The following is a 57,671-nucleotide window of genomic DNA, read 5'->3' as shown; positions in this document are numbered from 1 at the left end:
TTGGGCCAACCTTCCATTTCCGGTTTTATGAATCTTTGAATACGTATAATGTTTCTTCGAATCCAAAAAACTACTACGGCAATGATTACCAATAAAGCCAATACTTCAAAAGAACCTATCAGAAAATTATACAAAGATCCTAGTGGAGAAAAAAGCCTGTGGGTACCCAAGAGTCCATCAAGAACAATCTCAAGCACTTCAATATTTATAATGATAAATCCAACATAAACAATAATGTGCATTATCCCTGCAATGGGCCTAACTACCATTTTGGTTTGTCCCAGTGCAATACGCACCATATTTTTCCATCGTAGGGGTTTATTGTCGCTTACTTCGGCATCTTTTCCAAGTTTAATGTTTCTGGACAACCTTTTAACATTTCGGGCAAAAAAACCAACCCCAATGATAAGGGCCACTGCAAAAATTATGTTGGGCAAGTATTCCATTATTGATTTTCTTTTTGTTCGCTTGGCTTTTCTTCTTCGGCAGGATCATTTTCAGGAAGGGTATAGTCTTTTTGTTTTTTACCAAAAACGGAAACATTCACATATCGTTTTGGATTAAGCCTAAAATCTTGAAGTAGTAGATCGAGCTCTTTTGATGCATCAGCCAAATTATTATAAAGGGCATCGTCTTTATGCAATTTACCCAAAGACCCCTCTCCTTTTTCAATTTTAGATAGAATACCGTTCAATTTGCCTACAGTGGTTTGGAATTCGGCAAGGGTGCCTCCTAAATCTGCATTTACCAAGGAATCCGATAGTTTTGAAAAATTCGTTGTGATATGGTTTACATTTTTTAACGAACTGTCCAATTGTGTTTTGTTGTTTTCCAGTAAAACATTCAAATTATCTGCACTGCCCTTAAAAGAACGGACAAGCTCGTTCAAAGCAACTATGGTTTGTTTTAACTGTTGTTTGGTGGGGTCGTCCAAAATTTGGTTCACATTCATTAATAATGAATCAGCATTGGATACAGCGCCTTCAACCTTTAATTGTAGCGGTGTTAGTTTTTGCTGAACCAACTCGGTAATTCCCGGTTTTATTTTAGATTGAAGCGTATCCCCTGATTCTGCATTAGGTGAATTATCAAAAATCGGGACAATTTGAACTGCTTTCCCACCAATGATGCCTGTATCAAAAAGTTCGGCCGTACTATTTTTAGAAAATTCAAATTCGTTGTTAATGGATAGTGTTACCAACAATTTACCGGAATTATCCTTAAAACTGATATTGGTAACATTACCTACATTGTAACCATTGATAGAAACTTGGGTACCTGGCTGTAAACCACCAACATTATCGTAAACAGCATAGAAGGTTTTGTTGTTTTCAAATAGCGGAGAGGATTTTAAGTAGCTAAGCCCAAAAACAAAGGCTATAATTCCAGCGACCACGATAATCCCAGTTTTGACTTCCCTGGATATTTTCAAAAGATTCGGTTTATGGTTTAAACAAAATTAGAAATAATTTTCAGAAGAAGCCCTTTAGGGCGGATTTACTTCAAAGCTGCCGTTAATGGAACCCTTACCCCGTTCTTATATGCAACAATATAAGAAGTGGTATAGCCTTTGGCATCGGCATTTTTTTTCAGTTCTTTTGCTTCTTCAAGGCTACTGGCATTACCGTACATATATCTATACATATTCTTGTACGGTTCTTTGGACAAATCACTCAACCCCTTAAAATTAGCTGCATTTAAAGGTATCGTTTTTCCGCTTGCCATCAATTGTATTTTAAAAACAACATCATTGTCCTGTTTTTTTACTTCTGTTACATCTTCTTCTTTTAATGGCTGCACTGTGGAAACTTCCTCTTTTTCCATATCATTCACTTGCGTGGTCTCTTCTGGGATATTTACGGAAACGTCTGCATCTTCAACCTTGGGACTATCAGAAACTGGCGTGGCAGTAAAATTAATGTCTTCTTTATAAGTAAGTACTGCGTTGGCGATAGCTACACCCATTTCACGCTGTCCTTTTTCGGAATTTAAATAGCTTCCCTCATTTTTATTTGTTAAAAAACCAGCTTCTACCAAAACGCTCGGCATAAATGTTTGATGGAGTACGATAAAACCAGCTTGCTTCACTTTCCGGTCCTTACGTTTGAGTTGTTTTGTAAAATTATCTTGAAGTTTTTTTCCCAATTGTATACTTTGATCCAAAAACTCTTCTTGCAGTATGGTTAAACCAATTACAGATTCCGGAGAATTAATGTCATACTCTTCATAACGTTGCTCATAATCATCTTCCAAGTAAATTACAGAGTTTTCCTTTTTGGCCACTTCAAAATTTTGTCGATTGGCATGCAGCCCCAGTACAAAAGTTCCTGCCCCATGCGCATCGGAATTATGAGAATCACAATGTACTGAAACAAATAAATCGGCATTGGCTTCATTAGCGATTTGCCCTCTAACAAAAAGATCAACAAAGGTGTCGTCTTTACGGGTGTAAACCACTTTTATGTCTGGATTTTTCTCTAATTCCTTTCCTGCTTTAAGCACAATGCCCAACGCAATATTCTTTTCTAAATAGCCATTTCCAAGGTTGCCAGGATCATGCCCTCCATGACCTGCATCGAGCACCACAATAAATTTATCCTTTACTTGAACCTCGGTATCATTTTTGTTGAAAGAGGTCAAAGGGAGGACCAGAAGTACACTAATTAAAAATGCTAACCGACTTTTATTCATAAGAACTAAGTAATTATAGCGTTCTACAATGGTTAAAAATATCGTAATCCCCAATTAGTAGAACAAAAAATATATGTAAGTTTGACCCCTTAACTGGGCCGTCTAGCACAAAAATAGGATTTATCACGTTGCAACCAAATAAACATCTTTTAGTTTTCCTATTTGTTCTTCTTTGTGGCATGGTAACTTTAAGTGCTCAGGAAGACCTTATTACACCTTTGCCCATAAAGGCTGCTAAAGATACGATTACTGCTCCTTTGCTATCCTCCAACATATTTAATGACTCCATTAAGGTAGACTCTATTAGTGCGGATACCGTGCCAAAAAAACAGCCTTTGTTACTGGATAAAATTAAATACAAGGCAAAAGACTATGTAAAATTGAGTCAAAAGGACAATAAAATTTATTTGTACGACGAAGCTGAAATTTATTATCAGGATACTGAACTTACGGCCGGAGTTATTGTAATGGACTATGTTAAAAACGAAGTCTATGCGGGTAGAATGAAGGATTCATTGGGAAACTATTCGCAACTCCCTTTCTTTAAGCAAGGAGATAACGAGGTACGGCCAGATTCCATCCGATTTAATTTTGACACCCAAAAGGCGTTGATATGGAATTCCAGAACCGAACAGCAAGCTGGTTTGGGTCAATTAGGGAGTGATGCCATGAAGGTATACGCCGAAAAGACAAAAAAGGAAAATGACTCGGTTTATTTTTTGAGTGAGGGTAAATTAACTACCTCTAGTGATACGGTAAACCCCGATTATTATATTAGGGTACGAAAAGCCAAGTTTGTTCCCAAGAAAAAAATAATTGCTGGTTACAGCAATATGTACATTGTAGACGTTCCAACTCCCGTGGCACTACCTTTTGCTTACTTCCCCTTAACTACGGGCAGAGTGGCTGGAATTTTGTTCCCAACCTTTGGTAACGATCCCAATAGGGGGTACTTTATTCAAAATGGAGGATATTATCTACCTATTAGCGATTATGTTGATTTGAGTGTTACCGGTGATTATTACACTAATGGAAGCTACGGTTTACAGGGACGTTCGATTTACACCAAACGCTATAAATTCAACGGAAATATCAATATAAGTTACGAGAACTTGGTAACCAGTCAAAAAGGGTTTGACGATTATAGCAGAACCAGTAACTACAATATACGCATATCACACTCTCAAGACACTAAAGCTAGTCCTAACTCACGATTTTCAGCTTCTGTGAACTTGGGTTCCAGCCAATATTATACCAACTCGTTAAATCAAGTAAACCGAAATAACTCACAGACCAACACTTTTGCGTCGTCCATAAGTTATTCCAAAACATTTCCTGCTTATCCTTCCGTAAACACCAGTTTAACAGTTAGTCACACACAAAACTCTAGGACGCAGGTAATAAACATGTCTTTACCTACTTTTCAAGCAAGTATGGAACGGATTTACCCCTTTGTGAAACGGGATGCTGTGAAAAAAGGTGTTTTTGATAACATAAATTTTCAGTACGATGTAAATGCCCAGAACAGCATAACCACGACAGAGGAGAATTTCTTTAAAAGTGAAATGTTCGATGAAGCTAGGATCGGGGCACGCCATAGGCTCCCTATTGCAACGAACTTTAAGCTGGCGAAATATCTAAGTGTAAGTTTAAGTGGTACCTACGAAGATGTTTGGTCCATGGAAACCATAAGACGACAATATGATACTGAATTACAAGAAACCGTTACCGACACTATTGCTGGTTTTGACCGTTTTAACAGGTATAGTCTTGGGACAAGTATAGGAACTACCATGTATGGCACATGGAATTTTGGTGAGGACAAAAAGATTCAAGCCTTACGCCATGTCATGCGTCCGTCAATAAGTTATAGTTACACGCCTTCCTTTGAGCAGTTTTATGAATCATATACCGATGAAGACGGGGAAGAAGTACAGTATACACCATTCGAAAACAGTATTTATGGTAGACCTTCTTTAAATAAAGGAAGTTCATTAAGTTTCTCTCTTCAAAACTCCTTAGAAGCAAAAGTACGTGACAAAGATTCTACTGCGACCGAACCAAGAAAGGTGAAGATCTTAAGTAACCTCACATTTTCCTCCAGCTATAATTTGGAAGCGGATTCTTTAAAACTCAGCCCTATAAGTATGAGCGGAGCAACAGAAATTATTAAAAATATCCCCATAAATTTTGCTGCCACCTTTGACCCTTACGCCATTGATAACAACGGCAGAAGAATCAACACTCTAAACATCCAGAATGGTGGGGGCATTGCCCGTTTAACATCAGCCAGGGTAAATACCAGCTTTTCGTTAAATAGTGAAATGTTCCAAAAAGGAGGTGCCAAAGAAAAAAGCGATCAGGAAAAACAATCTGACTTCAGTGACAACCCGTTTGCCATCGATGATGTTCGAGGGGCTAGTAACAACCCAAACCAAAATAGAGGGAATCAAAGTGGTAATCCCAACGAAGGTCAACCAATTTATAATAACAAACTACCATGGGATGCAAGATTCACCTACGTAGCTTCATATAATAATAGCAACAGGCAGAGCGAAATCACAAATCACTCATTAATGTTCTCAGGCAATGTTCAACTTACACCTAAATGGGAAGTAGGTTTCAATTCGGGGTATGACCTTAAGGATAAGGGCTTTACAGACACCCGTTTTGCTTTTAAACGTGACCTAGGAAGTTTTAGATTAAGTTTTGACTGGACTCCTTTTGGAAGATATGAGCGTTGGTACTTCTTTATTGGTATAAAGAGTTCTTTGTTAAGTGATATCAAATGGGAAAATAGAAGTCAACGTTAAGATAACATAGATATTTTTATATCTTCATTACAAATAAATTCTTCTAATGAAAAAAATAATCAATACGCCAAAAGCTCCAGCTCCAATTGGTCCGTACAACCAAGCGGTACTTATAAAAGATACGCTCTACATATCTGGACAAATCCCTATTGATTCAGCTACCGGTAAATTGGTAGAAGGAGATATAAAAGCGGAGACCAAACAGTCAATGGAAAATTTAAAGGCTATTCTTGAAGAAGCAGGAATGACGTTTGAACATGTTATCAAAACATCAATCTTTATTAAGGACATGCATCAGTTTGCAGAAATCAATGATGTATACAGTACTTATTTCAATCCGGATACTGCACCAGCAAGGGAAACTGTTGAAGTTGCCAACCTTCCTAAGTTTGTTAATGTTGAAATATCAATGATTGCGGTTAAATAGTATCTTGGTGAAACTCCACGAGACCATCTATAGGCCTACGTCTAATCACCCCTAAAATTAAATCGTTGCGTTCCATGCACGCTGTTAGTTCGTCTTTTAGGAAATGGGCTATACTACCCACAAAGTTTACTGGGACTTTGGTTGCCAATTCAAACTGCATAATGTAATTGTTGACAAACTGTTGTAGACCTTTCTCAATTACCCCCTTACAGTAAGGGTGCTCCTTGTTTTCAATGATGAAGCGAGCAAAGGTGGCCAAGTATGTGTTTGGGTTTGGTTGTTTATACAAATGATCTTTTATGACATCGGCATCAAGATCGTATTCCTTTGCAAATTTTATCCCTAAATCCTGAGGCATCTTGTGGAAATAATAATCACGTAGCAATTTTCTACCGAAGAAGTTTCCACTTCCATCATCCATGAGTATATAACCGAGAGAAATCACTTTTTGGAATAACTGATGCCCATCGTAATAACTACAATTAGACCCAGTTCCTAGGATACAAACAATGGCCTGTTTCCCTATTTTGGTAGTGGAGTAAATTGCAGCATAGGTATCTTCCCGTACTTCTGCCTTGGCATTAGGAAAATAATCCTTGAAAATAGATTTCAAAAAATTCTTCATCCTATCTGTTCCACAACCAGCACCGTAAAAATATAACTGACATACGCTTTCCCTGTTTTTAGAAAGCTCAAAATTGTTGGCCAACCGGTCTTCAATTACTTCTTTGGTCAGCACTTCTGGGCTAAGCCCCAAAGTTTGGGTCACAAACAATTGTTTTCCCTTATTGTCCAAGGCAATCCAATCGGATTTTGTGGCACCGCTATCTACAATCAAAACCATACGTCAATATATTATATTGATATCCTGAAGAGCGAAGTTTTCTCTTCAGGATATCACACTTTAAGATTAATAATTATAGGCTTGCTGCATGTAGTGCCAAATCAACCAATTTATTAGAGTAACCGGTCTCGTTATCGTACCAAGAAACTACTTTAAAGAAGTTGGCATTCAATTCGATTCCTGCCTCCGCATCGAAAATACTTGTTCTGGCATCTCCCACAAAGTCTTGAGAGACCACGTCTTCATCGGTGTAACCTAAAATCCCAGCTAATTCACCTTCAGAGGCTTCTTTCATTGCCTGCTTTATTTCTTCGTAAGACGTTTCTTTGTTCAATCTTGCAGTAAGGTCGACCACAGATACATCTGCAGTAGGAACCCTAAATGCCATACCTGTAAGCTTACCTTCAAGATCGGTAATTACTTTACCTACAGCTTTTGCAGCACCAGTGCTGGTTGGAATAATGTTCAACATTGCTGAACGACCCAATCTGTAATTCTTCCTAGATGGAGAATCCACGGTATATTGTGTGGATGTTGCAGCATGGATAGTAGTCATCAAAGCTTCTTGTATACCAAACTTGTCATTTAGAACTTTGGCAATCGGAGCCAAACAGTTGGTGGTACACGATGCGTTTGAGATAATAGTATCCGTTGCCTTAACGTCTTTATGATTAACGCCCATAACAAACATAGGGGCATCTTTGGATGGGGCAGATATTATAACTTTCTTGGCGCCTCCATCAATATGACTTTGAGCCGTATCCAATGTAGTGAAGATTCCTGTACACTCTGCTACAACTTCTGCTCCTGCTTGGTCCCATTTTAATTCTTTTGGATCACGCTCAGCTGTTACCCTAATTGTTTTTCCATTAACTATGAGGTTACCATCCTTAACCTCGATAGTTCCATCAAACTTACCGTGTACAGAATCGTACTCCAACAGGTATGCCAGGTGATCTACATCCAATAAATCGTTGATGGCCACAACGTCTACATTATCTCTGTTAACAGTTGCTCTAAATACCAACCTTCCTATTCTACCGAATCCGTTAATTCCTATTTTCAAATTTGACATATTTATCTTTTTTAATTTTTTAATTTATGTAGTCATTATATCAGAGACCCTTATGAGTTCTTCATCAATATCTGTATGTGCTTTTATTGCTTCAGCCAATGGGGTAAGTACCATTTTCGTATCCTTAATACCTACCATTAAATTGGATTTCCCTTCCAAAATACTCTCAACAGCCTTAACCCCCATCCTACTTGCCAACACGCGGTCAAAACAAGTTGGGGAACCACCACGTTGCATGTGTCCCAAAACGGATACTCGAACATCATAAATGGGCAGATGCTCCTCTACGTATTCTTTTAGTTCAAAAACATTTTTACCTGTTTTATCCCCTTCTGCCACAATTACTATACTGGAAGACTTTCCAGAGGCCTTACTCCGTTTTAAGGAATCCAACAAACGTTCCAATCCCAAATTCTGTTCAGGAATCAAAATCTCTTCAGCTCCGGCACCAACACCTGCATTAAGGGCGATATGGCCTACATCCCTTCCCATCACCTCAACAAAAAACAATCGGTTGTGTGAACTCGCCGTATCTCTTATTTTGTCAATAGCATCGACAACCGTGTTAATGGCCGTATCAAAACCAAGGGTATACGAAGACCCCAAGATATCATTGTCGATGGTCCCTGGAATACCTATGACCGGAAAGTCATATTCTTCATTGAACAAAAGAGCTCCTTTAAAACTTCCGTTTCCTCCAATTACCACAAAGGCATCAATACCTTCTTTGATCAATTGGGTGTGTGCTTTTTCCCTTCCTTCCTTGGTTCTGAAATCATCACAACGAGCCGATTTTAAAATGGTTCCTCCTTTATTTATAATGTTGTTCACACTACGCGCGTCCAGAGCTTTAAAATCGCCTTCAATCATCCCTTGATATCCTCTGTAGACACCTACACATTCAATTTTTAAATATGCACAAGTTCGGACAACGGAACGAATTGCAGCATTCATTCCTGGAGAGTCTCCACCAGAGGTCAAAACTCCTATTTTTGTAATTTTTGACGCCATTTAAATTTTTAAGAGGTCAAAGCTAGGAAACTTTAAGCAAATTTTGAATATCTTAATAACTTTGTTTGTACACTAGGGGTTTCTCAAACGTTTTCGTAATAAATTAATCCAAAAATCATTAAAAATATAAAACCTATTTGATTGGTTTTTGGTCATTTATAGGCTTAGCAGAGAAACGAATCAGGCTATCTTTTCCCATTACCTGTGTAGATTGAATTTGAGGTAAAGGTTCAGTTTCCTCTTCCTCTTTTTCTTGTTTGTTGAACACTTTTCGCATTAACTCTTTGAAGCTATTAAAATCAACTTGGTAAGATAGACCAACTCCTTGGGTGTATCCTTGACGTTCTGCCAAAAATTGTTGTATTTGATTTTCCCGGTTGAATATTTTGGCACTTAATGTTCCTTGTTCGTTCAAGAGTATCTGCACCTCAACATCTCCGGCCACTACGGTTTCCGATACACCGCCCACTGGAACCCCTACCCTTCCGTTTACCAAAATGCGGTCGGACAATTGTGTGGAAACGGTTACCCCTATCCTATCTTCCGTGGCAATGTCGGCGTTTGGATCATTATATCCTTGTTCGTATGACACCCCAAAGTTTAGTTTATCGTTGTTTCCTGATAAGATTTGATTGAAAAGGCCCGATGCTGTCTGAATAAGGTTTCCGGTAACCGCCTGTTGGTTGATTCCTCCTGATTGCGGATTAACAAAGGTACCTTGTGCCAATAGAAAAATAGCATTCCGTTCCTTTATGGTTGGATCTTGTAACCGGTATTCGAGCTCGGATTGCACTACGGAGTTGGTTCCGGGAAAGTCGATATCAAAATTAATATTAGGGCTTTCCAACTCTCCATCCAACCTTATAACAACCTCGGTGGGAATCCTACCAGTATAACCTGCGTTATCCAAAAGCGGGGCCGGGTTGGCGTTTAATAAATAAACGGCTTCCAAGTTTAATTGTGCGGCCAAGGGATCTTCTTCCCATAAAATGGTACCTCCCGGACGAACGTTAAACTTCTTATCGATTACACCGCCATATTTAAAATTGTAAGCTCCCGAGACTACAACAAAGTCCCCATACATATTAAATTTGCCATTGGTATTGATCTCTATTAGCAAAATCCCTTCTCCTGTTCCCTTTAGGGAACTACCTGTACTCTGGTCTATCACAATCTCCACTTCTGCCTCTGGCGTAACAGCGAGATCAAAAGCCATTTCCAATCCCTTGTATTCATCCAATACCCGCTCTTGCTCAAAAGAGCTGGATTGCCCTTTTTCCAAGAAATTGATAAAGGAGTAATCTCCAACACTGGTAACATCGCTCAGAGGTATTTTAAGGGAGGTTCCTTCGGCCGTGGTGGCGTCCACAGAAATTGTCAAGGCATCTATTGCACCATAAATACTACCTGTCCCATTTATAAAGCCTGTACCGTAGTACAATGATTCATCATCAAAATCAGTGTTTAATATCATGAAACGGTCATTTTTGGTATCAACATCCAATCCTAAATACCAATCATCAAAACCTGTATGCCCAATAGTACCGTCCAAAGTTGCTGTTGTCCCTTCCTCCACATCGGACAATTGCACATTTTCAAAATAAAAAGTCTGATCGAATAGTCGCACTTTGGAATTGGGAGCAAAATCATAATCTACATTGAGGTAAGGTATTCCAATCCCCGCATCATTCAAACTTAGTATACCATTGATAGATGGATTTTTCACATTTCCGGTAATGGTTGTATTTCCACTAAGTTTTCCACGTATGTTGGAAATTATGTCCTGACCTAAAGGCATGAAGGGTTCCAAGGCAAAATCTGAAAAATTAGCTGCCAAATCCAAGTTTTGTTCATTGTTGTTATTGAGAATCTTACCATTAATACTCAATCTTTCCTTTCCATCATCGATCAACCATGTACTTATCCCAAATTCCGTTAAATCATTATTTCCATAAATACCAACTTCCAAATCACCCATTCTCATGTGGTTGATGCTAAAATTCTTGATGTTTAAGCTAGAGGTAGGCAAATACTTTCCATCCTTTTGTAAAATATTCAGAAAACCATCTACTTCCCCATTCATTTTTAGGCTATCGATGGCCGGTGTTATTTTATCAAGGGAAACCAATTTAAACTGTAGGTCCAAATCCTTATAGGTAGAATCCGCAAATTCTCCTCTTAAGCGAATCTGTTCTTCATTGTTATTGTCCATAACCACGTCCTCGATTAGGATACTGTCCAAGGAACTGTTGAAAATTACCTTGTTCTTACTGTTACCATCTTTGTTGAGCACCCAAGTATTGCCCTTGAAGCTAACGTCCGATTTTTTAAGTCCAATTACGGACCGGTTATTATTATTGAAGGTGTGGTAAAAGTTTAGATTGTAACTATCGTCATATTCGCTGCCTCCTTTAAACTCGGTTCTAAAGAACAATGTATCTTTTAATGTGGTGTTGATAAGGCTAAAATCCTTAATATCATAATACACAGTGGACATGTCCTCAACAGAGACGAAGGTGTTGAAAAGTGGGTTTTTATTGTCTATTTTCAGTTCAATATTATCAAACTTATTCCCAAACGCCTGGATACTTGGCGATTTGAACGTAAGTTTAAAATCACTCTTGTCCGCTTCAATGGCCCCTCGGATAAACGTATTGGCATCAAAGGCCATTTCCGGCACGAAGACATCAACTATTTTATTATAAATTTTAAAGTTAAAGTCCAAATGTTGCCCATCGGAGATTTTGAAAGGTTGGTAATTGGTGTAAATACTACCTATGGAATTTTGGACAAGTTGCCCCAATTCATTCACCTTAAAACTACCTCTCATATAACCTGTAATTATATCTGGAGAATTTATTTCGATAGTTCTAACGGTATCTTGATCAAAAGAAGAGTTTACCGTGAAATCTTCAAAATAATAGGTGTCGTTTATATTTTGATACGTAGTATTGGAAAAGCGCAACTGTCCAGCCATATCGTCCAAGTTATTGCCCTCGATATCCATATCTACGTGTCCCTTGAACACAGAAACACTATCATTGATGAAGTTTAACTTTTTTAAGTCTGCATAGTCCACTGCCGCCACAAAATTAAATTTGTTCTCACGTTCGCCAAAATTGGCCAATCCCTGAAAATCGAACCTAAAATTGTCATCGTTGCACAACAGGACACCATCGAAGAGTTGGTTTCTTAGTATTCCCGTTACATTAATTTTGTTATACTCGTAGCCATTAAACTCAAACTTATAAACATCGCCCGAAATATCGGTGTTCAAACTTTCCGCTACAAACCCCTTTCCTTCCACATTCATATCCATGGAAGCCAAGCCTAGGTCGGCATTTTCTATAAATTCACCCAGATCAAAATCAATCAATGAAATAAACCCAATATAAGATGCGTCCTCGATAGTTTGCACATTGGTCATTTGTAAGTCTACGTAGCTACCACCTACCGCAGTATTCAAATTAACGGTAACATCTATTGAAGTCTCCGTGATCTCTGCATCCCCCCTAACCGTAAACTGGCCTAACTTTTGTACCGATTCTGGAATGTTCCTACCCAAAATATCTGGCAATATACTTCTGAGCTGGTAATAGCTAGAAGTTAAATTATCTATCTCTCCTATCAAAACAAACGGTGCTTGCTCACTGAACATGTTGTCGAACCTAAAATCTCCGCGAATACCAGTATTATCCGTAAAAAGAAATAGGTCTTCAATTTGTAATTGGTTGAGTACGCCAGAAAAGTCTCCTGTAAAGTTCACTATTTTATCCTCCCCAAATTCATTGAAAAAGGCATTGATTTCGTTGAGTGCCACGGAAGAATCCACAAAGTTGGCATCTATTTTAACCAAATCAACAAAATTGGCCAAATCTTCTCGCTCATAGTCAAATACAATATTTCCCTTTAACTCTGATTGTTCGGTATCTATTAAAAGGGAATCGAAGCGCATTTGTTGCTTGGTATATTTAAAATCCGTAGCCATGTTTTTAAGACGGATTCCTCTTTTCGCCAAGGTGGACAAATTATCTATCTTTAGTGAAACATCTGGCCCAAGAATCTGAAAATCTTGGGCCAAAATCTCAATTTCGGAGAAATTCAACACCTCTTGGGCTTCCAAATTTTCATTGATCAACCTGAACTTTCCATTATTTATTTGAATCTCATCGGAGGACATAAAGAACGGAGGGGTTTCAGGGTCCCGGGGTTTACCATCATCAAGCTTTGCAACAAACACGTCTAAATTTGTATTTGTTTCTGCTTCATACGTCTTTAAATTAAACACAAGACCATCCAACTCTATATCGCCAAACTCCATTTTGTTATCGACCATATTGCTAAGGTTTAAAATGGAAGTGGATAATTTGTGGACATAAATTAATGTATCCTTCTTGTAATCCTCGATATAAACACCTTTAATACCTGCATTTAAGTTGAAAAGTGACACACCTATCCGGTCTATCTGAATGTTTGTCCCAAACTTTTCATTAAGTGAATCCATTGCGTATTTACCCAATTTGGTCTGCACCACCGGCAACGAAAACACCAACGACCCCAATACCAAAATAAGGATGATGGCCAACAAGAAACGTAACAGTATTTTACGAAGTTTTTTGATAGGGCTTTTATGTTTTACCTTTGACGATCAATTTTTGTTCCAAAACGCGTGGAAAATCAAAAAAAATACATTCTTGCCATTGAATCCTCTTGCGATGACACATCTGCTGCCGTACTTTGCAATACAAAAGTACTCAGCAATGTGGTAGCTACGCAAGAAATCCACAAGCAATATGGGGGTGTTGTCCCAGAGTTGGCCTCAAGGGCACATCAACAAAATATTGTTCCGGTTGTACACCAAGCTTTGGCCAAGGCAAATATCGATAAAAAACAACTATCCGCCATAGCTTTTACCAGAGGCCCAGGACTTATGGGTTCTTTGTTGGTGGGCACGTCTTTTGCAAAGTCCTTGGCATTAGGCCTTAACATTCCATTGATCGAGGTAAACCATATGGAAGCTCATATATTGGCTCATTTTATTGATGATGAAAGCCAAACTGTTCCACCATTTCCTTTTTTAGCAATGACCATTAGCGGAGGACATACTCAAATTGTCAAGGTTTCCGATCATTTTACCATGGAAGTATTGGGTGAAACTTTGGATGATGCGGTTGGTGAAGCCTTTGATAAGAGTGCAAAATTGATGGGGCTGCCCTATCCAGGAGGTCCTTTGATCGACAAATATGCAAAACATGGGAACCCCAGTGCGTTTAAGTTTCCCAAACCCAAAGTTGACGGATTGAACTTTAGCTTTAGTGGTCTAAAAACCAGCATTTTGTATTTTTTACAGCGAGAGACCCAAAAGAATCCAGATTTTATCTCGGAAAACATAAACGACATTTGTGCATCGGTACAATTTACCATAATGGAAATATTGATGGGAAAACTACAAATGGCCGTTAAACAAACCAATATCCATGTTATTGCCATTGGTGGCGGGGTCGCTGCCAATTCAGGGATTAGGGACCGACTCCGAGAAGCGGAGCAAAACTTGGGATGGACAACCTTTATCCCTAAATTTGAGTATTGCACGGACAATGCCGCTATGATCGGTATTGTCGGTTTCCTCAAATATCAAAAAGGGGAGTTTACAGATCAAAGTATTGCCGCCAAAGCTCGTTATGCCATTGGCGGTTAAACCATTTATACGCTTAGCTATGCAACTTTTCTATAACCCATCGCTGGACAATAGTGCCAAACAATTTATTTTTCCTTCTGATGAAAGTAAGCACATTGTGCGGGTATTGCGGAAATCCAAAGGAGATATTGTACACATTACCAATGGTAAAGGATATTTGTATGAAGCTGAAATTTTGGATCCAGATCAAAAAAAATGTAAAGCATATATCATATCACATCGTAAATCTGTCCCCAAACGGTACAAACTTCACATGGTGGTCGCCCCTACCAAAATGAACGATCGATACGAATGGTTTTTGGAGAAAGCTACCGAGATTGGAATGGACGAAATCACCCCGATTATCTGTGATCATTCCGAAAGAAAGATTGTTAAAATGGAACGGATGGAGCGTGTTCTCCAATCTGCCATGAAACAATCGTTACAAACCGTTCTACCTCAATTAAATCCTGCCATTTCTTTTAAGGAATTCCTAGAGACAGATATTTCTTCAGGCTTCAAATTCATAGCTCATTGCCAAGAGGGGGAAAAAATGGAACTTAAACGAAGAATGATCGCCGATAACGATGCGACTATATTAATCGGACCTGAAGGTGATTTTTCCAAAGAGGAAATTGACTTAGCAAAAGATAAAGGTTACATTCCCATTTCTTTGGGAAGAAACCGACTTCGTACCGAAACTGCAGCATTGGTTGCCTGCACAACAGTGGCCATTATCAACAACTAAAAAAAGAGCTCTTCATTGTTTAAAAATGGATCCCCTATTTTTGAAGGGCTTGTTAAGCTTGCAAACATGAAACAATATACCCATTTACTGCTATTTATGGTGTGCTGTGCGATAATGCACGTAAATGCCCAACAAATTGCCGTACTTAAATATGGCGGCGGCGGCGATTGGTACTCCAACCCCACTGCACTTCCTAATTTAATTCAATTTTGCAACACAAACATAGATACAACAATTAATCCCGAACCGGAAACCGTGGAAGCAGGGAGTGTTTCCATTTTTAAATACCCCTTTTTGCACATGACAGGGCACGGTAATGTTTTTTTTACTGAGGAAGAAGTACAAAATTTAAAAACGTACCTATTGTCGGGAGGCTTTTTACATATTGATGATAATTATGGTATGGAGCCATATTTAAAAAGAGAACTGGAAAAAGTATTTCCAGATAAACCACTGGAAGAGCTAGGTTCCGACCATCCAATTTTTTCCCAAAAGTACAAGTTTCCAGAAGGTTTGCCCAAAGTTCATGAGCACGATGGTAAAAGACCACAGGCTTTGGGAATTTTTGAAAAAGGAAGACTTATTCTGTTGTACACCTACGAATCCGACCTGGGTGATGGTTGGGAAGATCCAGCAGTGCACAACGATCCTGAAGAGGTTCGTTTAAAAGCGTTGCAAATGGGAGCGAACATCGTGGAGTACGCATTTAAAAGTTAATTAATGAATTCAAAAATAATTGCTAACGGAATATTACGGGCTGTGGCCATTATGGTCAGTGTCGTATTGATCTGTTGGTTTTTCTACAAAATACAATCGGTACTGGCCTATTTGGCCATAGCTGCTGTTTTGGCACTATTGGGCAGACCAGTTGTGATTTTCTTGCGCAACAAGCTCAAGTTTCCAAATACATTGGCCGTTGTGGTCACAATGGTTTTTATGTTATCCATTTTTTTAGGTATTCTCGCTCTATTTATTCCACTCATAGCGGAACAGAGCAAAAATCTATCCTTACTGGATATTGAAGCGCTCAGAGGAGACCTTAATACGTTGTACTTGCAAACCTTGGACTATTTTGGTGCTTCAACGGGAAGTTTTACCAATTTACTGAATCAATCCCATATTGAAGAAAATGTATTGAAAGGGTTGAATCTAGGATTTATTCCTGATTTTCTTAATTCGTTTGTGAATACATTGAGTAGTTTTAGTGTTGGTCTTTTTTCGGTAATCTTTATTTCTTTTTTCTTTTTAAAAGATAGCAAGTTGATGCAAAATGGCATCTTGACTTTTGTTCCAGATAACAAAGAAAGCAACTTGGTAAAATCCATCGATAAAATAAATAATTTGCTTTCCAGATACTTTGCTGGAATATTACTTCAGCTTTTTATCCTCTTTGTTATTTATACCATCTCACTTTTAATTGTTGGTGTGGAAAATGCCATCGTAATTGCATTCTTGTGTGCCCTTTTTAATATTGTTCCATACATAGGTCCGATCATTGGTGGAGTAACGATGATCGTTCTTACCATGACAAGTTATTTAGGTGCAGATTTTAGCACTGTGATTTTACCTAAAGCGTTATATGTTTTAATAGGTTTGACCATAGGTCAACTCATTGATAATTTCTTTTCACAGCCCTTTATTTTTTCCACCAGTGTAAAGTCTCACCCATTAGAAATTTTCTTGGTCATTATTATTGCCGGACTTCTTTTTGGTGTCGTTGGAATGGTGGTTGCCGTCCCAGGATATACAGCTATAAAGGTAATTTTAAAAGGATTTTTAGCTGATCATTCCATTGTGAAAAAATTGACCAGAAACTTATAGTTATAGTTTGAATAAAAGCATATTAAATACTGGTGTTCAATCTTTTATAAGTAAAAATATTCATTCTGACATCATGTCAGTTTTGCTTGCGAAACCTATTTTTGAGGGTATCAGTCAAAAAGAGCTTGTTGAGCAGGTGGAAGCTAAAAAAAAGTGCGAAAGCAAACTGCCCACATGGTTTGGCACCTCCAACATTTATTACCCTAACAAACTTAATATTGAACAAACAAGTTCGGAAATAACTGCAAAGTACAAAGCTCAATTAGCAAGTGGAAAATCGTTGGTTGACCTTACAGGTGGGTTTGGTGTTGACAGCTATTTTTTTTCAAAAAAAATAGCCACTGTTTGGCATTGTGAAATCAATACAAAATTAAGTGAAATTGTCGCTTACAATTTTACAGTTCTGAAACAAAATAACATCAAATGCATTCCTGAAGATGGTATTGTTTTTTTGAAAAATTCTACACAACATTTTGATTGGATATATGTTGATCCATCACGAAGAAATGATATAAAAGGTAAGGTTTTTTTGCTAGAGGATTGCTTGCCTAATTTACCTGAACATCTTCCATTAATGTTTGAAAAGTCCCAAAATATTTTGATAAAAACTTCTCCTCTTTTGGATATAAAAAAGGGTATTTCGGAGTTGCGTTCTGTAAAAGAAATACATGTTGTTGCAATCAACAATGAAGTAAAGGAATTACTTTTTATCTTAAAAAAAGAGTATTCGGGCAATATCAAAATAACTACCACTAACATTCGACCAAAGGAGAATGACGACTTCAGTTTTATTTTGGAAGAAGAGCAACTAACAAATATTGAATTTGGGCCACCGAACGCCTTTTTATTCGAACCAAATGCTGCCATTTTAAAATCGGGAGGATTTAAGTCGGTAGCAAAAGCATATGGTGTAAAAAAATTGCATCTTCACTCCCATTTGTATACTTGCGACCATCTCATTGATTTTCCCGGAAGAAGATTTAAAATTGAGCATACACTACCCTATTCAAAAAAGACTATCAAATCCACTGGGATAACAAAGGCCAATATCACAGTAAGAAATTTTCCGCTTTCGGTTTCTGAACTCCGCAAAAAGCATAAAATTAAAGACGGTGGTGATCAGTACTTATTTCTAACCAAGGACTTGAACGATAAATTGATTGTTCTGATTTGTTTAAAGGTTTAGTTTGGACAATCCCATTTAAAGTTGGCTACCTTATCGTTTGAAGCCGATGAGAGGTTATAATGCCACCATTCCGTCCTAATAGACCAAAATCCGTGTTTTTCCATGGTCTCCTTAAGTAGTTTTCGGTTGTCCAAAATTTCCTTTGGCAGATCCATGTTATCGTGATAAGCCCTTTTACCAAAAAAATCAAAATCGGTTCCCATATCTAATTGGTTGCCCTCCAAATCAACCAATGTAATGTCCACAGCACCACCTTTGTTATGGATAGATCCTTTATCGGGATTGGCAACATATTGTGGGTTGGGTACAATCTCCCACATTTTATACTGAACGGAGTTGGGACGATAGCAATCAAAAAACTTGATTTTTACTCCGTTCCTCATAAATTCTTTGTTGGCTTCAATCAAAGCTTTTGCCGTTTTTACCCGTGTATAGCACTCTGCACAATCATAGACCTTGGCCTTTAAAAAATTGTTCTCGGTGGCATAGCGCATCTCATATACAAAATCTTCACTAAAATCGGCCAATCGTATAAAAGTGGTATCAGCCAAGCCTTCAAAAGTCTTTAAAATTGTCTTTTGGGGCGTTGGGGGTACATCTTTTGGAACCGTGTCCATACTGCTTGGTGTGGCGGTAACTTGATCAAACTCAGATTCCGTTCTATGCTCTTTTTGTCGGCAACTTATAATCAACAGCAGGTTTAGGAATAGTAATGTATATCTCATTAAATTTAATTTATACGTTTTTGATCCGCGAGCCATGTATATAGGGAATCTGTAGCATAGGCCCTTTCCCATGCATTATGTCCAACATCTTTATACTTTGTATATCGAACGTTATGACCCATTTCACGCAGTTTATCAACCATTTTATCAGATTGCTCTACACCTATTACTTGATCTTGATCACCATGAAATACCCATATGGGCAAGTCTTTATCTATCCAATGGGCATAGGGCAAAGGAGCCATACCACACACGACGGCCATTGCTGCAAACTTTTTTGGATATTGTGTGGCAAGTTCCCACGACGCACTGCCTCCTCTACTCAATCCTGTTACGTAAATTCTATTTTTGTCTACTTTGTTGGTATTTGTCACCGAGTCCAATAGCTGGACAACCGCATCCGTGTTCCACCACTTTTTGGCATATGGGTTTTGCGGAGCCAAAATTAAAAATGGAAATTGTGTGCCATCCACCAACATTTTTGGAGGACCACTTTTTTTAATCTCGTCGATGTTTTTTCCTGCTTCGCCTCCGCCATGCAAAAAAAGTAGAAGTCCATATTCCTCATCTGTTTCAAAATAATCTTCTGGATAGTAGAGATAATATTTCAAATTTTCCGTTATAACCGTCTCCTGTTCATCCTGTACTAAATGGGATTGTGCCGCACATGCTTGAAGCAGTAACACAAAGATCCATATTAAGACTTGATTTAATCTTTTTTGCATAGCGGCTACAAGTTACAAAAGTTTGTTGGCGATGTCTTTCTATGCCTCTACCCTTTCGAAATTATTTAGATTGATGTTGTGCGTGTAAGTTAGACAATTGGCCTTTCTCCAAAAGATCCAAATATTTTTCTGTGGCCACCTATCATGGTGCGTTTTTCGTTGAAAAGGATTCGATGAGACCATGATCAAACTTAAGTTCTAAATTTTAATTTCAAGAAATAACAATTACCTTCACCTATAGTTTAATTTGAAATTAGATATTGCATTTTTATACTTAAAATCAACCTTACATGTTACCCAAAGGAAACTTCCCAAAAAAAGTCTATTTAAATGGTGAGATAATATCCTCTGACGATGCCAAAATATCTGTTTTTGATCGTGGATTCCTTTTTGGAGATGGTATTTACGAAGTTATGATGCAATTAGAGCATGGCATTTTCTACAAAAAGGCCCATCTCGACCGATTGCAGGACAATCTTGGGAAAATTGGTATAGAGTACGATGTTAAGGAAATTGATACTCGAATAGTTGACCTCCTTAGCGCTTCTAACCTAGAAGGTACTTCCTGCCTAATTTATATGCAGGTTACACGGGGTGTGGCTCCAAGAAAACATGGGTACCCAAAAGGTGTGCCTCCTACAGTGATGATGTATGCCCTACCCTATAGCCTCCCCTCTATCAACCTGAACAGCATGAAAGCCGTCCTAGAAACAGATTTTAGATGGCATAGGTGCGACATTAAATCCGTTTCGTTGCTTGGCAATATCATGACGAATGAAACGGCTATGAATGCGCATACGGATGAAGCTGCCCTGGTCAGGGACGGTTTTGTTACCGAAGGTTCGCACACCAATATCTTTTTTGTTAAAAATGACACCATAATAACGCATCCGGCCGATGAACATATCCTGAATGGTATTACTCGGAAAATTGTTCTGAAGCTTTGCAACGACCTCGGAATACCTGTAATAGAAAAACCGGTTGCACAAAATGAAATAGCAACTATGGACGAAGCATTTTTTACAGGCACTACTACCCAAGTAGCATCGATTTCGCAATTGGGAACCCATGTTTTTTATCAAAAAAATGATATTGGGAATTTGACCAAGAGATTGCAAAATGCTTTTGCCGAGTTGAGGAGTATTGACTCATCACTAGCTATTGTTTGAATATATATTATATTGTCTCTTATGTAAATACATTTAGAATACAGTTCAACACTTAATAAAACAAGGAAAATGAAACATATTACATTAAGCATTTTAATTGCGATGGGCATTGTATCGAACACCATTTTAGCCCAAGAAAGTACAACGGTAGAAAAAAAATATACCAAGGAAGTAGAACGTTTAGCCAAGAACAAAATGGTAATAGAAGCCTTTGGGCATATAAAAAACCAGATGGATGAAACTACTGAAGACCTTATCACCCTAACAGAGGTGTTGGCTCCACCATTTATGGAAGATGAAAGAGGTAAGGTTTTTGCAAAAATGCTTGAAAATGCTGGTGTGGACAGTATCTGGACCGATAAAGTTGGAAATGTGATCGGGCTTAGAAAAGGTACATCGGGTGAATCTGGATACGTAGGCGTGGATGCTCATTTGGACGTGGTCTTCCCTGAAGGAACCGATGTTACCGTAAGAAAGGTGGGAGATACTTTAAAAGCACCCGGAATTGGTGACGATACTCGAGGTTTAACCATGCTCATCAGTATGCTAAAGGCAATGAACAAAGCTAAGATTGAGACCAAAAAGGATCTGTTAATCGTAGGAACTGTAGGTGAGGAAGGTCTAGGTGATCTTCGCGGAATGAAGTATCTCTTCAACGAATCTGGATTGGATATCGATTCCTGGATTGCTATTGATGGTGGAAGCTTAGGAAGAATAAGTAATGCCGGACTGGGTTCCAAGCGCTATAAATTATTAGTTAAAGGACAAGGTGGACACTCTTGGGGTGCCTTTGGGCTTGCCAATCCCCATCATGCCCTGGGTAAAGCTATTGATGTTTTTTCAAAAGCAGCTTGGGAATATACTTCGGGAAATAGCCCGAAAACTAGTTTTAATGTTGGGAGAATCGGTGGGGGAACCTCTGTAAACTCCATTCCATTTGAATCTTGGATGGAGGTAGATATGCGTGCAATAGACCCTAAAAACCTTGATGAGATAGAAGCTATTTTTAAAAAATCCATGGAACAAGGCATTTCGGAATACAATAGCAGTGGGGTGCGTGGTGAGGTGACATATGAGCTTATAAAAATTGGTGATAGACCTTCGGGTGAATTACCTGCTTCGTTGCCCTTAATACAAAGAACAATGGCTGCAACAAAATATTTTGGTGAGACACCGAGCCTAGGGAGAGGTTCAACTAATATCAATATACCAGTTTCCAAAGGGATTCCTTCGGTCTGTATTGGCAGAGGTGGTCAAGGTGGAGGAGCACATTCGCTACACGAATGGTATCTGAACGATGAGGAAGCAGACGAATCCATTCAATTGGCCTTATTGATCACTTTATCCCAAGCAGGACTCGGTAAATAACAAATCACCGTATTGTTATCAAATCAATTATGGAAATTAAGGTAACACTTTTATTACCAACAAAGTAAACACTAAAAAGCCTCCAATAGTCGGAGGCTTTTTGTTTAGATTACATTTTATATGATAAATAATGCAGTTCCACTACTTTATAATCAACAATAGTTCAATTCCATCTTATTGTATTATTTTTAAGCCGTTTCAAATTTTATATACTTAACTAACTCTTTAAATGGTTCATAACAAGAATATTGAAAAAAATATATTCATAGTTCCTTTTCTTAATTCGATTTACCCTATCAGTCCAAGCCTAAAGTCATATTTATTGCAAAATATAAAGACCTGCAGCTTTGAAAAAAATGAAATAATCAATAAGGCCGGCGAAGTATGTAGCAGACTCTATTTTATTAAAAAGGGTATGGTCAGAGGCTTTTTTGTTAGTGATTCATTGGAAATTACTACTTGGATAGATGTCGAGAATGAAATTTTCAGTTCCATCACTGGCTTTTTCAGAAATGAAGAGAGCCTAGAAAACATGCAAAGTCTGGAAAAAACATATTGTGACTACTTAGAATATGAGGACTTTAAATTCTGTTGGGACAACTTTTCAGAAATGCGGGACATAATCCAATTTTTACTTGAGGAATATTATATACTTGCCGAACAAAGGGTTTATTTAGCTAGGATTCCCAATGCTGGTAAACGGTTGGATTATTTTATTGAAAACAGTAAGCCACATATAGTTGATAGGCTCCCCAAAAAATATTTAGCCTCTTATTTAGCAATGAGACCAGAGACCCTATCCCGTCTAATGAAGGAAAGAAGTCAATAATTAGTTTTGATTACTTTAAAAGCAGCTACGTATAACAGCGCTTACCGAATCCCCGAAAATTATAGATCAAATCTTTAAAACCAATGCTCGTTACACCTTTAATAGCATAATCTTAAATGTAGTTCCCACGCCCACTTCGCTTTCGACTTCTATAGTTCCGCCCATGGACTCAATCTGATTTTTTGTGATAAAAAGTCCTATGCCTCTAGCATCTTCATTTCCATGAAAGGTTTTATACATTCCAAATATCTTATCTCCATACTTTTCTAAATCAATTCCCTTTCCGTTATCCTGCACTGATAATACTATAAATTCATCCTTGACAAAACCTTTTACAGTGAGCATTCGTTTCTCCTTTTTAGGGTCGCGGTACTTAATGCCATTGGTAATCAAGTTCATAACAATACTTTCTATATATGCTGGAACACCCTTTACGTTAAGATTATTTGGGATGTTTGTGTTTACATTTATATTATTCTCCTGTAACAAGGCATTTATATCTTCCAAAACTTTGTTTACGGTTTTAAACACAGAAACTTCTTTGAGCTTAATACCTGACTCCAGTTTTGTTTGCACTATTTCATTCAGGTGTGAAATGGTTTCATTGAGCCCATCCGAGGCCCTACCAAGCATATTGAGCATTTCTTTTTGCTCTTCAGGTTTCAATTCGTCGTCCAAAAGGAATTTGCAGATCATGGTTAGATTAGCTGCATTGGAGCGCAAATTGTGAGATACTATATGGGCAAAATTTACAAGACTACTATTCTTGTTGGTAGTTAATTCCAATAAGCTTTTTAATTTTTCTTCTGCTTTGATACGAGAAGATATATCCACAATTTGAGAAACAAAATGGGATATTGTCCCATCAAACTTTTTTACTGCTGTTACCGTTAGAAGTGTATGCACCAATTGTCCTTTTTTATCAAAATATCTTTTCTCAATTTGATAGGTATTGCGCTTGTTGTCAATAACTTCACCTAATAGGGACAAATCAATTTCTAAATCACCTGGGTAGGTTATATCTTGAAAAGTGAGGCTTAACAGTTCTTCGTTACTATACCCAAGACTATCACAAAGACTTTGATTTACTTTAATGAAAGTGCCGTCCTTTGCAACGAGGGCCATTCCTACAGAAGAGTTTTCAAAAGCTCCCAACAATGATTTCTCACTAGTTTCTAGTTGCAGCTGTGTATTTTTTAATTCGGTAATATCTACATTAACCCCAATCATTTTAACCGCTTCCCCCTTTTCATCCCGTATTACCGTTGCTTCGGTTTTTATCCACTTTACATCGCCATTGGGCCATTTTATTCTAAAAGAGGTGTCATAGTTTCTTATCCCTTTAATAGCATCTTTAGCCAAATTGGATAACTCTTTTAAATCTTCGGGAAGCACATTTGACTCCCAAGCTTCGTATACTCCTTCAAAATCAGATTCTTCGATGCCGTATAAATTGTACATATTAGAATCCCACAAAAGTTGATTTCTTTTGATATCGTATTCCCAAATTCCAATGCCGGCCTTATCTGTAGCGAGGGCCAATCTATCACTAACCCTATTATAATCAATTTCAGCTTTTTTCCGCCTATCAATATTTTGAAAAGTACCTATGACTCTAACACATACTCCATTGATTATTTCAGGTTCTCCAATAGCTCTTACCCAAACTTCCTCTTGTTTTGCTGTAACAATCTGGAGTTCTACATCCCAAGGCTTACCTTGTTCAATAGCCTCATTTACAGCCTTTGAAATAGTAAATCTACTGTAGCCTTCTTTATAAAAAGATATGGCCCCTTCAAGATTGGGAATGTAATCATCATCCAAACCATGTATCTTTTTAGTAATCCTAGACCAATGGATTTCATTTTTAATAACATCCAGTTCCCATCCACCAACTTGTGCAACACGCTGAGAATTCACTAAAAATTCTTCTTCAAGTTTTTTCTCCGTATCAACTTCCAAAACCAGCATTATCCCTGCAATATTATCATTGTCGTTCGTGATGGTTTCAATTTTCCAATTATACCAAACAGCATTGCCATTTTCACTAACTGCACGGGCTTCTCCGGATTTAAAGTCACTATATTCCAAACAGTGCCGAATATCCGATTCCAACTCTTTTGGCACCTCGGGCATGGTTTCAAAAAATGATTTTCCAACCATTTTATTGATTGGTCCAAAATATGTAGACCAACGGTCCGATACTTTTAGAAAGACACCATCTGTGTCCAATACAGCCAAAGGAATGGGGGCCTTTTTTAAAAGGGATTGTTCAATGATCATTAAGGTTTTAATTAATTGGTAAAAACCAGATAGGGCTAAATGGTGCTCCTAACAACGCTAATGTAATAAGTAATAGTATTGACCGATGATTGATAGGTCTATCTGGCAAAAATCCATACTTCCTTACCAATATACAACTATGTTTTTTATTGTATCCAGCAAACCAAATTTCTTAGTGTTTGTAACACCCTTAGACCAATTCTCAATAGTAACGATTCAGATGTATTACCTTATTATGAAAATAGGGTTATGCATTGGGTTGGAACAATACAAAGGAATATTCTTTGTTCGTGTCAAAATAAGATTGGGAAATATTCATTTGTGATCAATTAGCTATTTCTTGAATATCGCTCCAAAAGAATTTTTTAGAAATTTCGATATGAATAGCTTCATAAAGCTTAAAATGAGCAGAAAACCATTGAATCAGATACTATGCAAATACAACAGGAAATAGAATGTAAAGAGGGCTATAAAAAAGAAAACCCCCAGAAAGGGGGTTATTAACACTCGTGATCGCGGAAGGATTCGAACCTTCGACCGTCTGCTTAGAAGGCAGATGCTCTATCCAGCTGAGCTACGCGACCAAACTTTGCGGGTGCAAAGATACTAATGTAACCGATTGTAAAAAATATTTTTTTTGATTTATTGTCTTTTTTATAAAATACCTAATACAATGGTTACTCCAAACTATAATAAAAGTCTATTCTTTTTTCATCCATTTTCACATTATCACGTTACATTCACAATACAAAAAATCCGTTGGGAATATACTTTCGCAACGGATTTAACTACTAATGTATTATAGTTTTTAAATTTCGTTTAACCTTAAGGCTATCTGAACTTTTATATCATCGTTAACCTTGATCATTCCCAAAACTTTTCGGGGTGGTTCTAAACCAAAATGCGTCAACTTGAGCGGTATAGTCCCATCTACACAAATATTACCTTGTTGTTCACTATATAATTGGGTTTCGTAGATTCGTGTTACACCAGCTATTTTTATTTCCATACCCACACCTATTTCTTCACTATTGGGTTGGGGAGGATTCACATACAACAACTTAAGTTCGACATGTGGATAATCTTTTGTCTGTAATAATTCTTTGAAATCTTTATTGATTGCCTTTCCACCACAATCAAAACAATCGTTGGCCAACTTTAATTGCGCGTTACTGAACTGTATTTGTTCTTCTTTCTCGTCATAAGCTAACCCTATGGGCAACTCCAGTTCTTCCAGGTTATATTTACAGGTAAACTCATTAACATTCGTTGTACCCGAAATAACCACTTGGCTATCCGGTGCCACCCTAATTTTAGTTTCCCTTTCGGGGTCGGTAATGCCAAAACCAATTATCAGCATGGAAACAACCCAGACAATTTTGGTTACATATGGACTTAAATACAACATATTACCTAATATAGTTTTTTTAAGTTTAAAGACCTAGGACATTACTGCCCTAGGTCTTCATCAAGCATCATTCTTGTTTTAGAAACTAATTACAGCTTCCAATAAAACCCCTTTAAATTCACCTTCGTTGAAAATACTTGTGGTATCATACCCATCATACTGTTGGTTGACATATTCTATTTTCGCCAAAATGTTCTTGGTCAAGAATACACCACCTCCAAGTTGAAACCTATCAATGGTCACATCAGATCCAGATGGATCATCAGAGTTCACAGTATTATAACGAGTACCTATAAAGAAGTCTTCAGCGTTTCCAAACCTGTAAACTAGCTCACCTGCCAACTGTGTTGCATTTCTATTCTCTGTTTCAGCATCGGTCTTTCCTGAAGCTGTCTCAAACGTTCCGAAAAACTCCAATCCTTTATACTTCACAAATGGGTTGATCATAAAAGCTGTTATCTCATTACTAAATCCTGGGTCATATCTACCTGATCTAAAATTACCAGATGCAGAAGCATCTGTATCTTCCATCACTAAATAATATCTAGATCCTGAGCGGTCTGCACTGTATAGGTAGGTTCTGGAAGATTTACCTGTGCTGTATACGGAACCTGTAAATCTAATCCTCAAGTCTTCATTCACTTGGCCATCGTATCCCAGTTTGGCCAAAATGGACGCTCCTGTTGCATCGGGATTGTTTACAGCTTGGTTTAATTTACCATTGGTAAGTCCAAACATACCTATGAATCCATTTTTTCTGAAATATACTTCACCACCAACCTCTGTGGTAAACGCATCCATGATCAAGTTACCAACAAATGGATTGTGCATGGCTTGGGCGTTATCTGTTCTTCGGAAGTGGGCATCGCCATAATTGTTTTCCATGTGCCCTACTTTAACGGTAAGATACTTCATGGCACCTTCTAAGAAACCAGGACTTATAAAATCCAAATTATCCACTTGGAAATATCCACCTTTCACATAAGGTTCTGGGTGGTGGCGAGAAGATAGGTACGTTCTTAAGTGCATACGTATACCTTTAGCCAAGGCCACATCCAAATCCAAGTTTGCAGTTGCCAAGTTAAAATTATCGCCTATTGGAATAAGATCCACAGCTCCAGAATTTTCATGGTCCAATGCTTGGAACTGTAATGTTGATGAGCCTCCGACTCTTACTTTTACTCCATCAAAGGTGCTTACTGTATCTTTCTCAGCTTCAAAAACATTGATACCATTTTTGTCCGGTGAACGGAAATTGTCGAGTTGACGGTTTTGGGAATATCCTGAAAGACCTACTAAAAAAGCAGCTGCCAGTAATCCGAACTTTGTGTATTTTCTCATAATTGTAGATTTATTAGTTGAGTTTTAAGTTTTATTTATTTCCAAATTGTATTAAAATGAACTTCAATATCGTTACCAGTTGTAATGGTTCCTAAAAGCGCTTTGGGAGGTTCTATTCCATAATCCGTCATTTTCAGCGCCTTTTCACCTTTCAACAATATCGTATTGTCATTTATGGACAAATTGAAAGGCAAATCAATTGTATTGGTTTTTCCTGCTATGGTCAAATTTCCAGTGGCCACAACTTTATAACTGTTGGAATTTGAAACAACCGGTGAAACGCTTTTTACTTTTGAAAGTTCAAATACGATTTGTTTATAATTTTTAGTATCGAGCGCTTTATAGGTATTCTTATCCATGGCTCCTTTTCCACTTTTTAAACTTTCCGCTTCTACGATAAATTTTAAGGAATTGATTTTGGGAAGTTCACCTGTATTGTCCAAGTCTATTGTCCCTGATCTTTGCTCTGCAACCTCTTCCCAATCATGAAGCGTAGAGGTTCCGGTAACCGTAACTTCTCCTTCTCCACTAGTAAGGCTATAATTTTGGGATAAAAGAGTGAGTGGTATCAATGCAAAGGTTAGCCATAAGATGGCTGTTTTTAAAGGTACTTGTAGATGTGTTGTGTAATATTGCATATTGTTTTGGTTTTTGATAGGTCAAAGATCCAATACAAAATATTGTTAAAAGATGATAATTGTCAGTATTTTCCCAACCTTCTGGTTTTCAGATTACAACTAGTAAAAAAAATTACATTCAGTTGGTTCTTAACCCTTTAAGATGTCAAATAGGTGGCTAAAGTTGCAATTCTATTCTAATTGAAGCCTTTAGCGTGTAGGTAGATTGAATAGCTCGTCTCAAATTTCAAAAAGCACCTGAAAAACTGATTTATATCATGTAATTAACTCGTTCCGACCTCTACTTTTTTCACCGGGTTTTAGTATTTACCATCCTTTTAATAGAAATAAAGCACGAATTCAAGGAGAACTTTACAGTGGACCAAGCGTATAAGATGTTAGTATTAAGAGTGTTATACAATCAATAAAGAAAGTTCACACTATACCTGTTACCACTATTCAAACTATATTTTATAAAAAATCACTCTTAATTATATTGTTTTTAAGCCCTTGGTTTTTTTCATTAGCCCGTAATGGATTATCTTATTCAACTAAAAACCAACCATCATGAACAAACTCAGCATTTTATTTTGTAGTTGTTTTCTATTATTGATTTCCTGTGGACAAACTGAAAAATCAAAATTCAGCATCGCTGTACGTTTTGATGAAACGGTAAGTCCAAATAACAAAGACGGCCGATTGTTATTAATGCTCTCCTCAGATGACAGCAAAGAACCTCGGTTCCAAATAAACGATGGGTTAAATACACAGCTCATCTTTGGAGTAAATGTGGATGATATGGCTCCGGGAGAATCCATCACATTCGATGAATCCATTTTTGGTTACCCCTACCCTAGCCTAAAAGATGTTCCACCAGGTGAGTATAATGTACAAGCTCTCCTCCATATTTACGAAACTTTTAATTTGTCCTCCGGACATACGGTAAAACTACCTATGGACAATGGTGAAGGACAACACTGGAACACTTCTCCAGAAAATTTATACAGCAAACCTTTTAAGATAACGGTTGGTGTTAATGGTATTGAGGATGTTTCCGTGGTTATGGACCAAAAAATTCCACCAATTCCTGAACCAGAGGATACTGAATGGATTAAGCATATTAAGATCAAATCGGAGAAGTTATCGGAGTTTTATGGGAGGGACATGTACCTTGGCGCACATATTTTGTTGCCCAAAGGTTTTGAGGAACACCCCGAAGCAGAATATCCATTAATGGTATTTCATGGTCATTTCCCAAGTGATTTTGGAGGGTTCCGTACAACTCCGCCCGACCCTAACTTAGAACCTACATATTCAGCACGTTTTGATATGGAAGGATATAACATTATCCAACAACAAGAAGCTTATGATTTTTACAAGCGCTGGAACGAACCAGACTTCCCCCGATTTCTAATAATTGAAATTCAACATCCAACTCCGTATTACGACGATTCCTATGCAGTGAATTCAGCAAGTCAAGGGCCCTATGGAGATGCGATCACCCATGAACTCATTCCCTACATCGAACAGGAATTTCGAGGCATAGGTGAAGGTTGGTCCCGTTTTTTATATGGAGGGTCCACTGGTGGTTGGGAAGCGCTGGCCGTACAGGTAAAGTATCCTGATGAATATAATGGTTGTTTTGCAGCTTGTCCGGACCCCATAGATTTTAGAGCTTATAGCCTTACCAATATTTATGAAGACGACAATGCGTATTATTACGATTCACAGCACAAACAATTGGAAGTTCCCGCTCATCGTAATTATTTAGGGGATATACAATCCACTTTAAGACAAGGGAACCATTTAGAATTGGTATTGGGTGATAAATCCAGATCTGGACAACAATGGGATATTTGGGAAGCTACTTATTCTCCACAAGGGGATGATGGTTATCCTGTTAGAATATGGGATAAGATGACCGGAGATATCAATCATGATGTGGCCGAATACTGGAAAGAAAACTATGATCTACGACATATTTTGGAACGTGATTGGGACAAACTTGGTTCTAAGCTTAAGGGAAAAATACATATATACTGTGGAGATATGGACAACTATTATTTAAACAACGCTGTCTATTTAATGGAAGATTTTCTTGAAAGTACCAGCGAACCATACTATGATGGTGAAGTACTATATGGCGATCGTGCGGAACATTGTTGGAACGGAGACCCAGAACAACCAAATGCCATAAGTCGTTTGCGCTACAACTCCATGTACGTGCCAAAAATTATGCAACGTATTGCCGAAAGTGCCCCACAAGGTGCAGATTTAACCAGTTGGAGGTACAAATAGCAACTTATCTATTTTTAAAAAATTAAAGAGGCTGTCTAAAATGTCGTTTCGTCAACCTGAACTTGTTTCAGGTTCTCATAATGATTACTTATCAATATGATGGGATTCTGAAACAAGTTCAGAATGACGTATTTCAATATTTTTTAGACAGCCTCTTTTTTATACTTAAAGCAAATTGAATCTTTTATCGGTACAGGGTAAAGTGTCCTACAAACTCCCTGGTATCCTCATCTCCATTTAGCTTTATGATATACCAGTAATCCCCTGTAGGCAAATCGGCCTGGTTATAAAAACCGTCCCAACCTGCAGTATCTTGAAGCATTCGATATACAGTTCTTCCATACCTGTCAAATATTGATATGGTTATATTAGGGAAAACTTCTAGGTTTTTAGGTTTCCATGTATCGTTTAACCCATCACCATCAGGAGTAAAGAAATTCGGAATTTCAATATCTATAAATTCAACGAAAATTTCTTGGGTCACACTACAACCATTCTCATCGGTAACAGTAATGGAGTATGTATCCGTTGCTTTTATCAAGAACGTGTTTTCACTTGTTGGTGAACCTCCATTGATTTGATACTCGTATTCTGGATTCCCCCCAGAGGCCATTACCAATATTTCATTGATATTTTCATTGCTCAAAGTCAAGGACAATGGATCAAATGCCTCTACCACAAAATTGAAACTACGCGTACATCCATTGGAGTGCGCAACAGTAAGTGTATGTTCCCCTGGCATAAGATTTATAAAATCGGGGTCTAGAACCATCTGATTTGGATCAGTGGTATCCATACCATACAACAGTTCGGGAACAATACTTGAATCCTCAAAATTAATATCCAAATAATTTGTTGGTATTATTCCATCACATTCGTACACTACCTCAACGGTACCTTCCATATTAACACCAGATTCTATTTCAACTATCTGATTGGTGGTACAACCATTGGCATCTTTCACAAAAATAACATGGGTTCCGCTTGGTAGGTTACCATAGCTCATCACTCCTTCTACAAAGTTAGCATCTTGACTTGAGTTAAGACTTGTGCTGTATGGAGCGGTTCCTCCTTGAATATCCAAGGTTACCAAACCATCTTCGCTTCCGTAGCAAATTTCATGTTCTGCCGTAACGCTCAACACCAATTCATCTGGTTGTGTTATGGTAAAATCCAGTACTTCATAACAACCATTGGCATCTTGAACAATCACGGTGTAATCACCGGCAGCTAAATCAGTAAAGGTGTTTTCAGTATCAAACTGGTTAAGGTTAGGTGAAATCGCATATTGATAATCCGCAGTACCACCGGAAACATTAATACTAATACTTCCATCATCGGCATCCATACATGTTACATTGGTTATATCACTAGTGATAACAAGAGGCTCTGGCTCTTCTATTGTAATGGATTCGGAAACCCATGTACAATCTACACTGGTTACCCCAACATAATAAGTTCCTTGTGGAAGGTTCTCAAAGAATCCATCCGTATTTGTCGGTGTCACAGCAGTAATCATTCCACTATCCGAGTACAATCCGTAATTATAGTCTCCAAGACCTCCTGATGCTTTTGCATAAATTGAAGCTGTACTGTCGCCATTACAATTGATAAAGGCTCCATTTAAATCTATTTCAGCAGTCAACGGTACTATATCATTAACGGTCACCCCATTCGATAATGCGGGTTCACATCCGTTCGCATCTATTACATAATATTGATATGGTGCACTGTTTGGAGCCACATCGAAAACATGTGTATTTCCACCGGACATATCTGTAAATGGTCCTGCCTCTGAAGTACTCCATTGATATACATTACCTGGGTATGGAGTTCCACCTTCTACCGTTAAGGTCAGTTGTGCGTCCTCATCACATGTAAGTTCTCTGGACAGCACCAAGCTTGCCACAACTGGTTCGGGATCAATTATTTCAACTTCGGATGTGGTGTAGGTACATCCTGCATCGTCCGAAATAGTAATGGAATAGGTTCCTACCTTCAAGTTGTTGAAAGTTGAAGATGTTTGGGTAGAAGATGTGGAAATTATGCTTCCACCTTCTATACTGTTTAAACTATACAGTACGGTACCCAACCCTCCAGAGGTCAACGTTGCACTAATAGTGCCATCCGTATCGCCAATACAATCCAAGGTCTGTGTGGCTGGAGAAATATTTGCTATCAATGGATCTACCGTTAAAATAGTTCCACTCAAAGTTGTATTGACACATCCTGCAGCGTCTGTGATTTCTATATCATATGTACCATCGGAAAGTCCAGTGAATACATAACTGTACACATTGGTCTGTGTTAATCCTAAAGATGGTATTGCAATCGTATATGGTGCGATTCCGCCGGTAGGTTCTACCGAAAGCCTTCCTTGATCGTTGGAACAAGAGGCATTTCCTATTTCAGTAATATTCGCATCCAATACCGTGTCTGCACCTCCTACGGTTACCATGGTTTCTTCGGTACAGAATGGAAAGTCTGTTTGTTCAACAACAATGCGATAGGTGCCTTTGGGCAAATCAATGTTTCCACTTGTTGTACCAGTTCCACTATCCGTTCCTATTGAAACATCATCACTTGGATCTGCCAAAGTTCCATTGGCATCATAAATTGTATAGGTAAATCCACCTGAATAACCTCCCGTAATCTCAAAATGATTTTGACTGTCATCACCGGCACACACTACTGGAGAATCCTCCATTACATCAATACCAAATGGCTCAATTTCCTCTACATTATGGGTTACGGTAATGGAGCATCCAGTTACAATATTGCTAACTCGGAATGAATGCAATCCAACTTGCAATCCAGTGAAAGTTCCAGTGGTATTTGTGGTCCCTGTAGCAATTTCCTCAAAACTATAATCATGAGGACCTACAGATGAATCCGTCAATAGCCCTTGTGCTAATATGGTAATGGTTTCACCTCCGTTGGCACAAGAAATATCATCCACTAATGGAATAATTGCATCTTGTAGTTCATCAAATGCGTTTATTGTAGCCGTTGTGGTGCCCATACAGCCTGCATCGTCATAAACATTGATGGTATATGTTCCTCCTGCAAGGTCGGTGACAATCAATTGGTTGTTGTTTCCATCTTGTACCACATTGCTGGATGCATCCACAAATTCGTATCTCACATAAGTGCTTGTTCCTCCAGAAATAGATGAGGAATTCACTGTAATGCTTGCATTATCGGGGTTATTCCCTGCAGCACATCCAAACTGAACCACATCGGTGGCCGGGATTGCAACTGCTATAGCTGTTGGTTCATCAATTGTGATTATTGCTGAATCTGTTGTACAGCTATTGGTTCCTGTTGCTCTTATAATATAATCACCAGGGATCAATCCATGGAATGTACGTGTTGTTGCATCATATGTAAAATCTGTTCCTGGTATTGGAGTTAACCCGCTATCCAAAAGTTGATATGACAATGGAGATATTCCATTATCGGTTTGTGTTGCCGCAATGCTTCCATCGGCACCTCCATTACAAGTTACATCTGTTGGAGTGGTATCGAAATCTGGATAAATAATATCTGGGACCGATACATTATATACTCTCGAACATTCTGGTGATGTTGTAAGGTCGTCATATACTGTGATCGTATAATCCCCAACAACCGATGTCGAGTAAACAAATGGATCACCTGGCACACTTGTTCTGGCCACCAAAGTTGTTCCAAAGCCATCTACAATTTCATAATCATAATCTCCAGAGCCTTCAAGATCACTGATTGTAATTTCAGCATCAGAAGAGCAATCGAGCAATTTGGTCAATTGCACTGTTGCTTGCAATTGTGGGTGAACCGTAACAGATTGAGTTTCGGAACAACCATTACTATCAATAACTGCAACAACATAACTTCCAGCTGCAATGTCACTGAACACACCTCCGTTATCAACATAGGTACTACCTCCGTCAATGGAGTAGAAAATATCCGCTCCAACACTACTGCTCGCGCTGATAGTAACTGTTGCCAGAGCCGAACAGTTGTCCACACTAACATTGTCAATTGTTGGATTCGGTGTTAGATCTAGATGTATTGACCCTAAATTTACAGGGCATCCATATTGATCCTCCATAATAACCGAGTAATTTCCAGAAGGCGAGTTGGATGGAATCTCTATAGGGTTGTCGGATGTATCGGTAATCGTTGTAAATGAACCGGGACCTGTTACTGTATAAGTATATGTACCCCCACCACCAATAGGATTCTGCACTTCAATTAGTCCAGGATTATTACAACTGATATCTTGAAGTACATTTAATGTTCCGCTTAATGGATCAAGTTCTTCTAATAACTCATTTTCCGAAGCACTTACGCAACCAGATGATGCTCCATCCTTTTTGGTTACTTCTATATAATAATTTCCTTCTCCTAATAAGTCAAATTCTATGGTCTGTGGAGAATTAAATGGAATATTCCCTCCACTATCACTAACTAATACCGAAGCTCCTGATGAAATATCATAGAAAGCCCATTCTATTTCTGATCCTGGTGAGATTTCTTGTTCTATAATTTCATATATAATGCTTCCATTGGAGGCACCATCACATGAAGGTATGATTGTCGAAGTAATTTCAAAAGGTTCAGTGATAAGATCATTTACATTTACATTACTTTGTCTTACACAACCATTAAAATCTTTTACATAAAACACATAAGTCCTTCCAGGAATTAAACCTGTCCATTTATACATTCCTTCTCCTGGGCCGACTGGGTTGCCTAAATTATCTACATTTCCACCATCGACCCAAATAGACGGTTCCGTAGGGTCAAAGTTAAATGGGTCATCCGTATAAGCATATTGATATGGAGCAACCCCCTCAGATCCTTGTACTGTGACCTGTAAATCATCACAATCCACCACAACTGCATCAATGGTAATATCTAGATCATCCAAAGGATAGGGAACAATAAATGGAGGGAAATCTGTTTGACACAAGGTATTACCAAAACCATCAACAGTTCTCATAGATGGATAAACAGTATCACCGGAATTATATCCAGTTAATTCATCCGATGTTCCAGGAACCGAGTTATCAGAAATCCAAGTAGTACCTCCATCATCACTAAACTCTATTGTACCTAAACTTGTAGGATATGCTGAAAAACGAAAACCAAAATCACTCACATCCCCTGTACAGGCAGAAGGTGTAATACCAATTATGGTTGCGGTCAATTCTTCAGGGTTGTTTATGGTCTGAATATCTGTAATGGCACACCCTGTTGCATCAGTAATATTAATTGTATAGTCCCCTGGCAATAGGTTATAATATGTTTTACTTGTTGCCAACAGGTTTGTATCTGTTTGATTGGAAGCTCCTCCATTGTCCAAATCCACTATTTGAACAGTATATGGACTTATTCCTGATGTGATATTGATTAAAATGTTACCATTTCCATCATGGCATTGAGGTGCCGTTGGAGTAGCTGTCATGGTTAATGGAGTAGATGGATTTATGGTAACCGTTTCCATATACTCACAATATGGAATGCCAGCTGAGTTATCTCGTACATACACATCGTAATCGCCTTCATCTCCAGCAGCAACAGGAAATGTATTTGTTGTTGAGAAATCTCCGGCCGTAGGTGTGCTACCGTTAGCAACAAAAGCATACACAAGTGTACCATTACCACCAGTTGCGGTAACATCTATAGATCCATCTGCGCATGTGCTAACATCGGTTGCCGCTACATTGACCAAAAGTTGGTCATCTATGGTTATACTAACTACTCCTCCATCGCAACCAAAAGAATCCTTTACATTGACATCATAGGTGCCACTGGACAATCCTGAGAAAGTATAGGTGTCCGGTGTACTCGGGTCTGGTGCCTGCCATGGACCACCATCTATTTGGAAGAGATATCCTCCACTGCCGGTAGTTGCTGTAAGCTGAATCGTGGCATTGTTTCCACCATCATAACAACTGGTTGAAACAACATCATAGGTCAGGTCAACCGGGCCGTTCAATGTTACTACAGCGCTTCTTTCCTCACAACCATTTATATCTTTCACCACAATAACATAATCACCTGCCACTAGGCCACTAAAGGTATTGCCAGATGCGTTGGGGAATGCTACTATACTGTTCCCTAATTCGTCTTCAAGAGCATATTCATATGTTCCTGTTCCGCCTGTTACCGTCGCTTTTATAGTTCCTGCCGGATCGCTACAGGTAGGTACTTGTTCTATACTTGTGTTTACTGAAAGTGATGCAGGTTCATCAATGTCTTGACTTATAGTAATGGTACAAGAGGTCTCATCCGCCTTACGGATCAATACACTTTGCGTACCAGATGTCAACGTTGATGCTGTGGTTACAGGTGATGTTGTACTTGCGATCCAATTGGTTCCTCCATCTATAGAGTATTCAAATCCGGCAACTGCGTCGAAATTTTCAACTTCAAAAGTGATGGAACCATCATTTGCTCCATTACAAGTAATGTCGGTGTAACTCAAAATATTTGCTGCAAAACCATACCCTGCTTCTATTACTACTGGAATATCCATTGTGCGTGGGCAACTTTCAGGCACTTGTTCTACCAAAATATCATCGATGGCCACATCATTTCCACTATTTCCAATTTTTTTGGAAATCAGCACAAAGTCCAATTCTGTATGTGCTCCGGGATTCATGGTGAATTCAAAAACATTCCAGATTAGATTTTTCGGTATGTCGTTGGTCTGTACTTCTCCAACTACGGTTTCTGTCCCCGGAATTCTCATTTGCACCCAAAGATTAGGATCCAACTGGGAACCACTCTTCAATAGGTTTATAGCTGCAAAGGATACATTCATATCCTGATTTGGAAGTATGTCTTTTATAGGTTTTTTATAGATTACCTGACCTGGGGATGGTGACCCAACATTAATTACCAAATAACGTCCGTTGGAATCGGCTCCACCGGATGTATGGTCATCTGGCCTTAACCATGCGCCAAAAGGCGAAACAATATAATTGGTTACAGAATATTCAAAATCATTAACATGGGTGTTACTTCCTACTTGGTCTTCATAAGTATAGCCCAAAGTATACTCACTATCTATGGTTGAACCGCTCCCAAAATCTTCCAACAACAAAACACTTGGGTTTGGTGGGTTACTTTCGGTATACTCAGCAGTTATGGTATAAGTTCCTGGAGTGATACCTGTAAAACTACCATCTGTTGAAGTGACAATGGGAGAAGTATCAATGGAATATTCATAATTATAAACAGATTGGTCTGGAGAAAGAACCACATCTCCATTTCCATCACAATCGTAGGTTACATCCATATCAAAATTTGGAATAGGAAGCGGTGCCTCTATTGTGATTGGTATATTAATCTCACATCCCCTTGAATCTTTGGCGACAAGGATATGATTACCCGGAGGCAATAGACTGATTCTAACGGATGGATCCATTACATCGTCTGCTATAAAAGTACTTCCTCCATCAAAACTGAACTGATAAGGTGCTGTACCGCCCTCTACATTGGTAAACCTAACTTCTGAATTTCCATTGATATCACATGTACCTATGCTGGAAATTCCTGCATTTGCATTAAAAGTTTTTGGGTCTTCCAACGTAAAAGTAGTTTCCTCTTCACAACCATCGGCACTTCGAACTTTAATGGTATGTGTACCCGGTGCCAAATTTACAAAAGTTGGATTGGTTTGTTCTGTGGTCCAATCATTTATACTGTATTCATAAGGAGCCAAACCTCCAGATACGTTCATTGTTACCTGTCCAGTATTGGAACCTTCACATGTTATCTCGGAATCAATGGTTGGGTTGTTAACTACCAAACTTCCTAAATCAGCCACGGTAACTTCATTGGAAATTGACCAGCAATTATTACCATCAACAACTACAAAACGGTACGTTCCCTCATCTCCCGAAGGAAAATTGAATACTCCCGGGGCAATAGTATCTCTTTGGAACTCTATTGAAGGGATATCGGAAATATCAGAATATGGTGAACTACCATCTTTTTCCCAGATGGCATACAAATATGATGGATTTGGTGCACCCTTCGTACCTGTTAAAGATATGAGTCCATCGGTACAGGTTATATCTTTTGTCGAAACCGCACTGACTTCTGGGTCGGGAATTTCATCAATGGTAAAGGTATCTATTTCTTCACAAGAATCATCAGTAGTTACCACGATAACATAATCACCTGCATTTAGTCCGCTAAATGTAAGATCACTGGTGGTTTGTGCCAGTTCATTATCTATTAATGTCCCTGGGTTACCGGATCCATCATCAGTATATAAACTATAATGATAATTTGCCCTTCCATCACTTACCAAAACACGTACACTTCCTTGATCCATGCAGGTTACAGGTTCCGTAGTAAGGTTTAAGCTCAGTTCTTTTCTTTCTATTCCTATCTCCTCGGTACTGAACACGCAGCTACCATCCAATGGTTCACCTGTGCTACCGTCCAATTGCGTAAATTCTACACGGTAAGTACCTGGAGTATCAATCGTAAAGTTAGGTCCATTTCCACTGGAATATGGTACCAAAATTGAGTTGCTATCGGTATCTACCAATTGATAGCCATAACCTGCTCCTACATTTTGAATTCTGATAAAACCATCTGTAGCACATAGTATGTCTTGACTTACAGTATCAAAATCAAGGTTATTTTGGAAAACATCAAAATAAAATATGCTGTTGCAGCCTCCTGAATATGATAAAACCAAACGATAACGCCCTTCAGTGTTTGCAGTGTATGAATTTCCCGTGGCAACTTCGTCCCACGAACATCCTATTTGATTATTGGGGCAATCTGGGCCCGCTGCCGCACAGCTTGCCTCATCCAATTTTTCCCAAGTGATGGTTTCCGCATCAATGATATTGAGTACTATTTCCTGAGTATCGTTAATTCCACAGAGGAAAATTTTGGGCAATTCAGAGCCGTCATTGGCACAGGTTACAATCTCTCCTTGTATATCATTTGTGATGTCTGCATCACCATTAAGGTCATTAAAATAGGTAATAATAGGATTTACCTGTGTGTTTCCAAAACGTGTAACCTCCATAGATTCAATATTGGGACCACAAGTGACGGATTCTTTATATACTAAGTAATGTCCTGTTTCTTGTACTAAAACAGTAGTTGCATCATTATCTGGATCGCTATCACTATAAACAACGTCCGAGGCATCCAATTGTCCATTTTCATTCAAATCTTTGTACCATGTGTAGGTATCATACCCAGATCCTGCAGTAATCTCAGCACTATCTCCGCAAATTTGAATTTCACTTTCAAAAACACAATCTAATAAATCATCCAATAAAAAGTTAGTTGCTCCCGGTGTGATAAAACCACAACTGCTAACATTGGAGACACTAGGGTCATCCGATATGGTTTGGCCACTGGTCACCCCATCGTATGTAGCATAAGCTATGTTGTCTATGGTTGAACTACATGCCGCCACAAAATCATGACAATCATTTGAGACCTTCACCCTCATACTAATCTCGTAGACATTTCCTTCCTCGGTGACAAGGGCGTCGGGCACGTAAAAAGTTACTTCTTCTGGAGTGGTTCCTGCGGATGACATGGTAACTCCTGGAGCACCAGACAAATCGACACTTTCCAGTTCCACGTTATTGGGCAGTACATCACGTATTGTAAAATTTGTAGCATCATCGTTCCCACGGTTCCAAAATCGAAGTACATATTCCAAGGATTGTCCTAGGTTTACACCATCCCCTGTAATATCATTCCCGGCCAGATCCTCAACTTTCTTTTCTACCAATATATCTGGATCTATTATTTCTACCGCCACCGTGGTAAGAAAGAGTATTACTCCTTCACTGGAGGTACTTATTCTTATTTCACCACTATCATGATCATTGGGGAGTACAGAGTTTCCTGGATTGGTGAGCTTAAGAATATCGGCATCCCATCCCAAGGTATTATGACTTGCTGGGGTTCGGGTATCCACCCAGCTCCCTTGATTGGTTATCGTACTATTAAAAACATTGTTGCTTGGATTAATGGCATCACTTAGATAGGTCCAACTATCCGAAGGATCTGCCCTAAATTGCATACTGGGACCATTAATACGGTCACCATCCATTGTACCTGCTCCTATAACTGCATTTACAGGCAATGGGGATGGCACAGTCTTGAATCCATCAAAAGAAAACTCAACATTCTTATAAGTACTTCCCATGGCCGCATAACCATCAAAAGTTGAAATGTATTTGCTGGTGGCGTTTTGGTTCTCATAAATCACCACCATGGTCCAACCTGCACTAACATTTTTCTGATTAGTTGAGGCCACTATATTTGCAACGGTGTATTCGCCATTTGGATCACTTAATCCTGATAACAAATGGGTTACATTCGCATAATTTAGATAGGAGGTCATATTTACCCCACTTAAATAATCTACATCAACAATACCAGGGTCTGTAAATCCATCTCCATCCCTATCCCCATCTTTATCGTAAATTTGTTCGTATTGAAAAGCTGCATCACTAGAAGGACCAATATCTATATAAGTACCTCCGGGAACCTTAAATTTCACCGACTTATAAGGGTCGTTCCTATTTGTATCCCTATAAATACCGCCCCAATATAACCCAGCGTAGACCACTGCGGAACAACTTGGTGCATTTAATTCTGCACTACTGGAGCTGAAAGTGGATGAATCACCATCAATATCGATGTAATTCATATTTACACCTTGGTTACTCGCACTTCCATTGTAATCTGCGTTGGGGTTACTGGCAACACTAACAATGTTGTTGGCCACATATACCAAATCTCCTTTTACCATGATGTTATCCCCTGGTAAACGAGGTTCGAAAGGAACAGAAAGTTGTGCTCTGGTAAGTGAAACAAAGGTTATGAAAAACAATGTAAAAAGTAGCCTGTTGGAATAATTAGCAAAGGGCTTGTAATTCATGTTTGAGGTTTAGGATAGTTATGGTTATTTTAACTTTGATACCAAATCTATCCAAAGAAGAAGACCTGCAAAATCTTATGTTGTGGAAGTACCTTAAAATGTTGCAAACCCTTATTATATAGGGGTTATTGATTATAAAATGATAGACAAATCCACTAAGTTTTGAAGGTTTTAGAGTTGCATATAGTGTAAATCAAGCATAAATCACCCGACCAATTTTGGCTCCAACCACAACCAACCTAAACACAAAATAAGTAGGATAAAAAACCAAAAAGAAGGTATAGGAATCATTTCTTTTTGAGAAGCAGATGTTACGGAAGTAAAGCCTTTTTTATTTCCAAATTGCCGTTTATTTGTTTTCAGCCTATTTGAAAGTGTAATCGCTTTTCGCTGATTTTCATCAAATACATAATATGAATATTTACTAAGTGTGTCATTGGATACCGTCAATTGGTTCCATCCGGTTTTTCGAGGGTATTGAGTTCCAGTCCATTTATTGGACAGCAAAATATCTTGAAGCATATATATATTGTGTTCTTCCTCCGTGTGTATTTCAAAATCATTTAAAGAGGTACGCAATTCAAATTTAAATGGCTCCCCTACCCTTGAGGTTGTGGTCAGAGCCTTCCAGTCTGCCAACGCATCAAAATCCCTTACAACTTTATTTAAAATGCTTGTCCAAATATTGGCGTATAAATCAGTATCCCCCTCCAAAACCAATTGATAGGTATTCCGTAACAATGTAGTTCCCAGTTTTCCTTTTTCCATAGGAACATATGCTGCAACTTCTACCGAATCCACTAAAACTTCTTGGATTTTGATTGTGTTCTTAAATTCAAACGGATACTTCTGTATATGCTGTTCTGGTTCACCAATAGTGGTTTCAGTGACAAAATCTCGATCAAACCCAAATGGTGATTGCTTTTTAGAAAAATTGAAAAATCTTTCATTGGGTTGGACAAAAACACCTAGCCCATGCGTCTTCATAGTTTCCTCCATTATTTCTTTCGAAGCGCTATCGAGACCAGCATAGGTATCTGTATCGATAATCAATAAATCATAGGCATTCAAATTTTTCTGGGTAAAACCATAAATGGGGTTGGAGGCTCCATTGAAATATTCGAACTTGTACCTGCCTTTGGTCAATTGCGTACGCGCCAAAACCTCGTGTCCTCTTTCCGTCAGAAAGTTCTTGAGGTATTTCGATTCAAATGTTGGAAATGTGTTGATCATCAATATTTTCAAAAGCGCTCCTTTTACAACTTGAACAGGAATCGGCTCTTGTGAAATGACATTTGCATCTGTATCTTTTTCCAATAGACTATACACAAATTGTCCGCTTGACTTGGGTTTGGTATTAAATGTTATGCGTTCTTCTTCAATCCCTTTAAAAAGCACGGAGTCCAATGGATTGCCTCCATTGTCAGCTAAAACGGCCCAGTGCCCTTCCTTTGGATTGGAATATCTTGAATTTAATTGTAAAACTCCACCCAATGGTATTTCATTTTCATGGGTTATCGCCGTCCATCCTTCCACCTTTTCACCTCCTAAAAAGGCTATGGATTTATCTTGTAATTGCCACAAATCAAAAGGTTCAACCCCATGGCCCAGTAAAAACAAAGAATCCACATTTTCTAAAATGGACAATGTTCTTCCCTTGGAATACTCCTCCGTTCGTATTCGTTTATAAATGGATTTTAGACTATCTAACTGAGCGGGACGATACCCTTCGGTCAAAACGATTCCCTTTCCGTTAATGGTTTTTTGTAAAGTACTCGGTCTTAGCACAATCATTACCAAAGAGGAAATGGCCAAAAATATTGTTATAGATTTAATCCAAAAACTTCTGTCCTTTTGCTGAGTCCAATCTTTCCAGATAAATACAGCAAACAATACCAACCCTATTAAAACTATGGGCCAAAAAAGGTTCTGGTTCATAAATACAACTCCATCATTCATACGTGTCCAATTCCTTTAAAAACAATTCATTGATCTTATCATAGTAATTGACTTTTTTCTTCGGGTTTTCATCCACCTGAGGAAGTACTTGCAAGAGGTTTTTTTGAACATACTCATAATTTTCTTTTGTTCTGATAGCCGCTTTTTCAAGATCGCGTAGTCCTTGAAGCACTTTTAGGTATGTAAGTGGATCTGTAATCGCTTTCTTGGCCAGCTCGTTCCCAGCGGCCTCGAAAAGAACATTGTCCTCGGAATCATACTCTTTTTTGTCTTGAATCAATAGTTCCAAACGTGCAACAGCTTCTCTCGTTGAAGAAAATGACATTTGGTAATCAAAGTCCTCTTTTTTATCAAAGTTTGAAATTTCCTTAACATCCCCACTCAATCTATTTTCCTCTTTGATGGGGGGAGGATCAAAACCGATACGGTGCACATATATTCTGGCACTATTTTTTATATCCTGTATTATTTTAAGGGCATCATATTGGTACGGCAATGATTTAGCTGGCTCGTAAAGTCGTAAATGGAGCTCGGCATCCCACATAATGTTCAAAGCATCCCTAAGCTTTGCTTTCAATGACTTCTCAAAGAGCGTAGATGCTTCGGGGTCCGAATGATTGTGTACATAATCGTGCAAGGGATCCTCTGCCTCTTCATCATTTTCATGGCTATGATCGCTCATCTCTTCCACCAAATTATGTTCATTTTCGCTATCGTGTTCATGGCTATATTCATCCAATAGGTCATCCTCACTTTCTTCGTGTTCATGATCGTGCCCACCTTCTTCTTCATGTGCAACCTGTCCGGCAGCTGCTTGCATTTCAGCTTCATCACCCATAAACTGACCGTATTTTAATCGCAACTGCTTTTGGTCAAAACCTAGTTCATTACTCCTCGATTTAAAATCGCTTTCGGAAATATTTGGGCGCTCCGCAATCAATTTTTCCGTATCGATAATCAACTGTCGCTGGCTTCTAAAATAATCGGGCATTAAATCCACACCCAAGTTTCCCTCTACAGCAAACGCATCAGTCACGGTATCACGGATAACAGCAAAATAAGTTTCGCTCCTTGCTATATTGGGCAAAGGTGTTTTTAGGTCAAGTGCTTCCACAAAAAAATAAAGTTCATCTCCCGGATCCATTTTTAAGGCATCCAAATCTAGCGGTTGCTGTAACTGTATTTGTTTATTCCCTTTGGGAACAGCTTTATCAAAACGAATGGTTTCTTCACGAAACTTGACGGATTCACCTGAGCCTTTGCTTACGGTCGCAACAATATAAGCTTCATCAATTCCAAAATCATCGGAGATGTTGGTATTGAACATTAATCTTTTATCATCATCAAACTCAAAATAACTGTAGTTGTCCAGCCCTTCAATTTCAACGATTGGAGGATTATCGTTAACCATTTCCAATGAATACAGGTCGCTAACATATGCGTTCCCATCAAAATCTTTGAAGGTAAAGCTATAAAAGCCCGATGCTGTCAGCATTTTGGTCAACCGATAGGTATCTTGGAATTTCTTAAAACTAATCTTCTCGCCCATAAGATCCATCTCTACTTCATCTACATTACCATCAAATACAAGGTTCCAAGTAATTCGTGAACCCTCCACTGCCTTTATATTTGCAACAGAGGTGGTAATAGGGTCTTTTCCAGTATATCCCGGGTATTGAATGGTGATGCTGGTCTGAAGCAATTCAGGAATCTTAGCGGCGGTGGCAATACTATCTATTGGTGCAAAAGAGATTTGCTCCTTATTTGATGAACCTCTCTCCGTTAAATTTCCAAACTTGGCAAGTATAAAGCTGCCAGCTATTCCAAAAAGTATGAGACCAAACATAACAAGTGCCGCTTTGAACAAATTGTGGGGCGGTCTCAATTTGGACAAAACTGGTTCCAACTGCGATGCCACACGATATTGCTGTAATTTTGACAGATCGGAAAGCTCATTGGCCGGCGACAACAAAAGTCCACTGCTAAATCCGGCTTGAGGGAGGTGGGCATCAATATAATGAACAGCATTTTCCGAACGTATCTTCCATGGTTTTAGAATCCACAAGGCTATCCCAATGGTTAGGATCAAACCTAACAATGCAAAAAGGATACTATGGCTCAATACGTAGACAAAACCACCAAACCCAACAGCGTATAGCAGACATTCCAAATATTTGGAGTACTGCCATCGTTTCTTAAATTGCTTTATTGCTCCTGCTCCGATCATTGTTTTTTATAGTTTGCCACCATGCGTTCAATAATCATCAGTATAGCGAGGGTGTAGAATATCCAAAGTGAAATGTTCAGCAAAGTTGCTCTTTCCTTTTTTCTCTCTGGTGCTACATAATTTGGTTTGAGTTCTACCTCATCCAATTGTCTGGCATCTACATTCGTCACCATAGTTTTTAAATTGTTTTCCAAATCTAGAATGTTGAGCAACTGTTCGGTTAAATGTTGATCTACCGTATTTTTTGGATTTAATCTTGTGGTTAGGTAAAATACATTTTTTGTAGGCCCAGGCTCAATCAATTGTGTTGCCAATGGGTTATTTTGATAGACCAACCATTTTCCTTCAAGATCATTTAAAGCTTCATTGCTCAACCTAATATTTAAATGAGCTCCTTTATATATGGAGTCACCTTCTTTGTAAATAACAATATCGCGATTTAGAAATGATGATAGCGCCCTAAATGATGCTTCGATGTATTTTTCTTCCCATTCAAAATCATCTTCCGCTTCCAAATTGACATGAATTGTATCAAATGTTTTTAAAGGAACTGTTTGTTGTTCTCCAGATAGTAATTGAAGGCTGTCGCCACTAATATTAAAGCCTTCTTCCAATTCTTTTTTATTGATTTTAGTTACTGTACCGTTACTTGATAATGTAATCAGTTCAACCACTGATTCCTTGGTAAAGGCCATTAAGGGACGGTCTTGTGTTTCCTCAGAATCCATGACAACCCAATGAATTTTTTTTTGAGTATTTGGTCGCATCGACTTTATGCCTTTGACCAAGGCTTTTGTAAATATGACGATACTGTCCGATTGCAATGAGTCCATTTTTTGGACCAATTGCCAATAGTTCGGCTGTTCATTATCTCCTTGATAATCCATATTGTCATCCCATTTGGGAAAACCATTTTTCAATAAAAAAACTGGCGAATTTTCTTGTATGCTATCTAAAATGGTACTGATAGATCTTTCATTGGCAATAGAAGCTTCCACGAGATAGGTAATTTGTTTCTCATTGCCCTTGGTTCGCCAATAAGGGCCTGCCAGCAACAAAACAACCAAAGCCACAATCAACATTCTAAGCAATAGCAGCAACCATTCATTCAATTGTATGCTACTGGATTGCCGTGAATTGGAATCATCCAATAATTGAATACTTCCTATTTTTATGGTCTTTGCCTCCTTTTTACTCCATAAATGAATGGCCAAGGGAACTAAAAGTCCCAAAAGTGCCCAGAGATATGTAGGATTTGCAAAAACCATTTATAGTAATCGTATTCGTTCTTTTAAAAAAAGTTGTAAGGCATTACCCAAGTTATCATCCATTCTAAATAGATGGTAATGTATACCTTGGGATAACAATTGTTCTTTGGTTTGGCTTACTTTTTTGTCCAATGCTTTTAAATAGGCCGTTTTGGCCTTGTTCACATCAACTTTTATTTTTGTACCTGTCTCCAAATCTTCAAAAGTGACGGACTTTTTGTAATCAAAATCCATTTCGCTGCCGGTCATGATTTGAGTCACGACAACCTCATTATTTGCCGTTTTCAAGTTTTTGACAAAGTCGGAAAGCTCGGAAACATCCTCGTACATATCGGTCAGAAAAAACACCAGTTCCTTTTCGCCCCTATTGTGTATCCTTCGCGATGCAATAGAGAGTTCGGGCCACTTACCTTTGGTGGAAATTTTTAACAACTCCAACAATAAACGGTTAAAGTGTTTTTGGTCAGCTTTGGGGTAAATGCTTACAAAATCGTCTTCGTTAAGGGCAAAAAGCCCAACGGAATCCCCTTGTTTTTGAGCCATATGAGACAAACAAGCTACCATGACCCTTGCAAATTCCAATTTGGATATCCCGTTCTCTTCATGTTCCATGGAAGCACTGGCATCCACAATAAACTTGACTGTGACGTGACTTTCCATTTCGGATTGTTTGATGTAATAACGACCTGATCGGGCCAACATTTTCCAATCGAGCAATCTCAGGTCATCCCCTGGTTCATAACCTCGGTATTGACTGAATTCCATTCCAGGGCCCACGCTTTTGCTCCGATGTAAACCGGAAATGTATCCTTCCACCACAATACGCGAAATCAGGCTAAGACCCGATACGGTATTGATGACTTCGGGTTTTAAAAGGTCGTGGTAGTCCTTTGCACCCATTATTTATCCTTTAATTGGACTGCTTTCAGAATTTCTTCCGTGACTTTATCCGAAGTGATTTCCTCTGCATCGGCCCTGAAGTTTACAAGCACTCTATGTCGCAAAACCGGTAAGGCTACGGTTTGTATATCTTGCAAGGTTACGGCCAATCTTCCCTCCAAAAGGGCATTTGCTTTTGCGGTCAGGATCATCGCCTGTCCCGCACGTGGGCCTGCACCCCAATCCACCCATTTTTTAACATATTCCACCGAAGTGGTGTCTGGACGGGTGGCACGTACAACATCGCTCACATATTGGATCAATCCATCACTAATGGACACTTCTCTAACCAGTTGTTGTAAACGTACAATGTCTTCTCCTGACAATACTTTATTCAATTTGGTCTTTTTGGTTCCCGTAGTGGCCTTTAAAATTTGCGTTTCCTCTGCTTCGGTGGGGTACCCTATTTTAATGTAAAGCAAAAACCTATCCTGCTGTGCTTCTGGCAAAACAAAGGTTCCAGATTGTTCAATGGGGTTTTGGGTGGCAAGAATAAAGAAGGGTTTGTCAAGTGCATAGGTTTTGTCTCCGTAGGTCACCTCGAATTCCTGCATGGCCTCCAATAGTGCCGCCTGTGTTTTCGGAGGCGTTCTATTGATTTCATCCGCCAAAATAATATTGGAAAAAATAGGTCCTTTATTAAACTTGAAGAATTTTTTGCCCGTGGTATGATCTTCTTCCAAAATTTCGGTTCCAATGATATCGGACGGCATTAAATCGGGCGTAAACTGTATGCGTTTGAATTTTAAATCAATCGCATTGGAGAGCGTTCGAATCATCAAAGTTTTAGCAAGACCGGGAACACCCTCCAGTAAGGCGTGTCCACCTGCAAGAAAAGTGATCAACAATTGGGAAACGGTATCTTCCTGCCCTATGATCACTTTGCCAATTTCTTTTTTAAGAGCTTCCAATTTTTCAGAAAGCCCTTCTACTTCACTTGCAATTTGTTGTAATTTTTTATCCAAATTAGTATTGTTATGAGGTTAAAGCATATAACACAATATTGACTCCAAATCGGGTATTATCTATTTTGTACCAGCGTTTGTTCCTAAAATCATAATCCCATTCGCACCCATAATCCTTATTGCTATAGAGCACTCCAATTCTACCATCTATCACTATGGCTTTGAGGTAATCATGTACAAGATCATCGCCCCAACCATTCAACTCCTGTGAAGTGGTGGGCGGACCATCATCAAACTCAAAGAAAATAGTATAGATCTCATGGTTATTGGGAATTTTCTGGAGTTCACCCGGGCCAAATATTTCTTCCATTTGACGTTCAAATGATTTGGCAAACAATCCATCAATATCGTGGTTACAATCGTCGGCAAAAACAAACCCGCCATTGCGAACATATTTTTCAAAATTTTCGCGCTCCTTTTTGGTAAACTGGACCAATTTATGTCCAGATATATAGCAGAACGGACTTTTAAAAATATCATCGCTGGCCAAGGAAATAATCTTCTCCTGTGTATCCACTTTTAAAGTAGTGTACTCAACCAGTGAATTCAATAGATTGGAGGGCATTCGCTGATCCACATCCCAATCTCCTGATTCGTACTGTAACCGGGTAAAAAAGAATTCGTTATCCAATATCATTTGGGTCGTAGGCTAAATAATTGCCAAAATAAAAACTGGCGATCAAGAATGTCCTGACCACCAGTTTGTTTCAATTCTTGTTTTTAAACCGCGTCTGAAAGACTTGTGAACGTAAAGTCACGAATCTTCATATAGGGTATTAAGTTTCCGTTGACACGAACTTGCTTTCCAAGAGATTCCAAATTATTAAGCATAATAATCGGGCTCTCATTGAATCTAAAGTTCTTCACCGGGAAGGCAATTCTTCCATTTTCAATATAAAACGTTCCATCTCGTGTCAAACCAGTATATAGTAAGGTTTGAGGATCTACACTTCTTATATACCAAAAACGGGTTACCAATATACCTTTCTTGGTGCCTTTTATCATATCCTCTAGGCTTTCATCTCCCCCGGCCATAATGGCATTGCCTGGAAAAGGAACTGGATCTACACCTTTTTGGGACCCCCAAAAACGACTATAAGTCAAATTTTTAACTACTCCATTTTCTATCCAGTTGGTTTTCTTTAAGGGCATACCTTCGCCATTCCATGTCGATGTTGGAACATCTGGATGCAATGGGTCGGACCATATGTTTACGCGTTCGTCAACTATTTTCTGTCCAATTTTATTGCCACCATCTTTGGCCGACATAAAACTACGTCCTTCATCTGCAGATCTTGCATCCAATGAACGGAACATGTTTCGTAATAAGTCGGCTGATGCAGCTGGTTCTAAAATCACCGTATATTTTCCAGGTTCAATAGCGCGAGCTTCTCTGGACATCACAGCTTTGTCAATTGCGACATTGGATGCTTCTGCTGCATCGAACTTGGAAATGTCATTAAAATCCCTAGTCACCCAACCAGACCCTGTACCATCATTGGTACGCATGGTTACGGTAAAATCTACATTGGTAGATTTATTATATGCGAACAGACCTTTGGAGTTGATCATAGCCTCAAATTCAACTGAATCATCCAAGAATCCTGCTGCGGTTACATCTTTTTCAGCTGCGGGAACAATACCTTTATTAGCAACCTCTGCCCGGTACTCCGGCGTTACATTTGCGGTAGATTCTTTATAAGTGATTGCCTCATCATAGGTTTGTGGACCCAAAGGTGGCATAAACTCAGGGTTTTCCGGAGATAACTGAGCTAGTTCTTCTGCTCTTCTCACCACTTTTTCCAATGAAGCGTCATCAAACTCATCAATAGTAGCGGTACCTACTTTTTTTCCAAAGCTGGATTGTACCACCAAACTTTGGGTTGATCTATAACCGGCTGTGGAGACGGTATTTCTCGCGTACCTGATATTTCCGCTGTTATTTCCACTAAGGTTTATTTCGCAGGCATCGGCCTTGGAAAAACTCAGTGCTTTTTCCAAAATCTTTTTTGCTTCTTCTTTTGTATATATAGCCATTGTCTTATTATTTAATTTGAATAAACCTTAAATGGTCCTACCTGTATTGATTACATTAATTCCATTAAATCTTGTTGTGGAACTTCCATGGGAAACGGCGCTTACTTGGGATGGTTGTCCTTTTCCATCAAAGAAAGAACCAAATAACCTATAATCGTCCTTATCACAGATTTTTGCACAAGAGTTCCAAAATTCTTGAGTATTGGACTGATAGGCCACATCGTCCAGCATACCTACAATCTCACCATCCTTAATTTCGTAGAACAAAGTTCCTCCGAACTGGAAATTGTAGCGCTGTTGGTCTATGGAATACGAACCACGACCCAAAATGTAAATACCTTTGTCCACATCTTTGATCATATCCTGCAAGGAATACTTCTCAGCACCTGGTTCTAAAGAAACATTGGGCATACGCTGGAACTGTACATCTTCCCAAGTCTGGGCATAACAACACCCATGCGATTCGTTTTGATCTATCATATGGACTTGATCCCGGATAGCTTGATAGTTGACCAAAGTACCGTTTCTGATTAAATCCCATTTCTTGGTCTTCACACCTTCATCATCATAACCTACCGCACCTAAAGAACCAGCTTGGGTTTTATCTGCAACGATATTAACGATATCGCTACCATAATTAAAGTTTTTAGATTCCCATTTGTCCATAGTAGCGAAACTGGTTCCAGCGTAGTTGGCTTCGTAACCAAGTACACGATCCAATTCTAATGGGTGTCCCACGGATTCATGAATGGTTAGACCAAGATGATTTGGTTCCAGAACCAAATCATATTTACCAGGTTCTACTGATTTAGCAGTTAATTTTTGCTTGGCCTGTTTTGCTGCCATGGTCGCATCTTCTATAATATCATAGCTCCTGTTGTACAGTTTAATGCCTTCGGGGCCAGAAAGTTTTTCCGACTCCAAACCGTCCATATATTCATAACCCATACCCATAGGTGCACTCAAAGCTTGTCGGCTCTTAAATTTTCCCGCGGTACGGTCAATTGCAGTGACATTAAAGGTTGGCCAAATACGGTGCACATCTTGATCTATGTAAGATCCATCGGTGGAAGCAAAGTATTTTTGTTCATTCACCATAAAGAGTGCCGAATTCACAAAGTTGGCGCCATTTTCCATAGCTGCCGAGTTCGCATTTAAAAGCAAATCTACTTTTTCAGAAACAGGAACTTCCTTAAAGTCTTTTTTAATCGGGGTCTTCCAAGAAACTTCACCATAAGCTTCAACTGGAGCAAGCACTACTGGTTCTTTTTGAATTTTTGAATTGGCCTTGGCAATAGCTATGGCGTGCTGTGTTGCCTTTTTAATACCATCCTCCGTTACATCATTCGTAGAGGAAAATCCCCAAGTACCATTGGCTATAACCCTGATACCTATTCCAAATGATTCGGTATTCACCACATTCTGGACCTTATCTTCCCTTGTAAAGACATATTGGTTCAAATATCTTCCGATTCTAGCATCTGCATAAGTGGCTCCCATAGATTTCGCCGTATTGAGCGCAACATCGGCCATTTTCTTTTTAAGTACGGTATCCATACCCGGCTCGAGCAAAGCTTCTGCAGGGATATTGTTCCCCATAAGAAGGGAGGGCATCATCATTGCTCCTGCACCCATACCAGCGTACTGTACAAAATCTCTTCTTTTCATATGTTAGTTATTTGATTTTAGTTTTCAGTTAATTAATCTGTAGTTATTTTATTACAATTGTCTGTGCAAAATGTGTAGGTCTTAAATTTAAGTAGTGCTATTCTAGCTTTATGTTAATATTAACTTAAAATCAATAAAACATGTATTTATTTAACTACTTCTTAAAGAAACGATGACTTATCCATACAGAAGTCTAATATTTTTTTATGCCATTTTTACACGCCTCATTGTGGCACATTAAATATGTATGGTTATAAGTAGTTTAATTAAACAAGAAGCTAAACATAAAGAACATAGCGACGCTGGTAGCAAATCCATAATTGAAGGAATGGACTGAAAAAATTGCAGTAGTATATCAAGCTCTTTATCCATCTATTAATACTGTAATATGTAACTTACGTTACTGTCGATCCTAGAAATATAAGTTAATTTTATCATTAAATAAATAATAATAAATATAATTTATAGCACTATGGAAAGTTCTAATTTAGAGACCGCAACCGTAAATCCAATGCCAAGAATTGGGGACATCGCTCCAGATTTTGAAGCTGTTACCACCAAGGGAAAAATAAAATTTTCAGAATTTGCTAAGGACAAATGGACTGTAATGTTCTCACATCCTGCTGATTTTACTCCGGTATGTACTACGGAAATGAGTGGGTTTGCACAAAGGAAAAGTGAATTTGAAGCGATGAATACTGAATTGTTGGGATTGAGCATTGACAGTATCCATGCCCACCTGGGTTGGGTACAAAATGTTAGGGAAAATACCGGGGTATACTTCGATTTCCCGATTATAGCGGATTTGGACATGAAAGTATCCAAGCTGTACGGTATGCTACAACCCAATGAAAGTGAGACTGCAGCAGTGAGGGCCGTGTTCTTTATTGATCCTTCCAAAAAAATCCGATTGATTATGTACTATCCCTTAAATGTCGGTAGAAACATGGATGAAATACTGAGAGCATTGGAAGCCCTTCAAACTTCGGACAAGTACAAAGTGGCCATGCCATTGGATTGGAAAAAAGGTGATAAAGTGATAGTCTCTCCCCCCAAGACTTTGGATGAACTCAATGAAAGAATTGAGGACGATTCCCTTGAAAAAGTAGATTGGTATCTTGCTAAGAAAGAAATCTAAACCTATATTGAATTTAGGGCATCTTGAAACAAGGTGCCCTTTAAACCCTATTCTATGGAAATAAAACAGTTTGAATATAAACCATTGGCCCACTACTCCTACGCCATTGTAGATAATGGTGAAATGGCCGTTATAGATCCTGAGAGGGACCCCATGCAGTACTATGCCTTTGCAAAGGAACACGGGGCCAAGATAGTAGCGGTCATTGAAACCCACCCACATGCCGACTTTGTGAGCTCACACCTGCAAATACACAATGAAACCGGTGCATCGATATACCACAGCAAAATGTTGGGTGCCGACTATGACCATGCCCCTTTCGATGAAGGCCAAAGTATAATGATCGGTGACATTAAAGTCTCTGCATTAAATACTCCCGGACACTCTCCGGACAGTATAACAATTGTTGCGGAAAAAGATGGAAAAACAGCACTGTTTACAGGTGACACCCTTTTTATTGGAGATGTTGGACGACCCGATTTACGTGAAAAAGCGGGGAATATGACCGCAAAACGTCAAGAACTGGCTGAAATGATGTACGATACCATCCGAAATAAATTCAAGAATTTACCTGATGGTGCTTTAATATACCCCGCACATGGAGCTGGTTCGCTATGTGGAAAAAATTTAAGTTCCGACAATAGCAGCACTTTGGGCAACGAAAGAATGGGAAACTGGGCCTTTAAACCACAATCAAAAGAAGCATTTATACATACCCTATTGGACAGTCAACCTTTTATCCCTTCCTATTTTGGATTTGATGTGGACACTAACCGAAAAGGGGCCGAAAACCTACGAACTTCCGTAGCAAACATACCCTTACGATTACATGCTAGTACTGATGGTCTAATTATAGATGTAAGGAATGATATCGATTTTAAAAAAGGCCATCTACCCGGAAGCATCAACATTATGGCAGTTTCTGAAGACTCCAAGTTTGAAACATGGCTGGGGGCCATTGTAAATCCAGAAGAACCTTTTAGTTTGGTTATTGACAAACCCGGTGATATGGAAGAAGTATTGGGAAGGGTTGCCAAAATCGGATATGAGAAACAAGTGAAATCTGTATTGACATTGGATGAGTCCTTGGTTGTGGAAAGTGATAAACTCGATTTAGCTGATTTTAAGAGCCACCCGGACAATTATACCATTGTGGATATCCGTAACCAAAGTGAGCTTGAAGAAGGTAAATTTTTTGATAATGCAATGACGGTACCTTTGAATGAGCTAAGGGCTTCTTTGGATAAAATCCCAATTGAAAAACCTATAATTGTTCACTGTGCAGGCGGATACCGAAGTTCGGCAGGTAGCAGTATCGTTGAAGGGAACAATAAAAATGTACAAGTCTTCGACCTTGGTGAAAATGTCAAAGATTTTATGTAAAACTATATTCATTTTAAAATAAAGGTATATTATGCTAGATTAATTAAATGATACTAACCAACGAGCCAACAAAAATAGATTTACTACCTTGTGATTAGATTTCAATAAGTATCAAAAAATAGATGCTCGTTCCCATTCTCATCTCGCTTTACATAGTCATCGCCTTACTAATGGTTATAAGCTTGTTGTTGAACGGGGTAAGACCAAGCAAAACATTGGCATGGCTATTGGCAATCTTTACCATCCCCGTGGCAGGTGTCCTCTTATATGTATTGTTTGGTCGAAACAGAAGAAAAAGCAAAATGTTTTCGCTTAAAAACGAGTATGGCCCAATTGTTCAACTCGATGATACAATTTGTAACCCCGAAATTTCCACCAGCAAACTCAAAATTACTTCGCTGATTACCAAAACCGTAGAGTGTCCAGTTACCTGCAATAATGATTTGGAATTGTTAAAAGATGGTAAAAACACCTTTGTAAGTATTTTCAGGGCACTGGAAGATGCACAAGAGCACATACACTTACAATACTACATTTTTGAAGACGGAGTCTTGGCTGATAAGCTATTGGAAGTTTTTGAACGCAAAATTGCTGAAAATGTAACCATTCGACTCCTCTACGATGGTATCGGCAGCTACTCCCTAAGTAAAAAATACCTCAAAAAACTTAAAAATATCGGGGTAGAAACAGCCCAGTTCCTTCCTTATAAGTTTGGTAGGTTTCTTTCTGCATTAAACTATAGAAACCACAGAAAAATTATTGTAATCGATAATAAAGTAGGATTTACAGGTGGCATCAATATTTCGGACAAATATTTAAAAGGGGATCCATCACTTGGCAAATGGCACGACACGCATTTAAAAATTGAAGGTGAAGCGGTTGTTTTTTTGAACCGGACATTTGTGACCGATTGGCATCTGGCCAGTGGAAAAAAAGTAGACCTATTGCAGTTCAAAACTTATGGTGTTCCCAATAAAGGGTCTTCGCTCCAAATTGTTCCCAGTGGTCCAGATGATGATTTTGACGTAATGGAACAAGTCTATTTTTCGATTATTAATAGTGCTGAAAAATATTTATACATTGTAAATCCTTACATAATTCCAAATCATGCTATACTACAGGCTCTTATGACCGCTGCCTTAAGTGGGGTGGATGTACGGATTCTAATGTCTTCCAGCACAGATATTAAGCTTGTGGATTGGTGCGTTAGAGCATATTTTGAATCGTATCTTAAAGCCGGTATCAAAATATACTTGTATGCTGATGGGTTTTTACATAGTAAAGTAATGTTATGTGACGATGAAATTGCCAGTATTGGAACGGCCAATCTGGATAATAGAAGCCTGCAGCAAAATTATGAAGCACAAGTTTTTGTATATAATGCCTCTCTTTGCAAACAAATGAAAACGGACTTCTTGAAAGATTGTAAAAAATCCAAAGTACTCTTAGATTATAAAAAATATAAGGAAAGACCGTGGATTAAAAAATTGCTCGAAGGCCTTGCTAAGCTTCTAAGTCCATTGTTATAAAGTCATGCTCTCAAAGCCCAATTCATTTGGGCAGTTCTTGCCCTCCTCCCAACAATCAAGATTATAAATGGTAATCTCCGAAATTCTTTCTAGTGCTTCGTTTGTGGCAAATGCTTGGTGGGGCGTTAAAAGTACATTGGGCTGGGCAATCAATTCTTTGAGTAGCTCATCTTTTAACCCTGTTTTACCATGATCTTTAAAAAAAATACCTCTTTCATGTTCGTAAACATCGGTGGCATAACCTCCGAGGCTTCCATTGTTTAATGCACTAATTACATCTTCGGTTTTTACAATTCCACCCCTGGCCGTATTAACCAACAACGCACCTTTCTTCATTGTCAAAAATAATGGTTCACGAAAGCAATGATGAGTCTCGTAGTTAAGTGGTGTATTTATACTAATTATATCCGATCTTTTGCATAACTCTTCCAAAGGAACATACTCCAAATCGTAATGGTGTTCCAAGTATTGATCTCTTTTTATATCAGTGGCCAACATCTTGCATCCAAAAGCATGGAGTATCCTCACCAATATTGATCCTATTCTCCCAGTTCCAAATATACCTACGGTTTTTC

The 57,671-nt window shown here is 38.6% G+C and carries 37 protein-coding genes and 1 tRNA gene (2 of these 38 only partly in view); 14 read left to right on the top strand and 24 right to left on the bottom strand.

What is annotated here, in order from left to right:
• The 3 genes from MWU56_RS01385 to MWU56_RS01375 all read right to left on the bottom strand — a co-directional run.
• Positions 1 to 446, bottom strand: partial view of a (Fe-S)-binding protein gene (locus MWU56_RS01385; protein ID WP_247041487.1) — the 5' portion only. 880 nt of this gene lie to the left of the window's left edge; the window shows 446 of its 1,326 coding nt (coding positions 1–446); its start codon is at positions 444 to 446; its stop codon lies off the left edge, out of view.
• Positions 446 to 1,432 carry an MlaD family protein gene (locus tag MWU56_RS01380; protein ID WP_247041485.1) on the bottom strand — a complete coding sequence of 329 codons (987 nt, stop codon included), beginning with the start codon at positions 1,430 to 1,432 and terminating at the stop codon, positions 446 to 448. The genes MWU56_RS01385 and MWU56_RS01380 overlap by 1 nt, the downstream gene beginning before the upstream one ends.
• A gap of 65 nt (positions 1,433 to 1,497) precedes the next feature.
• Positions 1,498 to 2,691: an N-acetylmuramoyl-L-alanine amidase gene (locus tag MWU56_RS01375; RefSeq protein WP_247041484.1), complete on the bottom strand. Its 1,194-nt coding sequence runs from the start codon at positions 2,689 to 2,691 to the stop codon at positions 1,498 to 1,500.
• 179 nt (positions 2,692 to 2,870) lie between these two features.
• Between MWU56_RS01375 and MWU56_RS01370 the strand changes: the two genes are divergently transcribed.
• Positions 2,871 to 5,504, top strand: coding sequence for a putative LPS assembly protein LptD (locus tag MWU56_RS01370; protein WP_247041481.1), 2,634 nt, complete (start codon positions 2,871 to 2,873; stop codon positions 5,502 to 5,504).
• Between the two features lie 46 nt (positions 5,505 to 5,550).
• The gene (locus tag MWU56_RS01365) at positions 5,551 to 5,931 is read left to right on the top strand and encodes a RidA family protein (protein ID WP_247041479.1); all 381 of its coding nucleotides are present in this window, start codon (positions 5,551 to 5,553) and stop codon (positions 5,929 to 5,931) included.
• Here MWU56_RS01365 and MWU56_RS01360 read toward each other — a convergent pair.
• The 4 genes from MWU56_RS01360 to MWU56_RS01345 all read right to left on the bottom strand — a co-directional run bounded on the left by MWU56_RS01360 (position 5,924) and on the right by MWU56_RS01345 (position 13,449).
• The gene (locus tag MWU56_RS01360) at positions 5,924 to 6,775 is read right to left on the bottom strand and encodes an N-acetylglucosamine kinase (RefSeq protein ID WP_247041477.1); all 852 of its coding nucleotides are present in this window, start codon (positions 6,773 to 6,775) and stop codon (positions 5,924 to 5,926) included. The two genes, MWU56_RS01365 and MWU56_RS01360, sit on opposite strands and share 8 nt — an antisense overlap.
• Before the next feature lie 73 nt (positions 6,776 to 6,848).
• Positions 6,849 to 7,850, bottom strand: a complete 1,002-nt coding sequence (gene gap, locus MWU56_RS01355) for a type I glyceraldehyde-3-phosphate dehydrogenase (RefSeq protein WP_247041475.1) — start codon at positions 7,848 to 7,850, stop codon at positions 6,849 to 6,851.
• Between the two features lie 24 nt (positions 7,851 to 7,874).
• Positions 7,875 to 8,861: a 6-phosphofructokinase gene (pfkA, locus tag MWU56_RS01350; RefSeq protein ID WP_247041473.1), complete on the bottom strand. Its 987-nt coding sequence runs from the start codon at positions 8,859 to 8,861 to the stop codon at positions 7,875 to 7,877.
• Between the two features lie 133 nt (positions 8,862 to 8,994).
• On the bottom strand, positions 8,995 to 13,449 hold the full coding sequence (locus MWU56_RS01345; RefSeq protein ID WP_247041472.1) for a translocation/assembly module TamB domain-containing protein: 4,455 nt from the start codon (positions 13,447 to 13,449) through the stop codon (positions 8,995 to 8,997).
• Positions 13,450 to 13,530: 81 nt separating this feature from the next.
• Here MWU56_RS01345 and tsaD point away from each other — a divergent pair, with 81 nt between their 5' ends.
• The 5 genes from tsaD to MWU56_RS01320 all read left to right on the top strand — a co-directional run bounded on the left by tsaD (position 13,531) and on the right by MWU56_RS01320 (position 18,293).
• Positions 13,531 to 14,559 carry a tRNA (adenosine(37)-N6)-threonylcarbamoyltransferase complex transferase subunit TsaD gene (gene tsaD / locus MWU56_RS01340; protein ID WP_247041470.1) on the top strand — a complete coding sequence of 343 codons (1,029 nt, stop codon included), beginning with the start codon at positions 13,531 to 13,533 and terminating at the stop codon, positions 14,557 to 14,559.
• A 19-nt stretch (positions 14,560 to 14,578) separates the two neighbouring features.
• Positions 14,579 to 15,286, top strand: coding sequence for a 16S rRNA (uracil(1498)-N(3))-methyltransferase (locus MWU56_RS01335; protein WP_247041468.1), 708 nt, complete (start codon positions 14,579 to 14,581; stop codon positions 15,284 to 15,286).
• A 66-nt stretch (positions 15,287 to 15,352) separates the two neighbouring features.
• A complete protein-coding gene (locus MWU56_RS01330; RefSeq protein ID WP_247041466.1) occupies positions 15,353 to 16,003 on the top strand; it encodes a DUF4159 domain-containing protein in 651 nt (216 codons plus the stop codon).
• A gap of 3 nt (positions 16,004 to 16,006) precedes the next feature.
• Positions 16,007 to 17,107, top strand: coding sequence for an AI-2E family transporter (locus tag MWU56_RS01325; RefSeq protein WP_247041464.1), 1,101 nt, complete (start codon positions 16,007 to 16,009; stop codon positions 17,105 to 17,107).
• Positions 17,108 to 17,180: 73 nt separating this feature from the next.
• Entirely contained in the window at positions 17,181 to 18,293 is a 1,113-nt protein-coding gene (locus MWU56_RS01320; RefSeq protein WP_317236498.1) for a THUMP-like domain-containing protein, read from the top strand.
• Here MWU56_RS01320 and MWU56_RS01315 read toward each other — a convergent pair.
• Positions 18,290 to 19,018 carry a M15 family metallopeptidase gene (locus MWU56_RS01315; RefSeq protein ID WP_247041460.1) on the bottom strand — a complete coding sequence of 243 codons (729 nt, stop codon included), beginning with the start codon at positions 19,016 to 19,018 and terminating at the stop codon, positions 18,290 to 18,292. The genes MWU56_RS01320 and MWU56_RS01315 overlap by 4 nt on opposite strands.
• A gap of 5 nt (positions 19,019 to 19,023) precedes the next feature.
• A complete protein-coding gene (locus tag MWU56_RS01310; protein WP_247041458.1) occupies positions 19,024 to 19,743 on the bottom strand; it encodes a prolyl oligopeptidase family serine peptidase in 720 nt (239 codons plus the stop codon).
• Between the two features lie 290 nt (positions 19,744 to 20,033).
• Here MWU56_RS01310 and MWU56_RS01305 point away from each other — a divergent pair, with 290 nt between their 5' ends.
• The 3 genes from MWU56_RS01305 to MWU56_RS01295 all read left to right on the top strand — a co-directional run bounded on the left by MWU56_RS01305 (position 20,034) and on the right by MWU56_RS01295 (position 23,109).
• Entirely contained in the window at positions 20,034 to 20,912 is an 879-nt protein-coding gene (locus tag MWU56_RS01305; RefSeq protein ID WP_247041456.1) for an aminotransferase class IV, read from the top strand.
• Positions 20,913 to 20,981: 69 nt separating this feature from the next.
• Positions 20,982 to 22,280, top strand: a complete 1,299-nt coding sequence (locus MWU56_RS01300) for a M20/M25/M40 family metallo-hydrolase (RefSeq protein ID WP_247041455.1) — start codon at positions 20,982 to 20,984, stop codon at positions 22,278 to 22,280.
• A 415-nt stretch (positions 22,281 to 22,695) separates the two neighbouring features.
• Positions 22,696 to 23,109: a hypothetical protein gene (locus MWU56_RS01295; RefSeq protein WP_247041447.1), complete on the top strand. Its 414-nt coding sequence runs from the start codon at positions 22,696 to 22,698 to the stop codon at positions 23,107 to 23,109.
• A gap of 90 nt (positions 23,110 to 23,199) precedes the next feature.
• On the opposite strand, the gene MWU56_RS01290 is transcribed toward MWU56_RS01295, so the two are convergent.
• From MWU56_RS01290 to MWU56_RS01270, 5 genes are all read right to left on the bottom strand, one after another.
• The gene (locus tag MWU56_RS01290; protein WP_247041444.1) at positions 23,200 to 25,392 is read right to left on the bottom strand and encodes a PAS domain-containing sensor histidine kinase; all 2,193 of its coding nucleotides are present in this window, start codon (positions 25,390 to 25,392) and stop codon (positions 23,200 to 23,202) included.
• Positions 25,393 to 25,902: 510 nt separating this feature from the next.
• Positions 25,903 to 25,976, bottom strand: a tRNA-Arg gene (locus MWU56_RS01285).
• 224 nt (positions 25,977 to 26,200) lie between these two features.
• Positions 26,201 to 26,800: a hypothetical protein gene (locus MWU56_RS01280; protein ID WP_247041442.1), complete on the bottom strand. Its 600-nt coding sequence runs from the start codon at positions 26,798 to 26,800 to the stop codon at positions 26,201 to 26,203.
• Between the two features lie 78 nt (positions 26,801 to 26,878).
• Positions 26,879 to 28,141 (bottom strand): hypothetical protein, encoded by a 1,263-nt coding sequence (locus tag MWU56_RS01275; protein WP_247041439.1) that lies wholly within the window; start codon positions 28,139 to 28,141, stop codon positions 26,879 to 26,881.
• Between the two features lie 35 nt (positions 28,142 to 28,176).
• Positions 28,177 to 28,779 (bottom strand): YceI family protein, encoded by a 603-nt coding sequence (locus tag MWU56_RS01270; RefSeq protein WP_247041437.1) that lies wholly within the window; start codon positions 28,777 to 28,779, stop codon positions 28,177 to 28,179.
• Positions 28,780 to 29,325: 546 nt separating this feature from the next.
• Here MWU56_RS01270 and MWU56_RS01265 point away from each other — a divergent pair.
• Complete coding sequence (locus tag MWU56_RS01265; protein ID WP_247041435.1) at positions 29,326 to 31,056, top strand: alpha/beta hydrolase-fold protein; 1,731 nt, start codon at positions 29,326 to 29,328, stop codon at positions 31,054 to 31,056.
• A gap of 184 nt (positions 31,057 to 31,240) precedes the next feature.
• Here the strand turns inward: MWU56_RS01265 and MWU56_RS01260 are convergent, their stop codons facing one another.
• The 9 genes from MWU56_RS01260 to MWU56_RS01220 form a co-directional block, all read right to left on the bottom strand.
• The gene (locus MWU56_RS01260; RefSeq protein ID WP_247041433.1) at positions 31,241 to 41,983 is read right to left on the bottom strand and encodes a T9SS type B sorting domain-containing protein; all 10,743 of its coding nucleotides are present in this window, start codon (positions 41,981 to 41,983) and stop codon (positions 31,241 to 31,243) included.
• 204 nt (positions 41,984 to 42,187) lie between these two features.
• On the bottom strand, positions 42,188 to 43,921 hold the full coding sequence (locus MWU56_RS01255; protein WP_247041431.1) for a hypothetical protein: 1,734 nt from the start codon (positions 43,919 to 43,921) through the stop codon (positions 42,188 to 42,190).
• A gap of 13 nt (positions 43,922 to 43,934) precedes the next feature.
• Positions 43,935 to 46,169: a tryptophan-rich sensory protein gene (locus MWU56_RS01250; RefSeq protein WP_247041429.1), complete on the bottom strand. Its 2,235-nt coding sequence runs from the start codon at positions 46,167 to 46,169 to the stop codon at positions 43,935 to 43,937.
• On the bottom strand, positions 46,166 to 47,437 hold the full coding sequence (locus tag MWU56_RS01245) for a BatA domain-containing protein (RefSeq protein ID WP_247041428.1): 1,272 nt from the start codon (positions 47,435 to 47,437) through the stop codon (positions 46,166 to 46,168). The genes MWU56_RS01250 and MWU56_RS01245 overlap by 4 nt, the downstream gene beginning before the upstream one ends.
• Complete coding sequence (locus tag MWU56_RS01240; protein ID WP_247041426.1) at positions 47,438 to 48,337, bottom strand: DUF58 domain-containing protein; 900 nt, start codon at positions 48,335 to 48,337, stop codon at positions 47,438 to 47,440. It abuts the gene before it with no gap.
• Entirely contained in the window at positions 48,337 to 49,341 is a 1,005-nt protein-coding gene (locus MWU56_RS01235) for an AAA family ATPase (protein ID WP_247041421.1), read from the bottom strand. The genes MWU56_RS01240 and MWU56_RS01235 overlap by 1 nt, the downstream gene beginning before the upstream one ends.
• Positions 49,342 to 49,351: 10 nt before the next feature.
• Positions 49,352 to 49,972: a DUF4159 domain-containing protein gene (locus MWU56_RS01230; RefSeq protein WP_247043672.1), complete on the bottom strand. Its 621-nt coding sequence runs from the start codon at positions 49,970 to 49,972 to the stop codon at positions 49,352 to 49,354.
• An 89-nt stretch (positions 49,973 to 50,061) separates the two neighbouring features.
• The gene (locus MWU56_RS01225) at positions 50,062 to 51,378 is read right to left on the bottom strand and encodes a TldD/PmbA family protein (RefSeq protein ID WP_247041420.1); all 1,317 of its coding nucleotides are present in this window, start codon (positions 51,376 to 51,378) and stop codon (positions 50,062 to 50,064) included.
• A gap of 27 nt (positions 51,379 to 51,405) precedes the next feature.
• Positions 51,406 to 53,046, bottom strand: a complete 1,641-nt coding sequence (locus tag MWU56_RS01220; RefSeq protein WP_247041419.1) for a TldD/PmbA family protein — start codon at positions 53,044 to 53,046, stop codon at positions 51,406 to 51,408.
• Positions 53,047 to 53,518: 472 nt separating this feature from the next.
• Between MWU56_RS01220 and MWU56_RS01215 the strand changes: the two genes are divergently transcribed.
• The 3 genes from MWU56_RS01215 to cls all read left to right on the top strand — a co-directional run bounded on the left by MWU56_RS01215 (position 53,519) and on the right by cls (position 57,096).
• On the top strand, positions 53,519 to 54,184 hold the full coding sequence (locus MWU56_RS01215; RefSeq protein WP_247041418.1) for a peroxiredoxin: 666 nt from the start codon (positions 53,519 to 53,521) through the stop codon (positions 54,182 to 54,184).
• A 54-nt stretch (positions 54,185 to 54,238) separates the two neighbouring features.
• Entirely contained in the window at positions 54,239 to 55,567 is a 1,329-nt protein-coding gene (locus tag MWU56_RS01210; protein WP_247041414.1) for an MBL fold metallo-hydrolase, read from the top strand.
• Positions 55,568 to 55,689: 122 nt separating this feature from the next.
• Positions 55,690 to 57,096 (top strand): cardiolipin synthase, encoded by a 1,407-nt coding sequence (gene cls / locus MWU56_RS01205; protein ID WP_247041412.1) that lies wholly within the window; start codon positions 55,690 to 55,692, stop codon positions 57,094 to 57,096.
• On the opposite strand, the gene MWU56_RS01200 is transcribed toward cls, so the two are convergent.
• Positions 57,091 to 57,671 carry the 3' portion of a 2-hydroxyacid dehydrogenase gene (locus MWU56_RS01200; protein ID WP_247041410.1) on the bottom strand. The gene runs 427 nt beyond the window's last position, so only the last 581 of its 1,008 coding nucleotides appear in the window; its start codon lies off the right edge, out of view; its stop codon occupies positions 57,091 to 57,093. The genes cls and MWU56_RS01200 overlap by 6 nt on opposite strands.

The sequence above is a fragment of the Allomuricauda sp. F6463D genome, assembly GCF_023015965.1.
Lineage (GTDB): Bacteria > Bacteroidota > Bacteroidia > Flavobacteriales > Flavobacteriaceae > Flagellimonas.
Note: the sequence above shows the minus strand (reverse complement) of the source record. Positions and strands in the feature narration are given on the sequence as shown.

Bases quoted from the DNA above. Each gene is read 5' to 3' on its own strand.
- MWU56_RS01375 (WP_247041484.1), bottom strand. From the start codon at position 2,691: ATGAATAAAAGTCGGTTAGCATTTTTAATTAGTGTACTTCTGGTCCTC.
- MWU56_RS01370 (WP_247041481.1), top strand. From the start codon at position 2,871: ATGGTAACTTTAAGTGCTCAGGAAGACCTTATTACACCTTTGCCCATA.
- MWU56_RS01365 (WP_247041479.1), top strand. From the start codon at position 5,551: ATGAAAAAAATAATCAATACGCCAAAAGCTCCAGCTCCAATTGGTCCG.
- MWU56_RS01360 (WP_247041477.1), bottom strand. From the start codon at position 6,775: ATGGTTTTGATTGTAGATAGCGGTGCCACAAAATCCGATTGGATTGCC.
- gap (WP_247041475.1), bottom strand. From the start codon at position 7,850: ATGTCAAATTTGAAAATAGGAATTAACGGATTCGGTAGAATAGGAAGG.
- pfkA (WP_247041473.1), bottom strand. From the start codon at position 8,861: ATGGCGTCAAAAATTACAAAAATAGGAGTTTTGACCTCTGGTGGAGAC.
- MWU56_RS01335 (WP_247041468.1), top strand. From the start codon at position 14,579: ATGCAACTTTTCTATAACCCATCGCTGGACAATAGTGCCAAACAATTT.
- MWU56_RS01330 (WP_247041466.1), top strand. From the start codon at position 15,353: ATGAAACAATATACCCATTTACTGCTATTTATGGTGTGCTGTGCGATA.
- MWU56_RS01325 (WP_247041464.1), top strand. From the start codon at position 16,007: ATGAATTCAAAAATAATTGCTAACGGAATATTACGGGCTGTGGCCATT.
- MWU56_RS01320 (WP_317236498.1), top strand. From the start codon at position 17,181: ATGTCAGTTTTGCTTGCGAAACCTATTTTTGAGGGTATCAGTCAAAAA.
- MWU56_RS01315 (WP_247041460.1), bottom strand. From the start codon at position 19,018: ATGAGATATACATTACTATTCCTAAACCTGCTGTTGATTATAAGTTGC.
- MWU56_RS01310 (WP_247041458.1), bottom strand. From the start codon at position 19,743: ATGCAAAAAAGATTAAATCAAGTCTTAATATGGATCTTTGTGTTACTG.
- MWU56_RS01305 (WP_247041456.1), top strand. From the start codon at position 20,034: ATGTTACCCAAAGGAAACTTCCCAAAAAAAGTCTATTTAAATGGTGAG.
- MWU56_RS01300 (WP_247041455.1), top strand. From the start codon at position 20,982: ATGAAACATATTACATTAAGCATTTTAATTGCGATGGGCATTGTATCG.
- MWU56_RS01295 (WP_247041447.1), top strand. From the start codon at position 22,696: ATGGTCAGAGGCTTTTTTGTTAGTGATTCATTGGAAATTACTACTTGG.
- MWU56_RS01290 (WP_247041444.1), bottom strand. From the start codon at position 25,392: ATGATCATTGAACAATCCCTTTTAAAAAAGGCCCCCATTCCTTTGGCT.
- MWU56_RS01280 (WP_247041442.1), bottom strand. From the start codon at position 26,800: ATGTTGTATTTAAGTCCATATGTAACCAAAATTGTCTGGGTTGTTTCC.
- MWU56_RS01275 (WP_247041439.1), bottom strand. From the start codon at position 28,141: ATGAGAAAATACACAAAGTTCGGATTACTGGCAGCTGCTTTTTTAGTA.
- MWU56_RS01270 (WP_247041437.1), bottom strand. From the start codon at position 28,779: ATGCAATATTACACAACACATCTACAAGTACCTTTAAAAACAGCCATC.
- MWU56_RS01265 (WP_247041435.1), top strand. From the start codon at position 29,326: ATGAACAAACTCAGCATTTTATTTTGTAGTTGTTTTCTATTATTGATT.
- MWU56_RS01260 (WP_247041433.1), bottom strand. From the start codon at position 41,983: ATGAATTACAAGCCCTTTGCTAATTATTCCAACAGGCTACTTTTTACA.
- MWU56_RS01255 (WP_247041431.1), bottom strand. From the start codon at position 43,921: ATGAACCAGAACCTTTTTTGGCCCATAGTTTTAATAGGGTTGGTATTG.
- MWU56_RS01250 (WP_247041429.1), bottom strand. From the start codon at position 46,169: ATGATCGGAGCAGGAGCAATAAAGCAATTTAAGAAACGATGGCAGTAC.
- MWU56_RS01245 (WP_247041428.1), bottom strand. From the start codon at position 47,437: ATGGTTTTTGCAAATCCTACATATCTCTGGGCACTTTTGGGACTTTTA.
- MWU56_RS01240 (WP_247041426.1), bottom strand. From the start codon at position 48,337: ATGGGTGCAAAGGACTACCACGACCTTTTAAAACCCGAAGTCATCAAT.
- MWU56_RS01225 (WP_247041420.1), bottom strand. From the start codon at position 51,378: ATGGCTATATATACAAAAGAAGAAGCAAAAAAGATTTTGGAAAAAGCA.
- MWU56_RS01220 (WP_247041419.1), bottom strand. From the start codon at position 53,046: ATGAAAAGAAGAGATTTTGTACAGTACGCTGGTATGGGTGCAGGAGCA.
- MWU56_RS01215 (WP_247041418.1), top strand. From the start codon at position 53,519: ATGGAAAGTTCTAATTTAGAGACCGCAACCGTAAATCCAATGCCAAGA.
- MWU56_RS01210 (WP_247041414.1), top strand. From the start codon at position 54,239: ATGGAAATAAAACAGTTTGAATATAAACCATTGGCCCACTACTCCTAC.
- cls (WP_247041412.1), top strand. From the start codon at position 55,690: ATGCTCGTTCCCATTCTCATCTCGCTTTACATAGTCATCGCCTTACTA.